The 56,217-nt window shown below is 69.3% G+C and carries 51 protein-coding genes and 2 tRNA genes (1 of these 53 only partly in view); 22 read left to right on the top strand and 31 right to left on the bottom strand.

The genetic code is table 11. From position 1 onward, the window contains the following. The 10 genes from OG609_RS27460 to OG609_RS27415 all read right to left on the bottom strand — a co-directional run. On the bottom strand, positions 1–1,302 hold the 5' portion of the coding sequence (locus OG609_RS27460) for a CYTH and CHAD domain-containing protein (protein ID WP_327275266.1). Its footprint begins 231 nt before the window's first position; the window shows 1,302 of its 1,533 coding nt (coding positions 1–1,302); its start codon is at positions 1,300–1,302; its stop codon lies off the left edge, out of view. Between the two features lie 51 nt (positions 1,303–1,353). Further along, complete coding sequence (gene rodA, locus OG609_RS27455; protein WP_327275265.1) at positions 1,354–2,544, bottom strand: rod shape-determining protein RodA; 1,191 nt, start codon at positions 2,542–2,544, stop codon at positions 1,354–1,356. Continuing rightward, a complete protein-coding gene (gene mrdA / locus OG609_RS27450; protein WP_327275264.1) occupies positions 2,544–4,718 on the bottom strand; it encodes a penicillin-binding protein 2 in 2,175 nt (724 codons plus the stop codon). Before mrdA ends, rodA begins: the two co-directional genes overlap by 1 nt. Positions 4,719–4,779: 61 nt before the next feature. Then, positions 4,780–5,442 carry a rod shape-determining protein MreD gene (gene mreD, locus OG609_RS27445; RefSeq protein ID WP_327275263.1) on the bottom strand — a complete coding sequence of 221 codons (663 nt, stop codon included), beginning with the start codon at positions 5,440–5,442 and terminating at the stop codon, positions 4,780–4,782. An 11-nt stretch (positions 5,443–5,453) separates the two neighbouring features. Then, entirely contained in the window at positions 5,454–6,488 is a 1,035-nt protein-coding gene (gene mreC, locus OG609_RS27440; protein WP_327275262.1) for a rod shape-determining protein MreC, read from the bottom strand. A gap of 125 nt (positions 6,489–6,613) precedes the next feature. Next, positions 6,614–7,633, bottom strand: coding sequence for a rod shape-determining protein (locus tag OG609_RS27435; RefSeq protein WP_114244480.1), 1,020 nt, complete (start codon positions 7,631–7,633; stop codon positions 6,614–6,616). Positions 7,634–7,923: 290 nt separating this feature from the next. Then, the gene (gene ndk, locus OG609_RS27430) at positions 7,924–8,337 is read right to left on the bottom strand and encodes a nucleoside-diphosphate kinase (RefSeq protein ID WP_093898216.1); all 414 of its coding nucleotides are present in this window, start codon (positions 8,335–8,337) and stop codon (positions 7,924–7,926) included. A gap of 96 nt (positions 8,338–8,433) precedes the next feature. Further along, positions 8,434–8,793: a DUF4233 domain-containing protein gene (locus OG609_RS27425; RefSeq protein ID WP_327275261.1), complete on the bottom strand. Its 360-nt coding sequence runs from the start codon at positions 8,791–8,793 to the stop codon at positions 8,434–8,436. A 3-nt stretch (positions 8,794–8,796) separates the two neighbouring features. After that, entirely contained in the window at positions 8,797–10,320 is a 1,524-nt protein-coding gene (folC, locus tag OG609_RS27420) for a bifunctional tetrahydrofolate synthase/dihydrofolate synthase (RefSeq protein WP_327275260.1), read from the bottom strand. A 130-nt stretch (positions 10,321–10,450) separates the two neighbouring features. Further along, positions 10,451–13,072 (bottom strand): valine--tRNA ligase, encoded by a 2,622-nt coding sequence (locus OG609_RS27415; RefSeq protein ID WP_327275259.1) that lies wholly within the window; start codon positions 13,070–13,072, stop codon positions 10,451–10,453. Positions 13,073–13,225: 153 nt separating this feature from the next. Between OG609_RS27415 and OG609_RS27410 the strand changes: the two genes are divergently transcribed. Further along, on the top strand, positions 13,226–14,236 hold the full coding sequence (locus OG609_RS27410; protein ID WP_327278204.1) for a hypothetical protein: 1,011 nt from the start codon (positions 13,226–13,228) through the stop codon (positions 14,234–14,236). A gap of 81 nt (positions 14,237–14,317) precedes the next feature. On the opposite strand, the gene clpX is transcribed toward OG609_RS27410, so the two are convergent. The 5 genes from clpX to OG609_RS27385 form a co-directional block, all read right to left on the bottom strand. Continuing rightward, positions 14,318–15,616 carry an ATP-dependent Clp protease ATP-binding subunit ClpX gene (clpX, locus tag OG609_RS27405; RefSeq protein WP_114244485.1) on the bottom strand — a complete coding sequence of 433 codons (1,299 nt, stop codon included), beginning with the start codon at positions 15,614–15,616 and terminating at the stop codon, positions 14,318–14,320. A 157-nt stretch (positions 15,617–15,773) separates the two neighbouring features. Then, positions 15,774–16,454: an ATP-dependent Clp protease proteolytic subunit gene (locus OG609_RS27400; RefSeq protein ID WP_327275258.1), complete on the bottom strand. Its 681-nt coding sequence runs from the start codon at positions 16,452–16,454 to the stop codon at positions 15,774–15,776. Positions 16,455–16,534: 80 nt separating this feature from the next. After that, the gene (locus OG609_RS27395) at positions 16,535–17,140 is read right to left on the bottom strand and encodes an ATP-dependent Clp protease proteolytic subunit (RefSeq protein ID WP_176729207.1); all 606 of its coding nucleotides are present in this window, start codon (positions 17,138–17,140) and stop codon (positions 16,535–16,537) included. 264 nt (positions 17,141–17,404) lie between these two features. Then, a complete protein-coding gene (tig, locus tag OG609_RS27390) occupies positions 17,405–18,802 on the bottom strand; it encodes a trigger factor (RefSeq protein WP_327275257.1) in 1,398 nt (465 codons plus the stop codon). Positions 18,803–18,969: 167 nt separating this feature from the next. Continuing rightward, positions 18,970–19,046, bottom strand: a tRNA-Pro gene (locus tag OG609_RS27385). A gap of 167 nt (positions 19,047–19,213) precedes the next feature. Between OG609_RS27385 and OG609_RS27380 the strand changes: the two genes are divergently transcribed. Beyond that, positions 19,214–19,287 (top strand) — tRNA-Gly (locus OG609_RS27380). Between the two features lie 117 nt (positions 19,288–19,404). On the opposite strand, the gene OG609_RS27375 is transcribed toward OG609_RS27380, so the two are convergent. Continuing rightward, complete coding sequence (locus OG609_RS27375) at positions 19,405–19,599, bottom strand: hypothetical protein (RefSeq protein ID WP_005317603.1); 195 nt, start codon at positions 19,597–19,599, stop codon at positions 19,405–19,407. Positions 19,600–20,077: 478 nt separating this feature from the next. On the opposite strand from OG609_RS27375, the gene OG609_RS27370 reads away from it, so the two are divergent. Next, entirely contained in the window at positions 20,078–21,232 is a 1,155-nt protein-coding gene (locus OG609_RS27370) for an acyltransferase family protein (protein WP_327275256.1), read from the top strand. A gap of 10 nt (positions 21,233–21,242) precedes the next feature. Here the strand turns inward: OG609_RS27370 and OG609_RS27365 are convergent, their stop codons facing one another. From OG609_RS27365 to OG609_RS27355, 3 genes are read right to left on the bottom strand one after another with little or no spacing between them, the layout of a single operon-like run. Then, positions 21,243–21,749, bottom strand: a complete 507-nt coding sequence (locus tag OG609_RS27365) for an HD domain-containing protein (protein ID WP_327275255.1) — start codon at positions 21,747–21,749, stop codon at positions 21,243–21,245. Between the two features lie 9 nt (positions 21,750–21,758). Continuing rightward, positions 21,759–24,239, bottom strand: a complete 2,481-nt coding sequence (locus OG609_RS27360; RefSeq protein WP_327275254.1) for an FtsX-like permease family protein — start codon at positions 24,237–24,239, stop codon at positions 21,759–21,761. Then, positions 24,239–25,084, bottom strand: a complete 846-nt coding sequence (locus OG609_RS27355) for an ABC transporter ATP-binding protein (protein WP_327275253.1) — start codon at positions 25,082–25,084, stop codon at positions 24,239–24,241. The genes OG609_RS27360 and OG609_RS27355 overlap by 1 nt, the downstream gene beginning before the upstream one ends. 272 nt (positions 25,085–25,356) lie before the next feature. On the opposite strand from OG609_RS27355, the gene OG609_RS27350 reads away from it, so the two are divergent. Further along, a complete protein-coding gene (locus OG609_RS27350) occupies positions 25,357–26,553 on the top strand; it encodes a cation:proton antiporter (RefSeq protein WP_327275252.1) in 1,197 nt (398 codons plus the stop codon). Positions 26,554–26,675: 122 nt separating this feature from the next. Here the strand turns inward: OG609_RS27350 and OG609_RS27345 are convergent, their stop codons facing one another. Further along, positions 26,676–27,821 carry a PP2C family protein-serine/threonine phosphatase gene (locus tag OG609_RS27345; protein ID WP_327275251.1) on the bottom strand — a complete coding sequence of 382 codons (1,146 nt, stop codon included), beginning with the start codon at positions 27,819–27,821 and terminating at the stop codon, positions 26,676–26,678. A gap of 104 nt (positions 27,822–27,925) precedes the next feature. On the opposite strand from OG609_RS27345, the gene OG609_RS27340 reads away from it, so the two are divergent. After that, entirely contained in the window at positions 27,926–29,158 is a 1,233-nt protein-coding gene (locus tag OG609_RS27340; RefSeq protein WP_327275250.1) for a GNAT family N-acetyltransferase, read from the top strand. A gap of 82 nt (positions 29,159–29,240) precedes the next feature. Here the strand turns inward: OG609_RS27340 and OG609_RS27335 are convergent, their stop codons facing one another. Both OG609_RS27335 and OG609_RS27330 read right to left on the bottom strand, forming a co-directional pair. Beyond that, entirely contained in the window at positions 29,241–30,050 is an 810-nt protein-coding gene (locus OG609_RS27335; protein ID WP_114244494.1) for an Fpg/Nei family DNA glycosylase, read from the bottom strand. A gap of 99 nt (positions 30,051–30,149) precedes the next feature. Further along, complete coding sequence (locus tag OG609_RS27330; RefSeq protein WP_327275249.1) at positions 30,150–30,638, bottom strand: ribose-5-phosphate isomerase; 489 nt, start codon at positions 30,636–30,638, stop codon at positions 30,150–30,152. Positions 30,639–30,906: 268 nt separating this feature from the next. On the opposite strand from OG609_RS27330, the gene OG609_RS27325 reads away from it, so the two are divergent. Both OG609_RS27325 and OG609_RS27320 read left to right on the top strand, forming a co-directional pair. Next, complete coding sequence (locus OG609_RS27325; protein ID WP_327275248.1) at positions 30,907–32,379, top strand: amino acid permease; 1,473 nt, start codon at positions 30,907–30,909, stop codon at positions 32,377–32,379. A gap of 72 nt (positions 32,380–32,451) precedes the next feature. Further along, positions 32,452–33,825 (top strand): FAD-binding oxidoreductase, encoded by a 1,374-nt coding sequence (locus tag OG609_RS27320; protein ID WP_327275247.1) that lies wholly within the window; start codon positions 32,452–32,454, stop codon positions 33,823–33,825. Here OG609_RS27320 and OG609_RS27315 read toward each other — a convergent pair. Next, positions 33,806–34,402 (bottom strand): biotin transporter BioY, encoded by a 597-nt coding sequence (locus OG609_RS27315; protein WP_327275246.1) that lies wholly within the window; start codon positions 34,400–34,402, stop codon positions 33,806–33,808. The two genes, OG609_RS27320 and OG609_RS27315, sit on opposite strands and share 20 nt — an antisense overlap. Before the next feature lie 415 nt (positions 34,403–34,817). On the opposite strand from OG609_RS27315, the gene OG609_RS27310 reads away from it, so the two are divergent. Then, positions 34,818–36,236, top strand: coding sequence for an amino acid permease (locus OG609_RS27310; RefSeq protein ID WP_327275245.1), 1,419 nt, complete (start codon positions 34,818–34,820; stop codon positions 36,234–36,236). Here the strand turns inward: OG609_RS27310 and OG609_RS27305 are convergent. Continuing rightward, positions 36,226–36,861 carry a histidine phosphatase family protein gene (locus OG609_RS27305; RefSeq protein WP_327275244.1) on the bottom strand — a complete coding sequence of 212 codons (636 nt, stop codon included), beginning with the start codon at positions 36,859–36,861 and terminating at the stop codon, positions 36,226–36,228. The genes OG609_RS27310 and OG609_RS27305 overlap by 11 nt on opposite strands. After that, positions 36,858–38,285 (bottom strand): FGGY-family carbohydrate kinase, encoded by a 1,428-nt coding sequence (locus OG609_RS27300; RefSeq protein WP_327278203.1) that lies wholly within the window; start codon positions 38,283–38,285, stop codon positions 36,858–36,860. The genes OG609_RS27305 and OG609_RS27300 overlap by 4 nt, the downstream gene beginning before the upstream one ends. Positions 38,286–38,445: 160 nt before the next feature. On the opposite strand from OG609_RS27300, the gene OG609_RS27295 reads away from it, so the two are divergent. From OG609_RS27295 to OG609_RS27260, 8 genes are read left to right on the top strand one after another with little or no spacing between them, the layout of a single operon-like run. Further along, positions 38,446–39,873, top strand: coding sequence for an ABC transporter substrate-binding protein (locus tag OG609_RS27295; protein ID WP_327275243.1), 1,428 nt, complete (start codon positions 38,446–38,448; stop codon positions 39,871–39,873). Between the two features lie 3 nt (positions 39,874–39,876). Next, positions 39,877–40,848: a carbohydrate ABC transporter permease gene (locus OG609_RS27290; RefSeq protein ID WP_327275242.1), complete on the top strand. Its 972-nt coding sequence runs from the start codon at positions 39,877–39,879 to the stop codon at positions 40,846–40,848. Beyond that, entirely contained in the window at positions 40,845–41,675 is an 831-nt protein-coding gene (locus tag OG609_RS27285) for a carbohydrate ABC transporter permease (protein ID WP_327275241.1), read from the top strand. Before OG609_RS27290 ends, OG609_RS27285 begins: the two co-directional genes overlap by 4 nt. A 29-nt stretch (positions 41,676–41,704) precedes the next feature. Continuing rightward, positions 41,705–42,814: an ABC transporter ATP-binding protein gene (locus OG609_RS27280; protein ID WP_327275240.1), complete on the top strand. Its 1,110-nt coding sequence runs from the start codon at positions 41,705–41,707 to the stop codon at positions 42,812–42,814. Further along, positions 42,811–43,629, top strand: coding sequence for a DeoR/GlpR family DNA-binding transcription regulator (locus OG609_RS27275; protein WP_327275239.1), 819 nt, complete (start codon positions 42,811–42,813; stop codon positions 43,627–43,629). The genes OG609_RS27280 and OG609_RS27275 overlap by 4 nt, the downstream gene beginning before the upstream one ends. Continuing rightward, complete coding sequence (locus tag OG609_RS27270; protein WP_327275238.1) at positions 43,626–44,702, top strand: ABC transporter ATP-binding protein; 1,077 nt, start codon at positions 43,626–43,628, stop codon at positions 44,700–44,702. Before OG609_RS27275 ends, OG609_RS27270 begins: the two co-directional genes overlap by 4 nt. Further along, positions 44,699–45,736 (top strand): NAD(P)-dependent oxidoreductase, encoded by a 1,038-nt coding sequence (locus OG609_RS27265; protein ID WP_442818011.1) that lies wholly within the window; start codon positions 44,699–44,701, stop codon positions 45,734–45,736. The genes OG609_RS27270 and OG609_RS27265 overlap by 4 nt, the downstream gene beginning before the upstream one ends. Before the next feature lie 14 nt (positions 45,737–45,750). Next, entirely contained in the window at positions 45,751–47,154 is a 1,404-nt protein-coding gene (locus OG609_RS27260; RefSeq protein WP_327275237.1) for an FGGY-family carbohydrate kinase, read from the top strand. 50 nt (positions 47,155–47,204) lie between these two features. Here the strand turns inward: OG609_RS27260 and OG609_RS27255 are convergent, their stop codons facing one another. Next, complete coding sequence (locus OG609_RS27255; RefSeq protein ID WP_327275236.1) at positions 47,205–47,909, bottom strand: anti-sigma factor family protein; 705 nt, start codon at positions 47,907–47,909, stop codon at positions 47,205–47,207. After that, a complete protein-coding gene (locus OG609_RS27250) occupies positions 47,902–48,483 on the bottom strand; it encodes an RNA polymerase sigma factor (protein WP_327275235.1) in 582 nt (193 codons plus the stop codon). Before OG609_RS27250 ends, OG609_RS27255 begins: the two co-directional genes overlap by 8 nt. A 198-nt stretch (positions 48,484–48,681) precedes the next feature. Here OG609_RS27250 and OG609_RS27245 point away from each other — a divergent pair, with 198 nt between their 5' ends. From OG609_RS27245 to OG609_RS27230, 4 genes are all read left to right on the top strand, one after another. After that, positions 48,682–48,843, top strand: coding sequence for a hypothetical protein (locus OG609_RS27245; RefSeq protein WP_327275234.1), 162 nt, complete (start codon positions 48,682–48,684; stop codon positions 48,841–48,843). A gap of 70 nt (positions 48,844–48,913) precedes the next feature. Further along, complete coding sequence (locus OG609_RS27240) at positions 48,914–50,776, top strand: ABC transporter ATP-binding protein (RefSeq protein WP_327275233.1); 1,863 nt, start codon at positions 48,914–48,916, stop codon at positions 50,774–50,776. Positions 50,777–50,888: 112 nt separating this feature from the next. Beyond that, positions 50,889–51,095: a hypothetical protein gene (locus OG609_RS27235; RefSeq protein WP_327275232.1), complete on the top strand. Its 207-nt coding sequence runs from the start codon at positions 50,889–50,891 to the stop codon at positions 51,093–51,095. A gap of 58 nt (positions 51,096–51,153) precedes the next feature. After that, positions 51,154–51,795 (top strand): superoxide dismutase, encoded by a 642-nt coding sequence (locus tag OG609_RS27230; protein WP_327275231.1) that lies wholly within the window; start codon positions 51,154–51,156, stop codon positions 51,793–51,795. Positions 51,796–52,066: 271 nt separating this feature from the next. On the opposite strand, the gene OG609_RS27225 is transcribed toward OG609_RS27230, so the two are convergent. Beyond that, entirely contained in the window at positions 52,067–52,912 is an 846-nt protein-coding gene (locus OG609_RS27225; RefSeq protein ID WP_327275230.1) for a hypothetical protein, read from the bottom strand. Between the two features lie 12 nt (positions 52,913–52,924). Next, on the bottom strand, positions 52,925–53,593 hold the full coding sequence (locus OG609_RS27220; protein ID WP_327275229.1) for an O-methyltransferase: 669 nt from the start codon (positions 53,591–53,593) through the stop codon (positions 52,925–52,927). A gap of 78 nt (positions 53,594–53,671) precedes the next feature. On the opposite strand from OG609_RS27220, the gene OG609_RS27215 reads away from it, so the two are divergent. Further along, the gene (locus OG609_RS27215; protein ID WP_327275228.1) at positions 53,672–54,322 is read left to right on the top strand and encodes a CatB-related O-acetyltransferase; all 651 of its coding nucleotides are present in this window, start codon (positions 53,672–53,674) and stop codon (positions 54,320–54,322) included. Further along, complete coding sequence (locus OG609_RS27210) at positions 54,319–55,158, top strand: MOSC domain-containing protein (protein WP_327275227.1); 840 nt, start codon at positions 54,319–54,321, stop codon at positions 55,156–55,158. Before OG609_RS27215 ends, OG609_RS27210 begins: the two co-directional genes overlap by 4 nt. Here OG609_RS27210 and OG609_RS27205 read toward each other — a convergent pair. Beyond that, the gene (locus OG609_RS27205; RefSeq protein ID WP_327275226.1) at positions 55,148–55,354 is read right to left on the bottom strand and encodes a DUF397 domain-containing protein; all 207 of its coding nucleotides are present in this window, start codon (positions 55,352–55,354) and stop codon (positions 55,148–55,150) included. The genes OG609_RS27210 and OG609_RS27205 overlap by 11 nt on opposite strands. Then, positions 55,354–56,205, bottom strand: coding sequence for a helix-turn-helix domain-containing protein (locus tag OG609_RS27200; RefSeq protein ID WP_327275225.1), 852 nt, complete (start codon positions 56,203–56,205; stop codon positions 55,354–55,356). Before OG609_RS27200 ends, OG609_RS27205 begins: the two co-directional genes overlap by 1 nt. Positions 56,206–56,217: the final 12 nt, after the last annotated feature.

Genomic DNA, 56,217 nt, shown 5'->3' with positions numbered 1-56,217 from the left:
GGCGATCCGCTTGGCCGGCTTCCCGAGCGCGGGCCGGGCCGCCTCCGCCGCGTAACGGGCGCGCTTGGCGGCCTTGCGGGCGTCGTGCATGGCGAGGTCCCGGTCGTGGCCGGGCTGGAGCTCCGCGGCGTGGCCGACGCGGGTCGCGAGGCGCCCGTACTCCTTCAGTACGGCGCGGGGCAGCGCCTGCTCGGGGGCGTGGGACGCGGCGGGCAACAGCGGCGGGGCGGCGAGCAGGGTGTCGAGGCTCTCCAGGAGTGCCAGGTACCGCTTCCCGTCGAGTACGGCGACGGTCCGGCGACGGGTGCCGCCCCGGCGGGCCACCGCCCAGATCCGCAGCCGGCTGCGGACGGGGCCGAGTATCAGGGTGCGGGGCAGGCCGGCGAGGCCGGAGCGCAGACGGGCGTCGAGAACCTCCTGGTCGCGGTCGATGCCGAGCTCGGCGGCCAGCCACTTCAGCTCGTCGCCGACCGGGTCGGTGACGCTCCGGTCGAGGATCTTCCGGTACGTCCGCAGCGCGCTGCGGAGTCTGCGGGTGGCGACCCGCATCTGGTGCACGGAGTCGGGGAGGTCGCGCCGTACGGCGGGGTCGAGGGCGACGATCGCCTCGGTCTGGTGGCGGATGTACGCGAGGACGTGGTCGCCCGCGGTGGGTTGCCCGGCCTTCCTGCGCGCGCCCTTGTCCCGCTTCCGCTTCCGCTCCGGCGCGGTCTCGGCGAGCGCCCTGGCCAGCTTGGACGGCGATGCGGACGGGTGGACACCGGCCTTGCGCAGCCGACGTTCGACGGCGTCGAGGAGGGCGGGGTCGCCGTCGTCGGCGAGTTCGACCTCGATCTCGGTCCAGGCGGCGGTGCCGCTGCCGCCCGTCAGCCGTTCGGCCCGCGCCGTGTCGATGCTGACCTCGGCGAGCAGCGCGCCCTCGGTATCGAGCAGGTGGTGGACGTCACGGGCGGTGCGCAGCCGTACGACGGGGACCAGTTCGCTCATCCGGACCCGGGAGCGGAGCAGGCCGGCGAGGGAGCGCGGCAGGATGTCGGAGAGCGGTTCCTGGAACTCGTCCCGGATACCGGAGGCGACCGGGAATTTGAGGTGCCAGCCGGCGTCGCTCCCGCCGGTGCGGCGGCGCAGGGTGAGGGAGCCGGCCATGAGCCGGAGGTCCTCGGTGTCGTAGTACACGGCGTCCAGTTCGCTGACGCCCCGGTGAGCGACGGCCGAGACCCCGGCCACCCGGCTCAGGTCGGGGAGCCGGGTTTCCGCGGTGGCTTCGTACTTCCGCTCGATCTCACGCTTCGAGTCCGCCATGACCCGAATCTAGACGTATTGCACGCGGATGGGCAGTGCTCCCGTCCCGGCTCAGGCGCTTATCGGCCGCTGCACCCTGATCGACTGGAGCAGTCCGACGGCCACCCAGACGGCGAACATCGAGGACCCTCCGTACGAGACGAACGGCAGCGGAAGCCCTGCGACCGGCATGATGCCGAGCGTCATCCCGATGTTCTCGAACGCCTGGAAGGCGAACCAGGCGATGATTCCGGCGGCGACGATCGTGCCGTACAGCTCGGTCGTCTCGCGGGCGATCCGGCAGGCGCGCCACAGAACGACGCCGAGCAGGACGAGGATCAGCCCGGCGCCGAGGAAGCCGAGCTCCTCGCCCGCGACGGTGAAGACGAAGTCGGTCTGCTGCTCGGGGACGAACTGGCCGGTGGTCTGGGTGCCCTGGAAGAGGCCGGTTCCGGTGAGGCCGCCGGAGCCGATCGCGATGCGCGCCTGGTTGGTGTTGTAGCCGACGCCCGCCGGGTCGAGCGCCGGGTTGGCGAAGGCGGCGAAGCGGGCGATCTGGTAGTCGTCGAGCAGGCCGAGCTGCCAGATGGCGACGGCGCCGGCCGTGCCCGCGCCGAGGAGGCCGAAGACCCAGCAATTCGAAGCGCCGGAGGCGAGGAGCACACCGAGCACGATGACGGCCATGACCATCACGGAACCGAGGTCCGGCATCCCCATGACGACGGCCATCGGAACGGCCGCGAGGCCGAGGGCCTTGGCGACGGTCCGGTGGTCGGGGTGGAGCTGGTCGCCCGCGTCGACGCGCTCGGCGAGCAGCATCGCCATGATCAGGATGATGGTGATCTTGGTGAACTCGGACGGCTGGAGCGAGAAGCCACCGCCGATGATGATCCAGGCGTGCGCGCCGTTGACGGTGGCGCCGAGCGGGGTGAGGACCGCCAGTACGAGGAGTACCGAGAGGCCGTAGAGGATCGGGACGGCTCCGCGCAGGGTGCGGTGGCCGAGCCAGATCGTGCCCACCATCAGGGCGAAACCGATTCCGGTATTGAGGGCGTGCCGGAAGAGGAAGTAGTACGGGTCGCCGTGCGTGAGCGAGTCACGGCCCCGGGTCGCCGAGTAGACCAGCAGCGAGCCGATGAAGGAGAGCGCGATCGCGGACCCGAGCAGCGGCCAGTCGAGTTTGCGTACGAGGGAGTCGCGGGCGATGAGTTTGCCCCAGGCGGAGCGCTCTGGGGCGTACCGCGAGACGGAGAAGCCGGCCATCAGTCGCGCCTCCCGAGCATTGCCGCGAGGGTCTGCTCCTCCGGGGTCTTCTGCGAGTTCGGGTCGTACGGCTTGATCTCCGGGGAGTCGATCGAGCCGTCGTGCTGGATCTTCGGCAGGGACTTCTGCGGGGTGGGCAGCAGCGCCTTCTTGAGGTCCTGCTTGCCGGAGTCGTCGAGTCCGTAGAGCGCGTCGTAGATGTTGCGCACGGCGGGCCCGGAGGCGCCGGAGCCCGTACCACCCTGGGAGATCGTCATGACGATCGAGTAGTCCTTGGTGTACGTGGCGAACCACGAGGTCGTCTGCTTGCCGTAGACCTCGGCCGTACCCGTCTTGGCGTGCATCGGGATCTTGTCCTGCGGCCAGCCGCCGAATCGCCAGGCGGCGGTACCGCGGGTGGCGACGCCCGCCAGCGCCCCCTCCATCTGCTTCAGGGTCTTGGCGCTGGCCGGCAGCTTGCCGTGCGCACGGGGCCCGATCATGCTGACGTGCTTGCCGTCGGGGCTGACGATCGCCTTGCCGACGGTCGGGTCGTAGAGCGTGCCGCCGTTGCTGATCGCGGCGTAGATGGTCGCCATCTGGATCGGGGTGACGAGGGTGTCGCCCTGGCCGATGGAGTAGTTGATCGAGTCATAGGCGTGCAGCTTCATGCCCTCGAGGCAGTTCTCGTGGGCGAGCACGGTGTTGAAGTCCTTCTTCTTGGGCCACTTCTTGGCCTGTTCGCACCAGGCGCCCTTGTTGGCCTTCCAGAAGTCCTTCTTCCACTGGCGGTCGGGGACGCGGCCGGTGACCTCGTTGGGGAGGTCGATGCCGGTCTCCTTACCGAGGCCGAACTGGTGGGCGGTCTTGAAGAACCAGTCCTTGGCGTTCTTCTTCGGCTTCATCCCGCCGTCCTTCTGCCATTGCTGGTAGCCGAGGGCGTAGAAGACGGTGTCGCAGGAGACCTCAAGTGCCTGGCCCAGGGAGATCGGGCCGTGGCTCTGCGATTCGAAGTTCTGGTAGGTGTGACCCTCGGCGGTGTACGAGCTGCCGCAGGTGTAGTGGCCGTCGAACGGGTAGCCCGCCTGGACGGAGGCCGCGGTCGAGACGACCTTGAAGATCGAGCCCGGCGCGGCCTGACCCTGGATGCCGCGGTTGAGCAGCGGGTAGTTGGACTTCTTGCTGGTCATCCGGGCGTAGTCCTTGCCCGAGATGCCGCCGACCCAGGCGTTGGGGTCGTAGTCGGGCAGGGAGGCCATCGCGACGACCCGGCCGGTCTTGGCCTCCATGACGACGACAGCGCCGGAGTCGGCCTTGTAGTTCTCGCCGGTGTTCTTGTCGAACTGGGTGCGGGCGACCTTCATCGCGTCGTTCAGCTCGTACTCCGCGACGGCCTGGACCCGGGCGTCGATGGAAGTGACGACGCTCGATCCGGGCTCGGCCTCGTCGTCCTTCGCCTGGCCGATGACCCGGCCGAGGTTGTCCACCTCGTAGCGGGTGACGCCGGCCTTGCCGCGCAGCTCCTTGTCGTAGGTGCGCTCCAGGCCGGAGCGGCCGACCTGGTCGGAGCGGAGGTACGGCGAGTCGGTGTCCTGGGCCTTGGTGATCTCTTCGTCGGTGACGGGCGAGAGGTAGCCGAGGACCTGGGCGGTGTTGGCCTTGCCGGGTGCGGCGTAGCGACGTACGGCGGTGGGTTCGGCGGTAATGCCGGGGAAGTCCTCGGCGCGCTCGCGGATCTCAAGGGCCTGCTGGGTGGTGGCCTCGTCGGTCACCGGGATCGGCTGATAAGGCGAACCGTTCCAGCAGGGCTGCGGCGTCTTCGCGTCGCAGAGCCGGATCTTGTCGAAGACCTCCTTCGGCTTCATGCCGAGCACATCGGCGAGCCGGGTCAGAACGCCCTTGCCGTCGTCCGCCATCTTCAGCAGCTCGGTGCGGCTGGCAGAGACGACCAGGCGGGTCTCGTTGTCGGCGAGGGGCACGCCGCGCGCATCGAGGATGGAGCCGCGTACGGCGGGCTGGACGACCTGCTGGACATGGTTGTTCCTCGCCTCGTCGCTGTACTCCTGGCCGTTGCGGATCTGGAGGTACCAGAGGCGCCCGCCGAGGGTGAACAACAGGGAGAAGACGAGTACCTGGATGACGACGAGACGGATCTGGACCCGCTGGGTCCGGCCGGTCTCGGGGATATTGCTCACGGGGCGCCCCCGGTGGTGGTCGGGCCGGAAATACGGGGGGTGTCCCCCCTGTGGTGCGGCCTCACAGTCGCTTGACTCCCTTGATCCGTCCGGCGCGTGCCGCTCGGTTGCGGGCGACCTTGACGCGCAGTCCGCCGCGCTGGCTGCCGATCCGCAGTCCGGTGCCGGAGGCCAGCCAGCCCGCGGCGACGTCGCCGCCGGAGGAGGAGTCGGCGAGCGGATCGTTCACCGTGCGTTTGGCGATCGCCATGATCAGGGGAACGACGAACGGCGCGAGGAGCAGGTCGTAGACGGCGGCGGTGAACAGCAGGCTGCCGAGGCCCACATGACGGGCCGCCGTGTCCCCGACGAGAGCGCCGACGAGCGCGTACAGCAGCGTCGAGCAGATCGCCGCGGCGACTACCCCGACCATCGGCACGAAGGCCGACTTGAGCTGCCCGTTCTCCGGCTTGGCCAGTCCGGCGAAGTAGCCGATGACGCAGAGGACCAGTGCGTAGCGTCCGGCTGCATGGTCGGCGGGCGGTGCCAGGTCGGCGAGGAGTCCCGCGCCGAAGCCGATGAGGGCGCCGCTGACATGCCCGTACACGAAGGCGAGCGCGAGGACGACGAGGAGCAGTATGTCGGGCACGGCGCCGGGAAGCTGGAGGCGGGCGAGCACGGAGACCTGGACGACGAGGGCGACCACGACCAGGACGATGGAGAGCAGAGTCCGGTTCAAGCGCATGGGGATCAGCTCTACCTCTGCTCGTTTACCGCGTTGCCGGCGCTCGGTGCGGTATTCGGACTGCCGCTCGGGTCCGGGCTCTCGTTGACGTTCCCGACGACGTTGCCGTTGGTGTCGACGATGTCGCCGTTGGGCGAGATCGTGACGGTGACGGTCGGGGTGGGCTTGGGTTTGGCGGGCTTGGCGGGCGCCTTCGGGAGGACCATGTCACGGGGGTCCTTGCGCGGGGCCTGGACGACGATGCCGACGATGTCGAGCTTGGTGAACCCGACGTACGGGCGGACATAGACGGTACGGGTCAGGCCGCCGCCGGACGGGTCGACGCGGACGACCTCGCCGACCGGGACGCCGGGCACGAACGGCTTGTTCTCGCTGGAGCCGAAGGTGACAAGACGGTCGCCCTTCTTCACCTTGGCCTTGCCGTTGAGGAACTGGACGGACAGCGGCTGGGAACCCTGGCCGGTGGCGAAGCCCAGTTCGTCGGTCTTCTCCATACGGGTGCCGACGGTGAAGTCGGGGTCGTTGGCCAGGAGCACCGTGGCGGTGTCCGGCCCGACGGTGGTGATCCGGCCGACGAGACCGTCGCCGTTGATGACGGTCATGTCGCGCTTGATGCCGTCGTTGGAGCCGGCGTCGATCGTGACCGTCCAGGAGAAGCCCTGGGCCGATCCTATGGCGATGACCTCGGCGGCCTTGATGCCGTACTGTCCGGCGGCCGACTTCTTCAGCATCCGGTCCAGCTCGCGGACCCGGTTACGGTTCTGGTCGTCGCTGCCGAGCTTCGTCTTGAGCGCGGCGTTCTGCTGCTCCAGCTCGGCGATCCGGTTGTGCCGTGCGCCGGAGTCGCGTACCGCTCCTATGGCGTTGCCCACCGGGTCGACGGCTGCCGCGACGCCGTTCTCAACCGGCCCGAAGACCGTGGCGGCGGCCCGCCGGGCGCCGTCCACCGGTGACTCCTCGCCGCCGCGGATGTCCACCGTGATCAGTGCGAATGCGATGGCGATCAGCAGCACCAGGAGCAGCCGGCTCTCTCGTGTGTCCCTCACGTGCGGCGGCCGTGCCTTCCTCGTCGGAATGTTCGTGCCTGTATATCAACGATCGGCCGTACGGAGCGTCAGTGGTCCGCGCAGCAGACTGATGTGTTGTTTATCTGCGGGCCGGGCTGTGCCGACTACCTGCGGGGCTGGGCGTCCAGCACCTGCTGGAGCGCCTCGAACTCCTCGACGCACTTGCCGGACCCGAGCGCCACCGAGTCCAGCGGGTCCTCGGCGATGTGGATCGGCATGCCGGTCTCGCGCCGCAGCCGCTCGTCCAGTCCGCGCAGCAGCGCGCCGCCGCCGGTGAGGACGATGCCGCGGTCCATGACGTCGCCGGAGAGCTCCGGCGGGCACTTGTCGAGCGTGGTCTTCACCGCGTCCACGATCGCGTTGACCGGCTCCTCGATGGCCTTGCGGACCTCGGCGGCCGAGACGACCACGGTCTTGGGCAGCCCGGAGACCAGGTCGCGGCCGCGGATCTCGGTGTGCTCGTCCTTGTCCATGTCGTACGCCGAACCGATCGTGATCTTGATCTGTTCGGCGCTGCGCTCACCGAGGAGGAGCGAGTACTCCTTCTTGATGTGCTGGATGATCGCGTTGTCCAGCTCGTCGCCGGCGACCCGGATCGACTGGGCAGTGACGATTCCGCCGAGCGAGATGACCGCGACCTCGGTGGTGCCGCCGCCGATGTCGACCACCATGTTGCCGGTGGCCTCGTGGACCGGCAGCCCCGATCCGATGGCCGCCGCCATGGGCTCCTCGATGATGTGCACCTGGCGCGCGCCGGCCTGCGTCGATGCCTCGATGACGGCGCGTCGCTCGACCCCGGTGATGCCGGAGGGCACGCAGACGACCACCCGCGGGCGGGCCAGGTAGCGGCGCTTGTGGATTTTCAGGATGAAGTAGCGGAGCATCCGCTCGGTGATCTCGAAGTCGGCGATCACGCCGTCCTTCAGGGGCCGTACGGCAACGATGTTGCCCGGTGTACGCCCGATCATCTTCTTGGCCTCGGAGCCGACCGCCAGGATGCCGCCGGTGTTGGTGTTGATGGCCACGACGGACGGCTCGTTCAGAACGATGCCGCGCCCCCTGACGTACACCAGCGTGTTGGCAGTCCCGAGGTCGATAGCCATGTCACGGCCGATGAACGACATTGAGTTCCCCTTGTTCCCCATGAGGATGCGTCAGGCCTTCCAGGAAAGCGATGATGGCTTGTTCTGGTCGGCGAGGTGAGCGCTGCAGGCGTGGAAGATTCCATCGTAGTGCCGTGTACACGGACACCGCGCGAGGGTCCTTCGCCTTTGTGGGCGGAACGGGTGGCCGTTCCACTCATGGTGACGTTACGTCGGAGTGATGCGTTCCCGCGATCCGGGACCCTATGCCGAAGGGCGACCGAATTAATTCGGTCGCCCCAGGTCATGAGCGCTGAACGGCTGATCCGGGGTCAGGAAAGTCCCGGGAAGAAAAGCTTCAGTTCTCGCTCTGCGGACTCCTCGGAGTCCGAGGCGTGGATGAGGTTCTCCCGCGTGATCGTGCCGAAGTCACCACGGATGGAGCCGGGCGCGGCGGCGATCGGGTCGGTGGGGCCGGCCAGTGTACGGATGCCCTCGATGACCCGCTCGCCCTCGGCGACCAGCGCCACGATCGGGCCGGACTGCATGAACTCGACGAGCGGCTCGTAGAACGGGCGGCCGACGTGCTCGGCGTAGTGCTGCTCCAGCGTGGCGCGGTCGAGGGTGCGCAGCTCCAGCGCGGTGATCCGCCAGCCGGCCTTGCGCTCGATCCGCCCGACGATCTCGCCGACGAGTCCGCGCCGGACGGCGTCGGGCTTGAGGAGAACGAGGGTGCGCTGGGTCATGGTGTGCGGCTCCTTGCAGGCATGCGGGTGCGGTGAAGCGAGGCTACAGGGGTACGGCGACGGGCCTGCGGCCGGGTTTGGCCACGGGGTACCGGATCAGCCACCGGCCGGGGCCTCGGCCGCCTCCTGCGCGGCCGCCCAACGGGCTTTCACCTCGTCGATCCTGCGGCCGTAGTGCACAGAGGCCCACCACAGGCCGCCGAAGACCAGGCCGAGGATGAACATCATCGGGACGACGAAACCGCTCAGCACCAGGGCGATCTGCAGCGCCCAGCCGAGCTGTATCCCGCCGGGGCGGGTGATCATCCCGCAGAGCAGCACGGACAGCAGCATGCCGATGCCGCAGACCGTCCAGACCGTGGTGTTCGTCAGGTCGTCGGACTTCATCGCGACGAGTCCGGCGAAGCCGATCACGAAGAACTCGCCGATCAGCGTCGATGCACAGAGCGTACGCACGGGTCAGTGCCTTCCCAGAAGCAGTCGGGCCTCGCCGACCGTGATCACGGAACCGGTCACCAGAACGCCGGCGCCCGCATACTCGTCCTCCTCCTCGGCGAGGGTGATCGCCGCCTCCAGCGCGTCGTCCAGGCGTGGTTCGACCTGGACGCGGTCGTTGCCGAAGACCTCGACCGCGACGGCGGCCAGTTCGTCGGCATCCATCGCGCGGCCGCTGGAGTTCTGGGTGATGACGACCTCGGCAAAGATCGGCTCGAAGGCTTCGAGCAGCCCCTTGACGTCCTTGTCACCGCTGGCGCCGACCACACCGATCAGCCGGGAGAAGCCGAATGCCTCGGAGATCCCGTCGGCGGTGGCACGGGCGCCCGCCGGGTTGTGGGCCGCGTCCAGGACGACGGTCGGGCTGCTGCGGACGACTTCGAGGCGGCCCGGCGAGATCACCGAGGCGAAGGCCCGGCGGACCGTGTCGATGTCGAGTGCGCCGGGCTGCTCGGCGCCGATCCCGAAGAACGCCTCCACTGCGGCGAGCGCCACCGCCGCGTTGTGCGCCTGGTGGGCGCCGTACAGCGGGAGGAAGATCTCTGTGTACTCGCCACCGAGACCGCGCAGCGTCAGCAGCTGTCCGCCGACGGCGATCTCGCGGGAGACGACACCGAACTCCATGCCCTCGCGGGCGACCGTGGCATCGACCTCGACGGCCTTCTTCAGCATGACCTGCGCGGCGTCCACCGGCTGCTGCGCCAGGATGACCGTGGCGCCCTGCTTGATGATCCCGGCCTTCTCACCGGCGATCTCGGCGTGCGTGGCGCCGAGCCGGTCGGTGTGGTCGAGCGAAATGGGGGTGACGACGGCGACCGAGGCGTCGATGACGTTCGTCGCGTCCCAGCTGCCGCCCATGCCGACCTCCACGACGGCGACATCGACCGGCGCGTCGGCGAAGGCCGCGTACGCCATGCCTGTCAGCACCTCGAAGAAGGAGAGCCGGTAGGGCTGCTGGGCGTCGACCATCTCCACGTACGGCTTGATGTCCTGGTACGCCTCGATGAACCGCTCGGGGTCCATCGGGGAGCCGTCCAGGCTGATCCGCTCGGTGATCGACTGGACGTGCGGCGAGGTGTAGCGGCCGGTGCGCAGGTCGAAGGCGCCGAGCAGCGCCTCGATCATGCGGGCCGTGCTCGTCTTGCCATTGGTCCCGGTGATGTGGATCGAGGGGTACGCGCGCTGGGGCTCGCCGAGCACATCCATCAGCGCGGCGATGCGCGCCACGGAAGGCTCCAGCTTGGTCTCGCCCCAGCGTCCGGCGAGCTCCTGCTCCACCGCGCGAAGCGCCTTGTCCACCTCGGGGTCGGCGGGGCGGACGGGGACGTCCTGGCCCTGCGGCGGTCCCGAGCGGGCGCGCAGGGTACGGCTCCCGGCCTCGATCACCGCCAGGTCGGGGTCGCGCTGGGTCGCTTCGTCGACGATCTCCGCGAAGGTCTCGTCGGGATCGGAGGCGTCGTGCCGGTCGGAAGGGCGGGGCTCACTCACGGGGCCAGTCTACGGATGGACACGGACATCGTGCGCAGCGCCCGGTCGCCGGAGTCCTGATCGTGCGCGGGGACGGTCGAAGCCCCCGTACTCCCGGCGGGAGTACGGGGGCTTCGCCCTCAGCGGGTGATCAGCCCTGCGGCAGGTTCGCCAGCTGGTTGGTGATCCGTTCGATGTCCGCCTCGGCCTTGGCGAGCCGGCCACGGATCTTGTCGACCACGTTGTCCGGGGCCTTGCCGAGGAACGCCTCGTTGGAGAGCTTGCCGTTGGCCTGGGCCTTCTCCTTCTCGGCAGCGCCCAGGTCCTTCGTCAGGCGCTTGCGCTCGGCCTCGACGTCGATCGTGCCGGACAGGTCGAGGGCGACGGTGGCTCCCGCGACCGGCAGCGACGCGGTGGCGTGGAAGCCGTCGCCGGCGGGCTGCAGGCGCAGCAGCTGGCGGATGGCCGCCTCGTGCGGGGCGAGAGCCGTGCCGGTCAGGGTGAGCTCGGCCGGAACCTTCTGGCCGGGCTGCAGTCCCTGGTCGGAGCGGAACCGGCGGACCTCGGTGACGAGCTGCTGGACGAGCTCGATCTCCTTCTCGGCCGCATCGTCGCGGAAGCCGGAGTCGGTCGGCCAGTCGGCGATGACGACGGACTCCCGGCCCGTGAGCGCGGTCCAGAGTGTCTCCGTGACGAACGGGACGACCGGGTGCAGCAGCCGCAGCATCACGTCGAGGACCTCACCGAGGACCCGGCCCGAGACCTCGGCCGGCTTGCCGCCCGCGAAGAACGTGGTCTTGGACAGCTCGACGTACCAGTCGAAGACCTCGTCCCAGGCGAAGTGCCGGAGTGCCTCGCTGAGCTTGGAGAACTGGAAGTCGTCGTAGTACGCGTCGACTTCGGCGACGGTCTTGTTGAGCCGGGACAGGATCCAGCGCTCGGTCACGGACATCTCGTCTGCCGACGGCAGTTCGCCCTCGATCGTGGCGCCGTTCATCAGGGCGAAGCGGGTGGCGTTCCAGATCTTGTTGGCGAACTTGGCGGAACCCTGGACCCACTCCTCGCCGATCGGGACGTCGGTGCCCGGGTTGGCACCGCGCGCCAGGGTGAAGCGCAGCGCGTCGGAGCCGTACTTGTCCATCCAGTCCAGCGGGTTGACGACGTTTCCGAACGACTTCGACATCTTCTTGCCGAACTCGTCACGGACCATGCCGTGCAGGACGATGGTCTTGAAGGGCGGGACACCGTCGTTGACGTACAGACCGAACATCATCATCCGGGCGACCCAGAAGAAGAGGATGTCGTAGCCGGTGACCAGGACGGAGTTCGGATAGAACTTCGCGAGGCTGTCGGTCCGCTCCGGCCAGCCGAGCGTGGAGAACGGCCACAGGCCGGAGGAGAACCAGGTGTCCAGGACATCGCTGTCCTGCGTCCAGCCCTCGCCCGTGGGGACCTCGTCGTCCGGTCCGACGCAGACGACCTCGCCGTTCGGGCCGTACCAGACGGGGATGCGGTGGCCCCACCAGAGCTGGCGCGAGATCGTCCAGTCGTGGAGGTTGTCGACCCAGTCGAAGTACCGCTTCTCCATCTCCTGCGGGTGGATCTCGACGCTGCCGTCGCGGACGGCGTCACCGGCCGCCTTGGCGAGCGGGGCGACCTTGACCCACCACTGGAGGGACAGGCGCGGCTCGATGGTGGTCTTGCAGCGCGAGCAGTGGCCGACGGAGTGGAGGTACGGACGCTTCTCGGTGACGATCCGGCCCTCGGCGCGCAGCGCGCCGACGATGGCGGACCGGGCCTCCAGGCGGTCGAGTCCCTCGAACGGGCCGGGGACGGTGATGACCGCGCGCTCGTCCATGACAGTGAGGAACGGCAGGTCGTGGCGCTTGCCGATCTCGAAGTCGTTCGGGTCGTGGGCGGGCGTGACTTTCACGGCGCCGGTGCCGAACTCCGGGTCGACGTGGTGGTCGGCGACGACGGGGATCGTACGGTCGGTCAGCGGCAGCCTGATCTGCCTGCCGACCAGATGCTTGTAGCGCTCGTCGTCGGGGTGGACGGCGACCGCGGTGTCACCGAGCATCGTCTCGGCGCGGGTCGTGGCGACGACGATGGTGTCGTCGCCCTCCCCGTACGTCATGGAGACGAGCTCGCCGTCGTCGTCCTGGTACTCGACCTCGATGTCCGAGATCGCGGTCAGACAGCGCGGGCACCAGTTGATGATGCGCTCGGCGCGGTAGATCAGCCCGTCGTCGTACATCTTCTTGAAGACGGTCTGGACGGCGGTGGAGAGACCCTCGTCCATGGTGAAGCGCTCACGGGACCAGGCGACGCCCTCGCCGAGGCGGCGCATCTGTCCGGAGATCTGGCCGCCGGACTCGTTCTTCCACTGCCAGACGCGCTCGACGAAGGCCTCACGGCCCAGGTCGTGGCGGGACTTGCCCTCCTTGCCGAGCTCGCGCTCGACGACGTTCTGGGTGGCGATGCCGGCGTGGTCCATGCCGGGCTGGTACAGCGCCTCGAAGCCCTGCATGCGCTTGCGCCGGACAAGGGCGTCGATCAGCGTGTGCTCGAAGGCGTGCCCCAGGTGCAGGCTGCCCGTGACGTTCGGCGGCGGGATGACGATGGAGTACGGCGGCTTCTCGCTGTGCTCGTCGGCTTCGAAGTAACCACGTTCTACCCAGCGCTCATACAGCTTCCCCTCTACCTCGGCCGGTGCGTACTGGGTCGGCAGTTCGGGGTTGCTGGCTGGCGTCTGCTGAGTGTTCTCGGTCACGGGGGACAGTTTAGGGCCGTCACAGTCGTGCGCTGAAACCGGTTTGTTCGGTAACGGTGTCACTCCCGGTGCCCCGCGGCGGTGGACCTTCCGTCAGGATGTTCGGAACGCATAAGCATTCCGATGAGCATTTCCGAACAGGGGACACCGCAGATGAGCTACAACCAGCCGGGCCCGTACGGCGGCCAGCCTCCACAGGGCCAGCCCGGACCGTACGGCGGCCAGCCTCCGCAGGGCCAGCCCGGACCGTACGGTGGCCAGCAGCCGGGCCCGTACGGCCAGCAGCCGCCGCAGGGCCAGCCCGGTTACGGGTACCCCCAGCAGGCCCCTCAGGGTGTCCCGCCGCAGCAGCAGCCCCAGCCGGGCTACGGCTACCCGCAGGCCCAGCAGCCGGGCCCGTACGGCCAGCAGCCGCCCACGCCGCCGTACGGCGGCCCGCAATACGGCGGCCAGCCCCCCTTCCCCCCGGCCCAGCCGAAGAAGAAGACCGGCCTGATCATCGGCGGCGTGGTCGTGGCGATGGCGGTCATCGCGGGCGGGGTGTACCTCCTGACGTCGGGCGGGGGCGGCAGCTCGGTCGCCGACGACGGCAAGACGTACAAGCTGACGACGCCGGAGACGGTGCTGGGCGGCACGTACAAGAAGACCCCTAGCCAGGGGGACCAGGACAAGATGACGGCGAAGGACGTCAAGGAGGCGGAGGGCTGGGGGGTTCACAACGCCAAGAGCGTCGGGGCCGGTTACACCTCGGGCGACGCGGCCGCCCAGAAGATGCTGTCGTTCAGCGGTGTCTACGGTGACATCGACGACCCCGAGAAGGTCGTCGACGCCATGTTCGCCAAGCTGAAGTCCGAGGCTACGAAGGACCCGGACCCCGAGGACAGGACCAAGAGCGAGTTCATCGGCAGCCCGAAGGCCTTCACCCCGGCCGGGTTCGAGAACGGTGTCCTGAAGTGCCAGGAAGCGAAAGTCACGGACATCAGCAGCACCGGGGGCGGTAAGGAAACCACCATGCCCTTCTGCATCTGGGGCGACCACAGCACCGTGACGTACGTCATGGACGTGGACATGGCGGGCATGATGACCGGCAAGAGCGTCTCTCTGGACGACGCCGCCAACGATGCGGCCAAGCTCCGCAATGACGTCCGCGTCGAGGTCAAGTAGCGCACACGGAAAGCAGGAGGGGCGCGCCGCCAGTCCAACTGGCCGGGCGCCCCTTCCGTTTTCGTTCACATACCGCTGCCGCTACGCGGACTTCTCGTGCCGCCCGTCGTCGCCCTTGCCGATGGTCCGCGGCTCGCGCGGGACCAGGGTCGGGTTCACGTTGTTGCGGACGACGTCCGCCGTGATGACGACGCGGGCGACGTCCTTGCGGGACGGCACCTCGTACATCACGGACTGGAGGACCTCTTCCATGATGGCCCGCAGGCCACGCGCGCCGGTGCCGCGGAGGATCGCCTGGTCGGCGATGGCCTCCAGGGCCGGGCGGTCGAAGTCCAGCTCGACACCGTCGAGTTCGAACAGCCGTTGATACTGCTTCACCAGCGCGTTGCGCGGCTCGACGAGGATCTGCAGCAGCGCCTCACGGTCCAGGTTGTGGACCGAGGTGAGGACAGGCAGCCGGCCGATGAACTCCGGGATCATCCCGAACTTCACCAGGTCCTCCGGCATGACCTCCTGGAACTGGTCGCTGGCCTCGATCTCCCGCTTGGAGCGGATCGTCGCGCCGAAGCCGATGCCCTTGGCACCCGCCCGCGACTCGATGATCCTCTCCAGACCGGAGAAGGCACCGCCCACGATGAACAGCACGTTCGTCGTGTCGATCTGGATGAACTCCTGGTGCGGGTGCTTCCGGCCGCCCTGCGGCGGTACGGAGGCGGTGGTGCCCTCCAGGATCTTCAGCAGGGCCTGCTGGACGCCCTCGCCGGAGACATCGCGGGTGATCGACGGGTTCTCGCTCTTGCGGGCGACCTTGTCGATCTCGTCGATGTAGATGATCCCGGTCTCGGCCTTCTTGACGTCGTAGTCCGCGGCCTGGATCAGCTTCAGCAGGATGTTCTCGACGTCCTCACCGACATAGCCGGCCTCCGTCAGCGCCGTCGCGTCGGCGATGGCGAACGGGACGTTGAGCATACGGGCCAGGGTCTGCGCGAGAAGCGTCTTGCCGGAGCCCGTGGGGCCCAGCAGCAGGATGTTGGACTTGGCCAGCTCGATGGCGTCGTCCCGACCCTGCGCGCCGCCGTTCTCGCCGGCCTGGACCCGCTTGTAGTGGTTGTACACAGCGACCGAGAGGGCCTTCTTCGCGGGCTCCTGCCCGACGACGTACCCCTCGAGGAACTCGTAGATCTCGCGCGGCTTGGGGAGTTCCTCCCACCGCACCTCGGAGGTCTCCGCGAGCTCCTCCTCAATGATCTCGTTGCAGAGATCGATGCACTCGTCGCAGATGTACACACCGGGTCCCGCGATGAGCTTCTTCACCTGCTTCTGGCTCTTTCCGCAGAACGAGCACTTGAGCAGGTCGCCGCCATCACCGATGCGTGCCACGAGGTGCTTCCCCTTCGCCTGGGAGCAGCTTGGTTCAGCGGCTCCTGGTGCCTCTATCCGACGGTACCTTGCCTTGCCCCCCGTTCGGGCCCCCCTTGGCACGGTTCACACCGCCGATGCGGTGTGAACTCGCCATGCCAAGAGGTGAAGGCCGATGTCAGACGGCCGTGACCGCCTGCTTGCGGGTCGACACGATCTGGTCGACGAGACCGTAGGCGAGGGCATCCTCTGCGGTCAGGATCTTGTCGCGCTCGATGTCGTCGCGAATCTTGTCGATCGGCGTGGTGGAGTGCTTGGCCAGCATCTCCTCCAGCTGGGTGCGCATCCGCAGGATCTCGTTGGCCGCGATCTCCAGGTCGGAGAGCTGCTCACGGCCGGTCTGCGAGGACGGCTGGTGGATCAGTACACGGGCGTTGGGCAGCGCCATCCGCTTGCCGGGCGTACCCGCGGCGAGCAGCACGGCCGCGGCGGAGGCCGCCTGGCCCATGCAGACCGTCTGGATGTCCGGCTTCACGAACTGCATCGTGTCGTAGATCGCGGTGAGCGCGGTGAACGAGCCGCCGGGGCTGTTGATGTAGATCGAGATGTCCCGGTCCGGGTCCATCGACTCCAGGCACAGCAGCTGCGCCATGACGTCGTTGGCGGAGGCGTCGTCGATCTGCACGCCGAGGAAGATCACGCGCTCCTCGAAGAGCTTCGCGTACGGGTCGTACTCACGCACGCCCTGCGAGGTGCGCTCCACGAAGCGCGGCACGATGTAGCGGTTGTCCACCTGCGGGCCGGTGTAGAGGCCGCTCGCGGAGGCGCCGGGGAAGTTGTTCATGTGGGTGTTCACCATCCTGGTGGCGTTCTGTGGCTGGGTGTCTCGGCGTACGAGAGGTGCGCGGGGCGGTGGAGCCGGATCCGGTGGGTACCGGATCAGGCGCCGGTGCCGCCGCCGCCCGGAACGCCCGATGCGATCGTGATGATCTCGTCGATGAGGCCGTACTCCTTGGCCTCCTCCGCGGTGTACCAGCGGTCGCGGTCGCCGTCGCGGATGATCGTCTCGACCGTCTGGCCGGAGTGGCGGGCGGTGATCTCCGCCATCCGCTGCTTGGTGCGCAGCAGGTACTGGGCCTGGATCTTGATGTCCGAGGCCGTACCGCCGATGCCGGCCGAACCCTGGTGCATGAGGATGTCGGTGTTCGGGAGCGCGAAGCGCTTGCCCGCGGTGCCGCCGGTGAGCAGGAACTGGCCCATCGAGGCCGCCATGCCCATACCGATGGTGACCACGTCGTTCGGGATGTACTGCATGGTGTCGTAGACCGCCATACCGGCCGTCACCGAACCGCCGGGGCTGTTGATGTAGAGGTAGATGTCCTTGTCCGGCTCGGCGGCAAGGAGAAGCAGCTGCGCCGTGATCTTGTTGGCGATCTCATCGTCTACCTGCTGACCGAGGAAGATGATGCGCTCGCCGAGCAGTCGGCTGTAGACCTGGTCACCGAGGCCTCCACCGAGGGACGGCTCTCCGGCGGCGTAGGGCATCAGATTCGTCACGTATCCACCTGCTCGTCTCTGACGGCTCCGGCCGTCTCAGCGTCTTCGTACCGGGTGGGCGGGGACTCCCCTGCCCTTCCTATTCATGGACCCTAACGCGCAGGTAGGACAACGCCATCCCGCTTCCGCAACTGTTCGCTGGGAGCGCAAGCTCCGCAGCCCGCACAGGGGTTGTGGGGCACCGTACGCCATACGACGACGGGCTCCGAACGCACAGCGTCCGGAGCCCGTCGTACGGGTTCAGCGCGAGGCTCAGGCCTCGTTCTTCTCCTCGGTGACCTCGGCAACGGCCTCGGCGGCACCATCGGCGGCCTCGACCGTCTCGATGGCCTCCTCCTCGTCGTCCTCCAGCTCGACGACCTCACCGTTGGTGTCGACGACCTTGGCGGCCTCGACGACCACGGCCAGCGCCTTGCCGCGGGCGACCTCGCCGACGAGCATCGGCACCTGGCCGCCCTCGACGACGGCCTGGGCGAACTGGTCGGGGCTCATGCCGGAGGAAGCAGCGCGCCGCATGAGGTGCTCGGTGAGCTCCTCCTGGTTGACGTTCAGCTTCTCCTTGTTGACGATCTCGTCCAGGATGAACTGGGTCTTGATGCCCTTGATCGCCTGCTCGGAGGTCTCGGCCTCGAACTCCTCGACCGTCTTGCCCTGGATCTCCAGGTACTTGTCGAGGGTCAGACCCATCTGGCCGAGCTGGTGGTGCTCCAGGTTGTGCTTGCGGGTCTGGACCTCGTCCGCGAGCAGCTTCTCCGGGATCGGGACCTCGGCCAGCTTCAGCAGCTCGTCGAGGACGCGCTCCTGGGCCTGGGTGGCCTGGTCGAACTGCTTGGTGTTCTCGAGGCGCTTGCGGCTGTCCGCCTTCAGCTCGTCGAGGGTGTCGAACTCGCTCGCCATCTGGGCGAACTCGTCGTCCAGCTCGGGGAGCTCACGGGCGGCGACGGCGGTGACCTTGACGGTGACCTCGGCCTCCTTGCCCTCGGCCGAGCCGCCCTTCAGCTCGGAGGTGAAGGTGGCCTCGCCACCCGCCTCCAGGCCGGTGACGGCGGCGTCGATGCCGTCGAGGAGCTCGCCGGAACCGATGGTGTACGAGACACCCTCGGCCACGCCGTCCTCCAGGACCTCGCCATCGACCTTGGCCTGCAGGTCGATCGTCACGACGTCACCCTCGGCGGCGGCACGCTCGACCGGGTTGGTGGAGGCGAAGCGCTCGCGGAGCTGCTCCACGGCCTTCTCGACGTCCTCGTCGCTGACCTCGAGGGCGTCAACGGTGACCTCGATGCCGGAGTAGTCCGGGATCTCGATCTCGGGGCGTACGTCAACCTCGGCGGTGAAGGCCAGCAGCTCGCCGTCCTTCAGCTCGGTGATGTCGACCTCGGGCTGACCGAGGACGTTGAGCTCACCCTCGTTGACAGCCTCGGTGTAGAACTTCGGGAGGGCGTCGTTGACGGCCTCCTCCAGCACCGCACCACGGCCGAACCGCTGGTCGATGACCCGGGCGGGGATCTTGCCCTTGCGGAAGCCCTTCACCGTGACCTGCTGGTTGATCTTCTTGTACGCCGCGTCGAGGCTGTCCTTGAGCTCCTCGAAGGGCACCTCAACAGTGAGCCGAACCCGGGTCGGGTTCAGGGTCTCCACGGCGCTCTTCACGGTTCGGTCTCCTTGTGGCTGACTTCTTGGGGTTCTGCTCCACCGCGGGTGGCGGCTTCGCGGACCGAGCCCGGTACATCAGACACACGGGCACGCATTTTGCATAGTAACGGCAAGGCGACGGACTCCCACAATGCGATCTTGCCGGTGGTCTGCGATCTTGCCGATGGTCGGGGTGGCCGGATTCGAACCGACGACCTTCCGCTCCCAAAGCGGACGCGCTACCAAGCTGCGCCACACCCCGTCGGTGCGACACGTAGGGTACATGCAGACAGGCGGTGCATCAGCCGCTTTGCACGGGTGGCACCGAACGCGACACCGGGTGACCGCAATCGGGTGTGCGGGCAGCGCCCGCGACCCGCTACGATACTTCTCGTTGCCGCCGGTCCCCGGACCTGCGGTGCGGTGCATGCGGGCGTAGCTCAATGGTAGAGCCCTAGTCTTCCAAACTAGCTACGCGGGTTCGATTCCCGTCGCCCGCTCCATGCTTGGGCCCGGTCCGACGAATTCCTCGTCGGACCGGGCCCTTTGCGTTCCGGCTGCGTTCTGCCCGCGTCCTGCCGGGCCTCTCGCGCCGGAGCGCGGGCGCCGGTGCGGCCGGATCAGAAGCTGATCTGGTTGATGGTCTCCGCTATCGAGTTCATGAACCTGTTTATCGACGGAGCCATGCCGGTCGATGCCAGGAAGAAGCCGAAGAGCACCGCGACGATCGCGGGTCCGGCCTTGATGGAGCCGCCTCGGATCAGGACCACCAGGACGATCGCCAACAGAAGCACCACAGACAGTGAAATGGCCACGACTGATCACACCCTTGGTCGGTCCGCCTTGCCGGCCCGGAGGTGTGCGGCCGAGCACTCCTCCGTTCCGTCCATCGTGCCACCAACTCCCCTGTGGTCGCTGCCAGGTGACGGATCGAACGGACGGGATCGCGCCATCCTTGCGCCCCGCGCACGCCCGGGGCGCACAGCCGCACAAGGTGTGGCACAGAGCCCCAACAAGGCTCCCCGTACCTGTGAGCGAACTGTGAATCGAATAATCACAACGGCTCGCAACTGTGACGGTTTCCATATCCACACACTTTATTCACGCGCAATTCCAAGGATCGAGTGCGACGAAATTCACCTCCCGCAACCGCCTGGCGATATGCACCATTTAAGGGGGATGAAGCCGGGCATAGTGGGCGGTTTTTGGTGGTTTCGCTTTTGATTGGACGCGGACATGCAATATCCGTGGGCGGTTTTACGAATTGCAATCGTGGCGTCTAAGGTGCTTTAGATGTTCCACGCTCCGAACGTATTTCAGAGGGCCCCGCTCCCACCAGCGACCCGGGAGTCGGAGCCCAGACGCCGAGGGACGAAGACTGCCACCGCGGCACCCCCCGCACCGGTGGCGAACAAGCCTCCGGCCGCCGCGCCGGCGAAGAAGCGTGACGCCTACTTCGACAACGTCAAATATCTGGCCATCGTGCTCGTCGCGGTGGCGCACTCGTGGGAACCGGTGATGGACGGCAGCCGGACCGCCCGTGCGCTGTACATGGTGGCGTACACCTTTCACATGCCGGCGTTCATCATCATCTCCGGCTATTTCTCCCGCTCGTTCGACATGTCCGCCGCCAAGGTAAAACGCCTGGTCACCGGCGTTGCCGTGCCCTATGTGGTGTTCGAGACGGCTTATTCGCTGTTCAAGCGGTACGCGGACGACTCGCCCGATCAGCCGATCAGCCTGACCGACCCCTGGTATCTCACCTGGTTCCTGGTCGCGCTGTTCATCTGGCGGATCACCACACCGCTGTGGCAGGCGCTGCGCCATCCACTGCCCGTGGCGCTCGTCATCGCCGTGCTCGCCTCTTTCTCCCCGGCGATCGGCGACGATCTCGATCTCCAGCGTGTTCTGCAGTTCCTGCCGTTCTTCGTGCTGGGACTCCGGCTGAAGCCCGAGCATTTCCAACTGGTTCGCCGGCGTGAGGTGCGGATGCTCGCGCTCCCGCTGTTCGCCGGGGCCCTGCTGTTCGCGTACTGGGCGGCGCCCCGGATGCAGCTGGGCTGGTTCTACCGCAGCAACAGCGCGCCCGAGATGGGCGCCCCGTGGTGGTCCGGAGCCGTGATGACACTGGCGATGTTCGGCTGTGCGCTGCTGCTCACCATCGGGTTCCTGTCCTGGGTGCCGCGCCGCCCCATGTGGTTCACCGTGCTCGGCGCCGGAACGATCTGCGGCTATCTGCTGCACGGATTCCTGATCAAGGGCGCCGAATACGCCGGGGTGTTCGACACCTACGCATGGCTCTCGACGCCCGGCGGCCGGGTCCTCGTCTCACTGGTCGCGGCCGGTGCGGTGACGCTGATGTGTACGCCGCCGGTGCGGCGGGTGCTGCGCCCGGTGACCGAGCCGGACATGAACTGGGCGTTCCGGCGCGCCGCGTCCAGACTCTGATCCCAGTGGATCAGTCCTTCGCCGCGTTGGCTTGAACCGATTGCTCGACGGACGATTCACCTGGGATGAGCCCGAGCAGCCCCCGTACCTGCGCATACTTCTCGGCCAGTCGGGTACGGGTCGCCGGTTCCAGCACGGCGAGGCGGGCCGGGTCGGCGTTGTGTGCCAGGTCGGACTCCTTGATCAGCAGGGCGCCCGGGGTGTCGAGGATGCGCCGGGTGTACGGACCGAGGTCCTCGCCGTCACGTTTGGTGACGGCGAGGACCATGTCCTTGACCTCCTGAGGCAGCGCGGCGTCGGCCAGCCATTCCTCCGACAGCGCGTCGTCCTCGACGGCGTCGTGCAGCCAGGCCGCGGCGATCTGTTCGTCGCTGCCGCCCCTGATCCGTACGCCCTCGGCGACCGCGGCGAGATGCTCGGTGTACGGGCGTCCCGCTTTGTCCCGCTGGTCGGCGTGGGCCTCGCGGGCGATCGCCTCGACTTCGGCCAGGGTCAGCTGTGCGCGTGGGGTGGGCATGGCCCGACTCTACGGACGCGCGGCCGTCCCACGCAGGGCGGCCCGGGCCGGGACCGTCACGGCGGCCAGGCCGAGTCCGATGGTCGCGGCGAGGAAGGACCCGTACAACGTCGGCGGGATGTAAGGCGATTCGCCCGTGAGTCCCTTCGTCATCGGGACCAGTGTGGCCAGTGCGATGCCGGTGCCGAGCGCGGCGCCGGCGACCGTGACGAGCAGCGCCTCCCAGCGGATCATCCCCATGACCTGGCGGCGGGTGGAGCCGACGAGCCGCAGCATGGTCAGTTCGCGGCGCCGGTCGAGGACAGTCATCACCAGGGTGTTGACCGCGGCGACGGCGGCGAATCCGCCGAGGACCGCGGCCATGGTGGTGTTGGCCCAGGCGTTGAGTTCACGGCTCTGGTCCTGTGCGGCGGCGTAGCCGGTCCGGTCGGTGACGGTGCCGAGCGCGGCGAGCTTCTGTGCGGCGGCGGGTGTGGCCCGTACCAGCAGGTCGGAGACGTACGGCGAGGTGACATGGGTGCTGAGGTCGGCGGCGGGCAGTGTGACGAGACCGGTGCCCAGGCCGCGGCCGTAAACGGCGACGATCTTCGGAGCCGCCTTGGTTCCGTCCGGGAGACGCAGGGCCAGGCGGTCGCCCGTGCCGAGCTTCGTGGATCCGGCGAGGGTGGTGTCGATGGCGACGGTGCCGGGGCGCAGGCCGGTCAGCGATCCGGTCCGGACGTCGAGGTCCTGGACCTTGGCGAGGTCGTGGCCGGAGCCGGTGATCCCCTGGGCGGAGGTGGTCTGGAGCCGCCGGTCCCCGCCCGATCCGGTGGGCACCAGGACGGAACTGCGGAGCAGCCCGACGGCGGTCGTGACGCCGGGTGTGGCGGCGGCGCGTTCGGTCGCGTCGGAGGCTAGTCCGAACGGGGCGGAGACGATGTGGTCGGCGGTGATGGCGTCGCGCTGCTGGTGTGCGATCACCCGGCTCTCGCTGGTGTGCATGAAGACGAGCGTGGAGGAAAAGGCCATGGCGAGCACGATCGGGGTGATCGCGGAGGCCAGGCGACGCGAGTTCGTCCGGGAGTTGGCGGCGGCCAGCGAGCCCGACGCGCCGGCGGCGCGCAGCGGGAAGCCGATGACGGCGGCGCAGATCCGGGCGATCAGCGGGCCGAGCAGGCCGACCGCGAGCATGAAGAACATGACGACGCCGAGTGCGGCGTTCGCCGCGTCCTCGCCGCTCGTGGACGCGGCGACCCCCGCGAAAGCTACGCCGCCGACGAGGGCGGCGATGCCGAGCGGGGTGCGGATCCAGCCGAACGGAGGGCGTTCCACCGCGGACTGGGCGAGAGCCAGCCCCGGCTTGGTCTTCGACGGCCGACGGGCAGCGAAGTATCCGGCGCTCAGCGCGGTGAGCATCGTGGCGGCCGCGGCGATGGTCAGTGGCAGCCAGGACACCCGCAAAGCGACGGCTTCAGGGATGGCTCCCTTGTCCTGGAGCTGCCCGAACCACCAGCGGGCCAGGGCGATCCCGGGCAGACAGCCGAGCGCTCCGGCGAGCGGGGCGACGAGCAGGGACTCGGTGGCGATGGTGCGGCGCAGCTGGCGCGGAGTGGCGCCGATGGCGCGCAGCAGGGCGAACTCGCGGCTGCGCTGGCCGACGGAGAGGGCGACCGTACCGGCGGCGGTGAAAACGGCGACCATGGTGGCGACGCCGCCGAAGGAGCCGCCGAGGCCGGCGAGGAGTTCCTGGGCGCCCGCGAGTTCCGCGTCCTCGACGGCGCCCCGGCCGTCACCGGTGTGGACCTGGGCCCCGGCGGTGTGGCCGACGGCCTCGCGTACCTGGTCGGCGAGGGTGCCGGTGGGGGTGGAGCGGGCGGCGAGCACGGCGATGGCGTCGACCCGGCCGGGGTGGCCGGAGAGCTGTACAGCCTGCCGGTCGGCGAACCAGACGGTGGCTTCGGTGGCGGTGGTGCCCGCGACGCGGAACTCCCGTACGCCCGCGGGGGTGTCGAGGGTGATCTTCTCGCCGACCCGGGCCTCGGTGCCGGTGGGGACGACGACTTCGCCGGTCCCGGGCGCCTCGCCGGTGAGCAGTCGCGCGCCGGTGAGGGCGGTGGAGCCCCAGCCGTGAGCGGTGAGGAGGGTGTCGTCCTGCCGTACGGAGTAGCTGACGTCCCCGATCGCGGCTGCCGCGCCGGGGGCCGAGGCGGCCTTGCCCACCAGGGATTCGGGGAGCCGCGCGGTGTCCGGTACGGGGGTGGCGGCGTCGTACGCGCCCTCGCCGCTGCCGACCGTCATGTGGACCCGCTGGTCGGCGGCGACCACCACGGGTGCCTTCGCGTAGCGGTCCGCGGGTACCGAGGCGCGCAGGCCGGTCTCCAGCAGGATGCCGCAGGCGGAGACAATCGCCGCGGCCAGCAGCAGCGCGACGAAGGTCCCGACGAACGACGAGGGTTTGAAGCGGACGGCCGCGCGGGCGAGGCCGTTCGGGAGGTGCGGGGTGAACATCAGGCTGCTGCTCCTGCGTATGCGGGGGCCGTCCGTGCGGTGAGCGCGGTCATCCGCGCGGCGATCTGTGCGGCGCCGGCCCGCGGCAGGCTGTCCGCGATCGCGCCGTCGGCGAGGAAGAGGACCCGGTCGGCGTAGGCGGCGGCCGCCGGGTCATGGGTGACCATGACGACGGTGGCGCCGAGGCTGTCCACCGCGTGCCGGAGCAGGGCGAGGATCTCGGCGGCGGTGGTGGTGTCGAGGGCGCCGGTCGGTTCGTCGGCGAAGACCACATCGGGGCGGGTGACCAGGGCGCGGGCGACGGCGACGCGCTGCTGCTGGCCGCCGGAGAGCTGGCCGGGGCGGCGCGCGCCCTTGTCGCCGAGGCCGACCCGGGTGAGCATCTCGGCGGCTGCGTGGCGGCTGCGGGCGGAGCCGGTGCGCTGTCCGGCCAGGCGCATGGGCAGGACGACGTTCTGCTCGACCGTGAGGGACGGGAGCAGGTTGAAGGCCTGGAAGACGAAGCCGAGGCGGGTGCGGCGCAGCTCGGTGAGCCGGTTCTCGCTCATGCCGGTGATCTCGGTGCCGCCGAGGCGTACGGAGCCTTCGGTGGGGCGGTCGAGTCCGGCCGCACACTGCAGGAAGGTCGACTTCCCCGAGCCGGAGGGGCCCATGACGGCGGTGAAACTGGCGCGCGGGAGGGCGAGGTCGATGCCCCTCAGGGCGTGGACGGCGGAGCCGCCGCGGCCGTACTGCCTGCGGACGCCTCGCAGTTCCACGGCAAGGTCCGAGGGGCCGGACCCCTGGTGGACGTCCGCCGTGTACTGCCTGTCCTGCGCGCCCTGCTTGGTGCGTCGCAGCCCCATGGTGTCCGCCTTCCGTCGTTCGTCGGCCGGTCGTCCGGCCGATACCCCGAACGTACGGAACACGAGCGGGTCCGGACCATGGCGGCTGCTGGCGGATCGGGGGTGGGGCAAACCCCAGGGTGCTACCGGGGGTGGGCAGACCTCAGGGTGCTGTCGGGGGTGGCCATACTTGCAACGTCAATCATTCGGTAAACTAATTACTGACGATTCCTTGACGCTCTCTTGACCTATCGAAGGACAGGCTCATCGGACACGCAGACACGCTCATCGCCATGGGCGGCGCCTTCCTCGCCGCCGCCGTTCTCGCCCGCGTCGGCAGCCGCATCGGACTGCCGACCATCCCCTTGTTCATCCTGGCCGGAATCCTGCTCGGCCCGCACACGCCCGGCATCGTGCTCGTCGCCGACCCGCACGACCTGGAGATGCTCTCGGCACTCGGTCTGGTGCTGCTGCTCTTCTACCTCGGCCTCGAATTCCATCTCGACGACCTCAAGGCCGGCGGCCGCAAGATGGCGCTCGCCGGTGGCACCTATCTCGCCCTGAACGTCGGCGCCGGGCTCGGCTTCGGCTTCGCACTGGGCTGGGGCACATCCGAAGCTCTGGTCCTCGCCGGCGTGCTCGGCATCTCGTCGTCGGCCATCGTCACCAAGGTCCTGGTCGACCTGGGCCGTATCGGTAATCCGGAGACCAAACCGATCCTCGGCATCATCGTCGTCGAGGACGTGTTCCTCGCCCTCTATCTGGCCGCCCTCCAGCCGATCCTGTCGGGCGCCGACAGCCTCTCCGCCGCGGCGGTGGACGGCGGCAAGGCCTTCGGCTTCCTGCTGCTGCTCGCCCTGGCCGCCCGGTTCGGCACCAAGGTCATCGGCAAGCTGATCAACACCCGTGACGACGAACTCCTCGTCATCTCCTTCCTCGGCGCCGCGGTCTTCGTGGCGGGCGTCTCGGAGTGGTTCGGGGTCGCGGACGCGATCGGCGCCTTCATGGTCGGCCTGATGCTCGGCAGTACGTCCTCCGGTACGCGCATCCTCAAGCTGGTCCACCCGCTGCGTGACGCCTTCGGTGCGATCTTCTTCTTCGCCTTCGGCCTCTCCATCAACCCGGGCGATCTGCCGACCGTCCTGTGGCCGGTGCTGGCCGCCGTCGCGGTGACCCTGGCCATGAATGTCCTCGCCGGACTCGCCGCCGCCAAGGTGTACGCGTTCGGCCCGCAGGCCACGGCGAACATCTCCACCACGCTGGTGGCCCGTGGCGAGTTCGCCCTGATCCTCGCCACGATGGCGGCGGCCGCGGGGCTGGACGAACGGCTCTCCCCGTTCATCGCCGGATACGTACTCGTCCTCGCGGTCCTCGCGCCGCTGGCCGCCGGAAGGTCGCACTGGCTGGCCCGCATCCTGCCGGGCGGGCGGGGCCGGGGTGAGGACAGTGACAGCGGCAGCGGCGCCGGGCAGATCTCGGTCCCGGCCTGAGACTACGGTCGGCGTGTCCGGGCACGGGGGCCCGCCTCGCACCCGGACATGTCGACGCCCACGTTCCGGTGACGGGCCAATTCCCGTTGACGTACGCCCGTTTCATCCCGGTTGCGCACGTTTCAGGATTTGCGCGACAACAGCAGCAGTGCCCGGTCGTCGTTGACGTCCTTGGCGCATGCCTCGATCAGATGCCAGGCCGCGCCCTCGAAACCGGTGACGACATAGCGATCGGCCTCACCGGTCAGCCGGTCGATGCCCTCCGCGATATCGCGGTCGGACGCCTCCACCAGGCCGTCCGTGAACAGCATCAGCACGTCGCCGGGGGCCAACGAGCCCTTCACCGCGTCGAACTGCGCCCCGTCGTACACCCCGAGCAACGGGCCCTCCGCGGCCATCTCCTCCCATTGGCCGCTGCCCGAGTGGAGCTGCAGGGCCGGCGGGTGACCTGCCGAGAGGAGTTCGTAGTCGCCCGATTCGAGGTCCAGGACCAGATGGATCGAGGTGGCGAAACCCTCGTCCCAGTCCTGGCGCAGCAGATAGCCATTGGCCGCCGGGAGGAAGCCGTGCGGGGGCAGCGAACCGAGGAGGCCGCCGAAGGCTCCGGACAGCAGCAGGGCGCGGGAGCCCGCGTCCATGCCCTTGCCGGAGACATCGGTGAGTACGGCCTCCAGGGTCCGTCCGCCGTTGGTACGGGCGGCGACGACGAAGTCACCGGAGAAGGACTGACCGCCCGCCGGGCGCAGCGCCATCTCGCGGTGCCAGCCCTGCGGCAGCCGGGGCAGGGCGCTCTGCACCCTGATGCGTTCGCGCAGGTCGAAGAGCATGGTGCCGCCGCGTCGCCACGGCACACCGACCCTGGCCCGGAACTGGGCGAGGATCAGCCCGAAGAAGCCGCAGGCCGCGACCACCAGGACGATGCCGGGTGTCACCCGGGCCGGACCGTCCTCGTACGGTCCCAGTCCGAGCGACTCCACGATCAGGGCGGTGGCGGCGGTCGCGTACAGACCCAGCAGGCTCGCGGGCCGCAGCAGCAGACCGCCCGCGACGATCGGCAGGACGAGCGCGGCCGGTGAACACCACACCGGATTGAGCAGGGTGGCGCAGGTGATGGCCGGAACGGTGAGCAGCAGACCGGCCAGTGCGATCCAGTCCGATCCGTCGCCGCGGAAGTAGTCGACACCGGATTTGCGCAGCGCGATGCGTGCCCGGTGCGCCGATTTCCGAAATCGGGCCGGGTACGAGTCTGCTCCTGCGCGACGGGCCATTGCGGGGACCTTATCTACCCGGCCGCCTCCGGTGCAGGGGGACCCCGTGACAATGCGTTCGAAATCGGGTCGACCAGCCGCCATGCCCCTGATAGGCATGGCCCATGACTACTGAGCTTCGCGTGTTGCAACCGTCCGAATGGAACGAATGGTTCGAGTGTCTGGAGCTCGCATTCGGCGGTGTCGCAGAGCCCCCCGAGCAGCGCGAGCTGGACGAGCAGCTGACCGAGCACGAGCGGTCGATCGGAATCTGGGACGGCACCGATGTCGTCGCCACGGCCGGAGCGTTCAGCTTCCGGGTCGCCGTGCCGGGCGGGGCGCTGGTGCCCGCCGCCGGGGTCACGATGGTGAGTGTCGCTTCCACCCACCGCAGGCGCGGGCTGCTGACCTCGATGATGCGTCGGCAGCTCGACGACGTCCGGGCGCTGGGTGAGCCGATCGCCGTCCTCACGGCGTCCGAACCGGTGATCTACGGCCGGTTCGGATACGGCGCCGCCTCGCGGCAGATGTCCCTGACGATCGACACGGACCGGGTGCGGCTTACGGTACCGAAGGGCACGGACGAGGTGCGCCTGCGTCACGCGAAGCCGGACGAGGCGATGGCCGCGTGCGAGGGCGTGTACGAGCAGTTGGTCGCCGGCCGCCCCGGTACACCGGCCCATGGGCCCGGCTGGGAGCGGAAGCCGATGGTCGACCCGGTGAGTTCCCGGCAGGGCGGTTCGGCGCAGCAGTGCGTGCTGGCGGAGCGGGACGGGGAGATCGTCGGCTGTGTGACATATCACATCAAGCCGGACTGGGAGCCGTCCGGCCCCAAGGGCACGGTCACGGTGAACGATCTCGCCGCGCTGGACCCTGCGGCGTACGCGGCGTTGTGGCGGTTCGTCTTCGAGATCGACCTGACGTCGACGGTCGAAGCGCGGAACCGGCCGGTCGACGATGCGGTGCTGCACCTGGTGTCGGACGTTCGGCGGTGCAACATCCGGGTCCGGGACTGCCTGCACGTGCGTCTGGTGGAGCTGGGGGCGGCGCTGGAGGCCCGGACGTACCGGGGCCCGCTGGACGTGGTGTTCGAGGTGGAGGACGCGTTCTGCCCCTGGAACGAGGGGCGTTGGCGGCTGACGGCCGACGCGAAGGGCGCCGCGTCGTGCCGGCGCACCGACGACCCGGCCGATCTCGCGCTCTCGGTACGGGAGCTGGGCTCCGCGTATCTGGGCGGCGAGTCGCTGAGCTCGCTGGCTCTGGCCGGGCGGGTACGGGAGCTGCGGGCGGGCGCGCTGGCGGAGGCGTCGTCGGCGTTCTTGTCGGACACGGCCCCGTGGCTGCCCCGGGGGTTCTAGGGGCTCTCCAGGCCTTCTGGCACCCCGGGCCCCCGCCCGGCCGTTTTGTCCTCAGACGCCGGACGGGCCGGGATCTGCCGCGCTAAGCGCGCTGGCAGCCCGGGCACCAGAAGAGGTTGCGGGCGGCGAGGTCGGCGGTGCGGATCTCGCCGCCGCAGATGTGGCAGGCCTGCCGGGCCCTGCGGTACACGTACACCTCGCCGCCGTGGTCGTCGACGCGCGGCAGACGCCCCATCGCCTCCGGCATGTGCTCGGGGCGGACCGTGTCGATCCGGTTGTTCCGTACGCCCTCGCGCATCAGCACCACCAGGTCGGCCCAGACCGCGTCCCACTCCGCCCGCGTGAGGTCCCGGCCCAGGCGGTACGGGTCGATCCCGTGCCGGAACAGCACCTCCGCGCGGTACACGTTGCCGACCCCCGCGATGACCTTCTGGTCCATCAACAGGGCCGCGACGGTGATACGGCTGCGGGAGATCCGCCGCCAGGCCCGCTCGCCGTCCTCGTCGGTCCGCAGCGGGTCCGGGCCTAGGCGGTCGTGTATCGCGCGCTTCTCGGGGTCGGTGATCAGCGCGCACGTGGTGGGGCCGCGCAGATCCGCGTGGTGGCCGTCGGTCACCAGGCGCAGCCGGACGGTGTCGGTGGGCGGCGGGGCCGGGGTCGTACCGAAGCCGAGCTTGCCGAAGAGGCCCAGGTGGATGTGGACCCAGCCGGCGTCCTCGAAACCGAGGAAGAGGTGCTTGCCGTGGGCGTCGACGCCGGTGAACGTGCGGCCGTCCAGCAGCGCGGCGCTGTCGGAGAACTTGCCCTGCGGGCTGCTCACCCGCACCGGACGCCCGGCGAACCTGTCCCGGTGGTCCGCCGCGAGGCGGTGGATCGTGTGTCCCTCGGGCACGGCGGCGACTCTCCTCGGTGACGTGGGGACGTGGCGACGGGTGACGCGGGGAAATGACTGTGCCGCCGGGAACACCGGCGGCACAGGGGTGGAGGCCGGTCAGCCCTGCTTCGGGTGGTGGGCCGGGATCGGGGGGAGCTCGCCGGTCGTCTCGTACGCCGTCAGCATCTCGATGCGGCGGGTGTGACGCGCCTCGCCCGAGTACGGAGTGGCGAGGAAGATCTCGACGAACTTGGTGGACTCCTCCACCGAGTGCATCCGGCCACCGATGGCGACCACATTGGCGTTGTTGTGCTCACGGCCGAGCGCGGCGGTCTGCTCGCTCCAGGCGAGTGCGGCACGCACGCCCTTGACCTTGTTGGCGGCGATCTGCTCGCCGTTGCCGGAGCCGCCGATCACGATGCCGAGGCTGTCCGGGTCCGCGGCCGTCTTCTCGGCGGCACGCAGGCAGAACGGCGGGTAGTCGTCCTGGGCGTCGTAGATGTGTGGGCCACAGTCGACGGCCTCGTGGCCCTGGGCCGTGAGCCACTCGACGAGGTGGTTCTTGAGTTCATAGCCGGCATGGTCCGAGCCGAGGTACACGCGCATGTTCCGAGTGTGGCACGAGCATCGCCGGGTAAGCGCCATCGGGGTCGGGACCCTCCGGCCGGGTCCGCCCGGACCGACCGGACCCGGCGGCGGAAGCCGCGTGCGGGATCCATGTGCGGGCCCCGTGTGGGCAACGCCACTCGGGCAGATTCGGAAGAAGGGGTTCCGCTTTCACGGTTCGGCGGGCTTCAATGCATCACTTGCTGCCGCACCCCACTTCGGCGGCTGGGCACGCATCGCGTGATCCGAAAACGTAAGGATTCGATCCATGACGTCGCAGACGACTCTGGCCGGGCCGGGCCACCAGCCCGGCAAGCCGGACCGGTCGAACGGACCGGACGCACCGGGCTCCTCCGACGGTCTCCAGGCAGGCCTCAAGAACCGCCATCTCTCGATGATCGCCATCGGCGGTGTCATCGGCGCGGGCCTCTTCGTCGGCTCCGGCGCAGGCATAGCCGCCGCGGGACCGGCCATCCTCCTGTCGTACGCGCTGGTCGGCCTGATGGTCGTCTTCGTGATGCGGATGCTCGGCGAGATGGCGGCCGCCCGCCCCAGCTCGGGCTCCTTCTCCGCCTACGCCGACCAGGCGCTGGGCCGCTGGGCCGGCTTCTCGATCGGCTGGCTGTACTGGTTCTTCTGGGTCGTGGTGCTCGCCGTCGAAGCCACGGCGGGTGCCAAGATCCTGGAGGGCTGGGTGCCGGGCGTCCCGCAGTGGGCGTGGGCGCTGATCGTGATGGTCGTACTGACCGCGACGAACCTGGTCTCGGTCGGGTCGTACGGCGAGTTCGAGTTCTGGTTCGCCGGGATCAAGGTCGTGGCGATCGGTGCGTTCGTGATCGTCGGACTGCTCGCCGTCTTCGGGCTGCTGCCCGGCTCGGACAACCCCGGCTCGGGGCTCGCGCATCTCACCGACTCCGGCGGGTTCTTCCCCAAGGGACCCGGCGCCATCCTCACCGGTGTGCTGATGGTCGTCTTCTCCTTCATGGGCAGCGAGATCGTCACCCTCGCCGCCGGCGAGTCCGAGAACCCGCAGCGCGCCGTCCAGAAGGCCACCAACAGCGTGATCTGGCGGATCGCCGTCTTCTACCTGGGCTCGATCTTCATCGTGCTGACTCTGCTGCCGTGGAACGACGCCTCGATCCTGAAGGAGGGCAGCTACGTGGCCGCCCTCAACTCCATCGGCATTCCGCACGCCGGTCAGGTGATGGACGTCATCGTGCTGACGGCCGTGCTGTCCTGCCTCAACTCCGGCCTCTACACCGCCTCACGGATGGCCTTCTCGCTCGGCGGCCGCGGGGACGCGCCGAAGGCGTTCGCCCGGACGAACAAGCGGGGCGTGCCGCAGGCGGCGATCCTGTCCTCCGTCGTCTTCGGCTTCGTCGCCGTGTTCTTCAACTACCAGTGGCCCGACACCGTCTTCCAGTTCCTGCTGAACTCCTCCGGTGCGGTCGCCCTCTTCGTCTGGCTGGTCATCTGCTTCACCCAGCTGCGGATGCGGGGCATCATCCTGCGCGAGCAGCCGGAGAAACTGGTCGTACGGATGTGGCTCTTCCCGTACCTCACCTGGGCGACCATCGCGATGATCTCGTTCGTCCTCGTCTACATGCTGACCGACGACAGCGGACGCGAGCAGGTGCTGCTCTCGCTGCTCGTCGCGGCCATTGTGGTGGCGATCTCGCTGGTCCGTGAGGTCCGGAACCGCAAGAACCGCACCGCTGTGGAAACTCCCAGCAATACCTGACGGCCGATGTCAGGTTTACCGGGAAGGCTCTCCGTCGCAACGCCACCGAGCGAGCGAACGGAGAGCCTTCTCATGTCTTCCGCCCCTGCCCAGGTCCCTGCCCAGGCCCCTGCCGATGTCCCGGCCGATTTCGAGACCGGCTTTCAGACCGGTTTCGCCATCCGTCCCGACCTCGTCGTCGAGGCCGCCCACGCCGATGACGTACGGACCGCCGTGGCCGACGCCGCCGGGCGCGGCCTCCCGGTCCACGTCCACGCCACCGGCCACGGGCTGCCCGGGGCCGTCGAGGGCGGGGTACTGATCAGCACCCGCCGGATGGACTCCGTCGAGGTCGACCCGGTGCACCGCACCGCCCGGATCGGCGCGGGCGTCACCTGGGGCCGGGTCATCGAGGCCGCCGCGCCCCACGGACTCGCCCCGCTGAACGGCTCCTCCCCGGGTGTCGGCGCCGTCTCCTACACCCTCGGCGGCGGTCTGGGCGTACTGGCCAGGGAGTTCGGGTACGCCGCCGACCATGTGCGCGCACTCGACGTGGTGACCGCCGACGGCGTACTGCGCCATGCCTCCCCGGACAGCGAGCCCGATCTCTTCTGGGCGCTGCGCGGCGGCGGGCACCGGCTCGGTGTCGTGACCGGAATGGAGATCGGGCTGGTCGCGGCCGCGCGGCTGTACGGCGGCTCCATCGCCTTCGACGGAGACGGAGGCGATGGAGCCGGGGAACGGGACGGCGTGACGGCCTCCGAGGTGATCCACCGCTATCTGGAGTGGACCCGTACCGTCCCCGACGCACTGACGTCATCGCTGTCCGCCCTGCGGTTCCCCGACGTCCCGCGGATGCCGGAGCCGATGCGCGGCCGGTATGTGATCTCGGTGCGGGTCGCGTACACCGGCAGCGCGGCGGAGGGCGAGCGGCTGGTCGCGCCGCTTCGGGCGATCGGGCCCGCGCTCGCGGACTCGCTGCGGGAGATGCCGTACACCGACAGCCACACCATTCACAGCGATCCGTCGTTCCCGCACGCCTACTACGGCGACAGCGTGGTGCTCGGCGATCTGGACGCGGAGCGTGCCGTGCGCACGCTGGAGCTGACCGGGCCGAAGGCGCCGATGATGACCGTGGTCCAGCTCAACCACCTGGGCGGCGCGCTGGCCGTACGGCCAGCCGTCGACAACGCGGTGCCCTACCGCGAGGCCGGGTTCCTGCTGCGGCTGCTGTCGCCGCTCGACGGCACGGATGTGGCATCGGTACGGGCCCTTTACGCGCAGGTGGCCGCTGTGCTCGCCCCGCTCGCCCTGGGCCGTTCACTGAACTTCTCCTTCGGCGGCGGGGACCGCACCGACGGCTTCCACGACGCGCGGACACAGAAGAGGCTCGCCGGTCTGGTGTCGCGTCACGACCCGGCGAGCCTCTTCGGAGGGAGCTACGGCATCAGCCGCGACGGCCGATGAGCTTCCAGGAAGCGGGCAGCGCGCCCATCGCCAGCGCCGCCTTCAGCGCGTCGCCGAGCAGGAACGGCACCAGGCCGGCCGCGATCGCGGCGCTCGCCGACATGCCGGTGGACAGGGCCAGGTAAGGGACGCCGACCGCGTAGATGATCGCGGAGCCGACCACCATCGTGCCCGCGGTGCGCAGCACGGAGCGGTCGCCGCCGCGGCGGGCGAGGCCGCCGACCACGGTGGCGGCGAGCAGCATGCCGAGGACGTAGCCGAACGAGGCGCCGCCCGCACCGGAGCTGCCGCCCGCGAACCACGGCACGCCCGCCATGCCGACGAGCGCGTACACGGCGAGGGAGAGGAAGCCGCGGCGGGCGCCCAGCGCGGTGCCGACGAGGAGCGCGGCGAACGTCTGGCCGGTGACCGGGACCGGGGAGCCGGGGACCGGGACGGCGATCTGGGCGGCGATACCGGTGAGCGCGGCGCCACCGAGGACCAGGGCCGTGTCGACGGCGTAACGGTGCCTGGCGGCGGGCAGCAGGTCGGCGAGGACCGCTCCGGTACGGGCAGGGGCGGCGGCAGCAGTGCTCATCGGGACTCCGCGGGGTGAGGGCAGGTGGGGACAGACTGAGGCTGACGTTAGCCCAAGGGTTAACGCTCGATCACCATCAGTGGCCCACAAAGCGGTGGTTGAGGCATTGGTGGGGTTCGCACAAAAGGGCTTGCACAATCACGTGATGGCGTGATGCTCGTCACTGAGCTGGGTGCGGATCGGCTCATATTTTGCCGGGAGAGACCGGCGGGAGAGACTGTAGGTTCCTGCCAAAACCGTCCTGGAACCGCCCAGGTCCGGCCGGCGACCGCACCGGCCGTCGTCCCGTGCCCGGGTGCGCACCTTGTGTGAGCATCGCGCCCGTATAGCGGACAGCGGTTCCCTGTGAACGGGGCGCGTGCTCAGACTGTGCGCGCACGTCCCCCCACGTCTCACTACCGAACAGAGCTTGTCCATGTCTCGGAATTCCGCGTCTCCCCCCACCGGTTCCCCGGTCGCCGTCTCCGACGCCAAGACCGATTCGGCGCTCACCCACGGGCTCAAGCAGCGCCATCTTTCGATGATCGCCCTCGGCGGTGTCATCGGCGCCGGACTCTTCGTCGGCTCGGGCGCGGGTATCGCCGCCGCCGGCCCGTCGATCATCATCGCGTACGCCGTCTCCGGGCTGCTGGTCATGCTCGTGATGCGGATGCTCGGCGAGATGTCGGCCGCGAACCCGGCCTCCGGTTCCTTCTCCGTCCATGCGGAGCGGGCGATAGGGCCGTGGGCGGGGTTCACCGTGGGCTGGGCGTTCTGGGTGCTGCTCTGTGTCGCCGTCGGCCTGGAAGGCATCGGCGCGGCGAAGATCGTCACCGGCTGGCTGCCCGGTACGCCGGAGTGGGCCTGGGTCGCGCTGTTCATGGTGGTCTTCCTGGGCACGAACCTGGCCTCGGTGGAGAAGTTCGGCGAGTTCGAGTTCTGGTTCGCAGCCCTCAAGGTCGTGGCGATCACGCTCTTCCTGGTCCTGGGTGTGCTGGCGATCCTCGGTGTACTGCCCGGTACGGACGCCCCCGGCACCACCAACCTCAAGGGAGATGGCGGCTTCATGCCGAACGGCGCCGAGGGCCTGGTGATCGGACTGCTCGCCTCCGTCTTCGCGTACGGCGGTCTGGAGACCGTCACCATCGCAGCGGCCGAGTCCGAGAACCCGGTGCAGGGTGTCGCCAAGGCCGTGCGGACGGCGATGTGGCGGATCGCGCTCTTCTACGTCGGCTCGATGGCGGTCGTCGTCACGCTGGTCCCGTGGAACGACCCGAAGGTCGTGGAGGTCGGCCCGTTCTACGCGGCCCTGGACCACCTCGGCATCACCGGCGCCGCGGAGATCATGAACGTGGTCATCCTGGTCGCTCTGCTCTCGGCGATGAACGCCAACATCTACGGCGCCTCGCGCATGGCCTGTTCGCTGGTCGCCCGTGGCCAGGGCCCGAAGCGGCTCGGCAGGATCTCCTCGGGCGTCCCGCGCACGGCCGTCCTGGTCTCGTCCGTGTTCGGCTTCCTGTGCGTGCTGCTCAGCTACTGGCGCCCCGACGACGTCTTCCCGTGGCTGCTCAACATGATCGGCGCGGTGATCCTCGTCGTCTGGATCTTCATCGCCCTCTCCCAGGTGATCCTTCGCGACCGGCTGGAGCGCGAGGCCCCGGAGAAGCTCGTCGTACGGATGTGGCTCTTCCCGGTCCTGACGGTGGTGGCGCTCCTGGCCATGCTCGGCATCTTCGTCCTGATGCTGCGCGAGCCGGACACCCGTGACCAGTTGGTGGCGTCCGGCGCCCTGACCGCCGTACTGGCGGCCATCGGTGTCGTACGGCAGCGGCGGTCCGTGGCCGTCAAGGGCTGACGTCCGGTGTGCACGGCACATTGAGGGAGAGCAGCGCACCGCCCTCCTCCCCGATCCGCAGCTCGCTCACCGCTACGTTCTGCAGCCGCGGGAAGACCCGGCGGTAGGCGCCCAGCGGAATCGACAGCAGTTCGCACAGCACGAGCCGCAGCAGTGTGTTGTGCGCGACGACCAGCACCCGCTGCCCCGGGTGCCCGTCCGCGATCCGGCGCAGCGCCATCGCCCCCCGGGCCGCCGCCGACCGGGGGTCCTCGGCACCGGGGAAGGGGTGGGTCACCGGGTCTGCGCGGTACTCCCGGGCCCGCTCCGGGTGCTCGGCCGCGAACTCCGCCAGGGTGCGCCCCTCCACCTCACCGAAATCGCATTCGCGCAGGTCGTGTTCGCGCCGGGGGACGAGACCGAGCGCCCAGCATGCGGGCTCTGCCGTCTCGATCGCGCGCGTGAGCGTCGACGTCCAGATCGCGTCGACGGGGTGCCGGGCCGCCCACTCGCCCAGCTGCCCGGCCTGGCGGCGTCCTTCGTCCGTGAGGGCGATGTCACTGACCCCGGCGTAGCGGTTCTCCGCGTGCCAGACGGTCTGACCGTGGCGGGCGAGCAGCAGGGTGGCGCTGGGACGGGCGGTCATGGTTTCTCCGTTCGGGTACGGGCGTGGGCGGCGACCGGGCCGGGGAGCCAGCCGCGTCGCTCCAGTTCGTCCACCAGCGTGAGGTACGACTCGGTGTACCACGCGGTACGCACCGGGTGCGGGTGCAGCACGTGCCGCAGCCGCACCATCGCACCCGCTGTCCTGATCAGGCTGGTCCCGGTCCCCGCCCCGTACGCGGCGAGGATCGCCATGCCGAGTGCGGGTTCGCTGTACTGCGGGATGTACACGGACCGGCCCAGGATGTCGGCGCGCAGCCGGCTCCAGTAGCCGCTGCGGGCCGCGCCGCCGGTGAAGGTGAGCCGGTCGTACTGCTGGGCGCCGAGCAGGTCGAGGTAGTCGAAGCAGAGCCGTTCGACCAGGCCCACCCCGGTCAGCAGGGCCAGCCAGTGGTCGGCGTCGGAGGCGGGCTCGCCAAGCAGGAACCCGGTGGCCTCCGGCGCCACGAAGGGGAAGCGCTCCCCCCTCGCCACCAGCGGATACGCCACCACGCGCGCCGGCTCGTGCTCGCGGGCCAGCGCGTCCATGCGAATCGGGTCCACGTCCGGGAAGCCGGCGGCCAGCACCCCGCCGCCGACCCCCGAGGCGCCGCCCGGCAGCCAGCGGCCGTCCGGAGCACGGTGGTTGTAGACCACCCCGGCCCGGTCCACGACCGGAGACGAGGTGACCCCCTTCAGCACCAGCGTCGTACCGAGCACCGAATTCCAGGAGCCCACGGTGAGCGAACCGGAGGCGATCTGCGCCGCGCACCCGTCCGTCATCCCGGCCACCAGGAGCGTGCCCGCCGGAATCCCGGTCTCCTCGGCCGCCGCCCGCCCCACCTCGCCGATCCGCCGGCCCGGCCGCACCACGTCCGGGAACAGTCCGTCCGGCAGGCCCAGCTTCCCGAACCTCCGGTGCGGCCAGGCGTCCCGCTCCAGGTCGTAGCCGGTCTTCAGGGCGTGGCTGGAGTCGGTGGGCAGAGGGGTCCCGGCGAGCCGTGCCAGGATCAGATCGGCCTGATGCATGACCCGTACGGTGTCGCCCGCTCCTCCCCCGTACTCCCGCAGCAGCCACATCACCTTGGGCAGCGCCCAGCTGGGCGGGGTCCGGGCCCTGGCCGCCTCGGCCACGGCGCGCCCGTCGTCGTACATCACCCCCGGGGTCAGCGGCCGTCCATCCCGGTCGCCGAGCAGAACGGTGCCGGAGGTGGCGCAGACGGCGAGTGCGCGCGGTGCGGGGCAGTCGCGCAGTGCCTGGCGGCTGGCCACGCACACGGCCGTCCACCAGTCGAGGGGCCGCTGCTCATGCCGTACACCGTCACGTCTGCCCGCGAGCGGGGCGGAGCCGCTGCCGAGTATCTCGCCGCGGTCTCCTGCCACCACCGCACGGACGCTCTGCGTCCCGAGATCGATGCCCATCCACATATCGGCCCCCTCTGTGAACTTCTCACTCTGCACCGAGAATTTCCGTTGCGCGAGGGATTGACGGCCAACTTCCGTTGTTCCAAGCTCTGTTAACCAGTCGATTCAACGTGTGAATGGGCACCGCCCCAACTCATCTCCGGCCGGACCGTGGAGGTCACGGATGGACATGCACGCGCACGACCGGCGACGGTTCCTCGCCATCGGCGCGGCGGCGGCCGCGTCCGCCGCTCCGCTGCTCACCGCCTGCGGCGCGGGCTTCGGGGGTGGCAACAGCAAGGGCGACGGCTCCGCGGCCGACGATGTCACCGGCCCCTTCGACTGGAAGCGGGCCAAGGGCAGGACGGTCAAGGCGCTGCTCAACAAACATCCGTACACCGATGCCCTGATCGCCGATCTGAAGGCGTTCACCGAGAAGACCGGCATCAAGGTGGAGTACGACGTCTTTCCCGAGGACAACTACTTCGACAAGCTCACCGTCGACCTCTCCAGCGGACGTGCCTCCTACGACGTGTTCATGCTCGGCGCATACATGGTGTGGCAGTACGGCCCGCCGGGCTGGCTGGAGGATCTCGGCCCATGGATGCTCAACTCCTCGGCGACCGGGGCCGAATGGGACCAGGCGGACTTCTTCCCCAACCTTCTTGCATCCGACCAGTGGTCGCTGAAGGCGGGCGCCCCGCTCGGGCAGGGCGGGCAGTACGCGCTGCCGTGGGGCTGGGAGACCAATGTCGTCGCGTACAACACCGAGGTGTTCGAGAAGCTCGGCCTGAAGCCCGCCGAGACCTTCGACGAGCTGCGCGAGGTGGCCGGGGCCATCACCCGCCGGGCGCCGGGTGCGGGCTTCGACGGGATGTACGGGGTCGCGGTGCGCGGCTCGCGCAGCTGGGCGACGATCCATCCGGGCTTCATGACGATGTACGCGCGTAACGGGCTGAAGGACTTCACCGTCGAGGGCGGCAGGGTGAAGCCCGCGATGAACTCCCCGGAGGCGATCGCGTTCACCCGGGACTGGGCGGAGATGGTCAAGAAGGGCGGGCCGCCGTCCTGGACCTCGTACACCTGGTACCAGTGCTCCAGCGACCTCGGCGCGAAGAAGGCGGGGATGCTCTTCGACGCGGACACCGCCGCCTATTTCCAGGCGGTGAAGGGGGCCTCCCCCGCCTCCGGGAAGATCGCCTTCCACCCCGGTCCCAAGGGCCCCGACGGCTCGCTCGCCACGAACATGTGGATCTGGTCGCTCGGCATGAACGCCAAGAGCCGCAACAAGTCCGCGGCCTGGCTCTTCCTCCAGTGGGCGACCGGCAAGGAGCATCTGCGCAAGGGTGCGATCGAGTACAACCACATCGACCCGGTACGGAAGTCGGTCGGTCAGGACCCCGCGTACAAGGCAAAGATGCGGGCCATCCCCGGCTTCATCGAGACGTTCGAGACGGTCGTCGACCAGACGAAGATCCAGTTCACCCCGCAGGAGCAGTTCTTCGACGCGACGACCAGCTGGGCCGCCGCGCTCCAGGAGATCTACGGCGGGAAGAACGCCTCGTCCGTACTGAACTCTCTGGCCGGCGATCTGGCGTCGAAGGTCGGCTGACCGATGTCAGGACGCGCGTCGCCCGTGCCGGAGGCCAACCACGGGGCGGCCTCCGGCGCGGGGGCCGGGAAGCGGGCGGTGCGGGCGGTACCGGCATGGCGCCGCCCGCTGCGGCCGTACCTGCTGATCGTGCCCGCGCTGCTGCTGACCGGCGGCATCCTCTATCCGTTCGGACTCGGCCTCTACTACACGGTGTTCGACTTCGCGGCGAGCAAACCGCAGCCGGACCTGGTGGGCATCGAGAACTACCGGCGGATCTTCACCCAGTCCTCGTTCTGGGACTCGGCGCGGGTGACGGTGGCGTACGCGATCGGCGCGGCGGCCGTCGAGACGGTGCTCGGGGTGGCCGTGGCCCTGCTGCTGCACCGGGCGAGCTTCGTGGGACGGGTGCTGGAGAAGATCCTGATCCTGCCCCTGATGATCGCGCCGGTGATCGCCGCGATCATGTGGAAGCTGATGCTCCAGCCGTCGGTCGGCGTCATCAACCACCTCCTGAAGCCATTCGGCCTCGGCGGTGTGCAGTGGACGGACACCCCGACGGGCGCCCTGCTGTCGTCGATCACCGTGGACGTGTGGGTCTACACACCGTTCGTCGCGATCCTCGCGCTGGCCGGTCTGCGCTCGCTGCCCGCCTCGCCCTTCGAGGCGGCGGCCGTCGACGGGGCGGGCTGGTGGTTCACCTTCCGGCGCCTCACCCTGCCGATGCTGTGGCCGTACGTCCTGGTGGCCGTGATCTTCCGGTTCATGGACTCGCTGAAGGTCTTCGACATCATCTACGCACTGACCGAGGGCGGCCCCGGCGACTCGACGATGGTGCTCCAGATCCGGGCCTATCTGGAGGCGATCCGCTTCCAGCGCTACTCGTTCGGGATCAGCTACATGGTGGTGCTGTGGGCCGTGGTCTACCTGGTCACGATGGTGCTGGTGCGCTATCTCGGCCGGATCCAGAACCGGGCGGCGGAGGTGCCGGGATGAAGCGCAGGGTGCTCGCCGTCGCCGCCGACCTGGCGCTGATCCTCTACTTCGTCTTCGCGCTGTTCCCGGTCGCCTGGATGGTGATCCTGTCGCTGAAGCCGACGAACGAGCTGTTCAGTACGTACTTCTCGTTCACCCCGACCTTCGACTCCTACCGCACGGTCCTCGGCGCCGGGGACGACCAGGGCGTGCCGTTCGTGCGGTTCTTCGTCAACAGCCTGGTCGTGTCGGTGGGCGCGGTCGCACTGTCGCTGGTGATCGGGCTGCCCGCCGCGTACGCCGCCGCGCGGTGGCGGTTCCGCGGCTCGGAGAATCTGATGTTCACCCTGCTCTCGTTCCGCTTCGCACCCGAACTCACCGTCATCATCCCGCTGTTCGTGCTCTACCAGAAGCTCGGACTCTTCGATACGTATGTCGGCATGGTGTGGGTGCTGCAGCTGGTGACGCTCCCGCTGATCGTCTGGATCATGCGGTCGTACTTCTCCGATCTGTCTCCCGAGCTGGAGCAGGCGGCGCTGCTGGACGGCTACACCCGCAAGCAGGCGTTCTTCAAGGTCGCGCTGCCGCTGGTGAAGCCGGGGATCGCGGCCGTCTCGCTGCTGGCGTTCATCTTCGCGTGGAACAACTTCGTCTTCCCGCTGATCCTCACATCGTCGAACGCGCAGACGGTGACGGTCGGCGCGCTGTCCTTCCTCGGCGGCGACCGGCCCAAGTACAACCTGACGGCCGCGGCGGCCCTGGTCTCGGTGGTCCCGCCGCTATTGCTGGCGCTCACCATCCAGCGCTACCTGGTGCGCGGCCTGTCGTTCGGGGCGGTGAAGTCCTGACCGGCCCCGCAGCCATCGCGCTGCGTTCCGTGCACAAGAGGTACGGGAAGAACACCGCGCTCGACGGCCTGGACCTGGAGGTGGCCGAGGGCGAGTTCTTCTGTCTGCTCGGCCCGTCCGGCGCCGGGAAGACGACCACGCTCAAGACGATCGCGGGCCTGGAGGAGCCGGACTCCGGTGCGGTCGAGCTGGGCGGGGTGGACATGGCGGGCGTGGAGCCGTACGACCGGGGCGTGGCCATGTGCTTCGAGTCGTACGCCCTGTATCCGCACCGCACCGCGTACGACAATCTCGCGTCCCCGCTCCGCTCGCCGCGCCACCGCCTCCCCGCGCACGAGGCGCGCGAGCGGATCGGCGATATTGCCGAACTCCTCGGCATCGGGGCCCTGCTGGACCGTCCGGTGGGCCGGCTCTCCAACGGTCAGCGGCAGCGGGTGGCGCTCGGCCGGGTGCTGGTGCGGCCGGCCCGGGCGTTCCTGCTCGACGAGCCGCTGTCGCATCTCGACGCGAAGCTGCGGCAGGCGATGCGCGCGGAACTGAGGGCGATCGGCTCGGTCCGGCGCACGACCACGCTGTACGTCACCCACGACTCGGTGGAGGCGCTGGCGCTCGGGGACCGGATCGGGGTGATCAGGGACGGCCGCATGGTGCAGACCGGCACCCGCGAGGAGCTGTGGCACCGCCCGTACGACACCTTCGTCGCCCGGTCCTTCGGCAGACCCCGGATCAATCTGCTGCCGGGAACGGTGACGGCAACGGGGCACTTCCGGTCGCCGGACGGGGCGTACGAGCTGCCGCTGGCGATGCCCACGCCGCCGGGCACCGCGGTCCAACTGGGCGTACGGCCGAGGGACATCGTTCTCCTGGGGCCCGGCGAGGGCTCAGGCGTGGAGCCGGCCGGCACCGGCAAGGGCCCGGCCCTGGAGCTGACCGGCACCGTTCACGTCACCGAGCTGCTGGGCCGGGCCACCGAGGTCACGGTCAGGATCGGCGGACAGCAGCTGTCCCTCGTCGTCCCGCGCGCCGACGCGGCGGGCCTGAGACCCGACCGTCCGGTCCGGCTCTCCGTACCGCCTGAGAGTCTGCTGCTGTTCGAGGCCGACCGGCCGGCACGTCCAGGACGAAGGATCAGCACGTGAGCAACGTTTCGCAGCGGGGCCCCGCCCCGCGCCAGGCATCCATAGCCGAGTACGTCCTCGCGCAGGGCGAGGTGAGCGCCGCCGAACTGGCGGAGCGTTTCGACGTCAGCCTGATGACCATCCACCGCGATCTGGACGAGCTGGAACGACAGGGCATCGTCCGCAAGTTCCGCGGCGGTGTCACCGCCCAGCCCTCCGGCGTCTTCGAGTCGAACGTCTCCTACCGGCTGAAGACGATGCGCGCCGAGAAGGCCGCCGTCGCCGAACGGGCCCTGCAGCTCATCGAGCCGGGCATGGCGGTGATGCTCGACGATTCGACGTCCACGCTGGAGATCGCGCGCAGGCTGCGCTCCATCACTCCGCTGACCGTCGTCACCAACTTCCTCGAAGCGATCAACCTGCTGTCGCAGGAGCGCGGCATCCATCTGATGGGACTCGGCGGCGACTTCGACCCGCTGCACTCCTCGTTCCTCGGCGTCTCGTGCGTGGAGGCGGTGCAGTCGCTCCAGGTCGACATCTGTTTCACCTCCACCTCTGCCGTGTCCGGCGGTTACGCCTACCACCAGGAGCAGCACATCGTCTCCGTCAAGCGGGCGATGCTCGACTCGGCGAGCCGCAATGTGCTGCTGCTCGACCACTCCAAGCTGGGCCGGGTGGCCCTGCACCGGCTCGCCCCGCTCTCCCGCTTCGATCTGCTGCTGGTCGACGACGGGGCGTCGGACCGGGCACTGCGCGAACTCGACGAGCACAAGGTGCCCTACGAGGTCTGCGGCACCGGCCGGGAACCCGGAACAGGAGGCGGCGATGACGGGTGACTGAACTGACCCTGCGCGCACTGCGCAAGACCTACACCGGACGCGGCCGGGCCGCCGTCGAAGCCGTCCGCTCCATCGACATCGAGCTGCGCTCCGGCGAGCTGCTGGGGCTGCTCGGCCCGTCCGGCTGCGGCAAGTCCACAACGTTGCGGATGATCGCCGGACTGGAGTCGGTCACCGACGGCGACATCCTCATCAGCGGCTCGTCCGTGGTGCCGCTCCCGGCCCAACAGCGCAATATCGGGGTGGCGTTCGAGAACTACGCCCTGTATCCGCCGCTGACCGTCGCGGAGAATCTCGGCTTCGGACTCTCCGCCCGGCGCCGGTACGGGCGGGCCGAGATCCGCCGCCGGGTCGGCGACATGGCCGAACGCATCGGGATCACGGACCTCCTGGGCTCCCGGCCTGCCGGACTCTCCAGCGGCCAGAAGCAGCGGGTCGCTCTGGCCCGCGCCCTGATCCGCACCCCCGACGTGCTGCTCCTCGACGAACCGCTCTCCCACCTGGACGCAGCCCAACGGGACACCACCCGGCGTGAGTTGAAACGCATCCAGCGGGACAGCGGCCACACCACCATCCTCGTCACGCACGACCAGGAGGAGGCGCTGTCGCTCGCCGACCGGATCGCGGTGATGCGGGACGGCGAGATCCAGCAGCTCGGCACGCCCGAGGAGATCTACGACGCCCCGGTGAATCTGTTCGTCGCCGACTTCGTCGGGGAACCGGCGATCAATCTGCTGCCGGGGACGGCCGACGGGGCGGGCGGGGTGCGCCTCTCGGACTCCGTGCGCATCCCCGTACCGCAGCCGCCCGCGGCGGGGCGAGCGGTGGTGCTCGGCATCCGCCCGGAGGACCTGCGCCTGGATGACACGGGTGTACGGGCCCGGGTCGCCGCCCATGAACCCCTGCTGGAATCCGGCATCGCCACGCTCTCGCTCGACGGGGTGGCGAAGCCGCTGGTCGTCGCGACCGGTCCGGAGGTACGGCTCGACCGGGACGACACCGTACGCATCACCGCCGATCCCCGGCACATCCATGTCTTCGACGCCCGGACAGGAGACGCTCTGCGATGACCCGCCCCATGACGGTCCGCCCCGCGACGAGGATTCTGGTCGCCGGTGACCATTTCGTCCGTAACTCCCTGATCGCCGAGGCCCTGCACCACGCTCTCGGCCCGGAGCACCATCTCACCGAACTCACCCTCCCCTGGCCCCTGGAGCCCTTCGGCAAGGTCGCCGAGGTCGACGAGGCGAGCGACGCCGAGGACGCACTGATCCGCGCCCTGGACGGGGTCGAGGTGTGCGTGACGCAGATGGGCCCGTTCACGGAGCGGGTCCTGGCCGCCGCACCCGATCTGCGGCTGGTCGTGGTCTGCCGGGGCGGGCCGGTCAATGTGAACGCGGCCGCGGCACGGGCCCGGGGTGTGCGGGTGTGTTTCGCGCCCGGACGCAATGCGGCGGCGACCGCCGAGTTCACCGTGGGACTGATGCTCTGTGCCCTGCGCCGCATCCCCGAGGCCCACCGCTCCCTCGCCGCCGACGGCCGCTGGGACGCCTCCCACTACACGTACGAGAACTGCGGCCTGGAACTGGAGGACACCCCCGTCGGCCTGATCGGTTACGGCGCGGTCGGCAGCCGGGTGGCCCGGGTACTCTCCGCGTTCGGCGCCGAGGTCGAGGTGTACGACCCGTATGTGCGCGGCGACGTCCACGGCATGCGCGCCACCTCGCTGGAGGCGCTCCTGGACCGCTCCCGCGTCCTCACCCTGCATGCCCGGCTCACCCCGGAGACCCGGCATCTCATCGGCGCCCGCGAACTGGCCCTGCTGCCGCGTGGCGCGGTCCTCGTGAACGCGGCCCGGGGTGGGCTGCTGGACACGGAGGCGCTGTGCGACGCCCTGGACTCGGGGCAGTTGCGGGCCGCGGCGCTCGACACGTACGAGCAGGAGCCGCCCCCGCCCACGTCACGGCTCTTGCGCACTCCGCATCTGCTGATGACCCCGCATGTGGCGGGCGCCAGCCGGTCGGTCGCGCAGAAGGCGGCCCGGATCGCCGCGGCCGAGGTGGCGCGCTATGTGCGGGGCGAACCGCTCGCCCACGCGCTGTGAGGGGAGCCTGTCCCATGACGAGGTACATCGGCATCGATGTCGGCACATCCATGGTGAAGGCCGCGGCCTTCGACCCGCAGGGCCGCACGCTGGCCGTCGAATCCCGCCCGGTGGGGCTCACGATCCGCGGCGGTTTCGTGGAGCAGGACATGGACGAGGTGTACGGGGCGGTCTGCGAGGTCCTGGCCGCGCTGGGCTCCGACGGGGTCGCGTTCGCCGGCCTCACCGGTCAGGGCGACGGCGTCTGGCTGGTCGACGCGGCGGGCCGGCCGGTGCGTACAGCGATCTCCTGGATGGACGGCCGAGCCCATGAACTGGTCGACGCCTGGCTGGCATCCGGTGTCTTCGGAGCCGTCTACCGGCGCACCGGCAGCGCGATGTTCCCGGGCTGTCCGGGCCCGGTGCTGGCCTGGCTCGACCGTCACGACCCGGCCTCGCTCGACGCGGCGACGACCGCCCTGTACTGCAAGGACATGGTGTTCCAGCGTCTGACGGGGGTCCGGGCCACGGATGTCTCCGATGCGTCGATGCCGTTCCTGGACCCGATGACCCGTATGTACTCCTTGGATGTCGTGGCCGCGCTGGGCCTCGGCCACCGGGCCTCGCTCCTCGCCCCGGTCAGCGATCCGGTCGCCACCGCCGAACTCCCCTCCGGGGTGCGGATATCCAACGGCCCGTACGATCTGCCGGCCTCCGCACTGGGCGCGGGCGTCACTCGTCCCGGCGACGGTCTGCTGATCGTCGGCACCTGCCTGGCCGCGCTGGTGGCCACGGAGCGGCTCGATCTGGATGGAGAGTCGGCGGGTCTGCACATCTCCACCGACCGCCCGGGCCACTGGCTGCGCGCCATGCCCGCGATGGTCGGCACCGCGGCCCTCGACTGGATCCTGACCACCACCGGCGTACGCCACACTGAGGTCGACTCGCTCCTCGCCGCCACTGCGCCCGGCGCGAACGGTGTTCGCGTGCTCCCCTATTTCGCCCCGTCCGGCGAACGCGCGCCATTCGTCGAGCCGCGCCTGCGAGCCGAGCTGACCGGTGTGTCCCTGGAGACCACCCCGGCTGATCTGATCCGCGCGGTCTGCGAGGGCATCGGTTTCGCCGCCCGCCACTGCCTGGAGGCCGCGGGCCTCACCGGCACCCTCGCCCTGTGCGGCGGCGGCACCCGCTCCCCTGCCTGGATGCGCCTGTTCGCCGATGTGCTGGGCCGGCCGGTCCGGATCGTGGAGGGCGAGGTCGGTGCGCGGGGCGCGGTGCTCGCGGCGGCGCAGCGCTTCGGTGCGCGGCTGGACACGGCTGCCTGGACGGCCCCGACGAAGGTCGTCGAACCGGACCCGGAGCGGGCGGTGTTCTATGCGAAGGCGTACGAGGACCATCTGGCCCGGCTCGCCGCGGCCCGTACGCACGCCCGCGCATGAGCACCCGTTCCCGGTCCCAGGACGCGGACCGCCGGCCGATCCCCGCCCCCTCAGCTGTGGAGCTGGTTGAAGGTGGCACTTGCGAGCAGGGAGCCGTCCGCGTTGAGCAGGCGGACGCCGGTGACGGGGGATGTGCCGGCGAGGTAGGGCCCACCCCAGGAGCCGTAGCCGTCGTCACTGAGCGTGAAGGAACCGACCTTGACGATGGAGCCGTCGGCCCGCTGCAACTGGCAGCGGACGGTGCCGGAGTGCCCGTCGGCGTCCACCGCCATGTACAACCAGGGCGAGGGCCCGGTGTAGAGGTAGACCTGTCCGAACGACTGGCCCGCGTGGGCGAGTTGGGCGGTGAGCAGCCGCGGTTGCACCGGGGAGACGATGGGCGCGACCGGGACCGGACGACCGACGGATGCGCCGAGCACCCAACCGCCGCCACCGAGGGCGAGGCCCGCCGCCGCTGCCGCCGCAGCGAGGGCGAACCGCCGCCACTGCACGCGCCGGCGCGGCCGTCGCCCGGAGGAGAGCCCGAGCCGGTCGATCACCCTGTCCTCGAAGCCGACCGGCGGTTCGCTGCCGGGGACAAGATCCAGCAGCGCGTCCGACGTGGCCGTCAGCTCGTGGACGTATTCGCGGCAGGCGGGGCAGTGCTCCAGGTGGTCCATCGCCCCGGCCCGGTCCTCGGCGGGCAGCACGCCGAGCGCCAGTTCCGCGCCGATCTCCCGGAGCTGCTCACAGCTGAACCCGCTGTTGTCAGTCATGGTCCACCTGCCTGGTCGCGAGCGACGCCCGGACCTTGCCCATGGCCGTCCTTATCCGGGTCTTGGCGGTACCGAGCGGTATCTCCTCGGCGTCGGCGACCTGCTGAGCCGTCATCCCGTAGATCCCTGCCATCACCAGAGCACGCGCCTGCTCCCGCGGCAGCGTGCCGACCGCGCGGCGCAGTTCCGCCACGGTCTCGGTGGAGAGTGCATGCCGCTCCGGTGTGTCCGTGATGGTCTCCATCATGTTCTCCAGGTCTGCGGGGTCGACCGGAGTGGCCTTGCGCGCGCGTACGGCGTCGATCGCGAGGTTGTGTGCGATGGCCGCCAGCCAGGTGGGCACCGATCCCCGGCGCGGGTCGTAGACCTGAGCGTGAAGGCAGGCACGCTCGAAGGTCTGCTGAGCGATGTCCTCGGCGAGCTGGACATCACCCACCACGGCGATGGCCACGCCGAAGACCCGATGCTGGAACCGCCGGACGAAGGCCACGGCGATCTCGGGGTCGCCTGTCATGAGCCCGGCCAGCAGCGCTTCGTCGGGCACCCGCTCCAGGGGTATGCCAATCCTGCGCATACTCCTTACGTAACACGGGCCCGCAGGGATTGCCTGCGCCGGGCAACCCCGGCGCGGTGGAAGGAATGGCACAGAGCCCGGCATCCGCGCGCGGCGAAGACCGCCGGCGGACCCGGGTACGAAAATTTCCTGAAAAAGGCAATCCCCCGAGCGCTCCGGAGCGTACTCCGTCTGGAAACCTCTTCAGGAGGGAAGCTCATGGCGATCTTCAGTCATCTCATCCCCGCGAGCCGTCACGACATGAGAGACACGTCGCGGCGCTTCGACGACAACGGAAGGGACCATCGTGGCCACCGTGGTCACGACCACGACCACGACCACGGTCACGGTCACGGCGGCCACCGCGATCACCGCTGGTGATCGCGCAGGACGGCCGAGCGGGCCCGGGCTCTTGGTCCGCCCGGCCGGCAATCTTTGAGGAACGCGTCTTATGAGGCGTGTCTCGCTTCATGTGCTGCGGCGGCTGCTGTCGGTGGCCGATGATCCCGACGCAGTCGTCGCCGCCGCGCCGCCCGTGGCGCCGCGTGAGGCGTTTCGGCGGTTCTGGCCCTATACACGCGGTGGCCGGCGCTGGCTCGTTCCGGTAGTCGTCTTCAGCATGGCCGGACCCGTCGTCGACGCGGCCGAGATCTGGCTGTTCAAAGTCGTGGTGGACGACGTCCTCGTTCCGCGCGATCTGCGCCCCTTCCTCTGGATCGCCCTGGCATACGCAGGGCTCATCATCTGTTCCGGCGTTCTGGGATTCGCCGACGATGTGACCTCCACCTGGGTGAGCGAGCATTTCCTGCTGACCCTTCGGTCGGATGTGTTCCGGCACGTCCAGGGCCTCTCACTCGGGTTCTTCGAACGGCGACGGCTGGGGGACGTACTGTCGCGTATCACCGGCGATGTCGACGCGGTCGAGACGTTCCTCCTCTCGGGGGTGGCGGACGGCCTGTACTACGTGATCCGGTTGGGCGTCTTCCTCGGCCTGCTGTTCTACCTGCGGTGGGATCTGACTCTCCTCGCGCTCGTCATCGTGCCGCTCTTCTGGTGGGCGGCCCGGCGCTTCTCCCGGCTGATCAAGGCCGCATCGCGCGAGCGGCGGCGGCGCAGCGGCTCCATCAGCGCGATCGCCGAGGAGTCACTCGGCAACATCGCGCTGGTGCAGGCGTACAACCGGCAGGAGTCGGAGGATCGACGGTTCGAACGCGAGAGTGTGGGCAAGTTCCGCGCGGCGATGACCTCGGCGCGCATCCGCGCCGTCTACGGCCCGATCGTCGACGTCATCGAGCTGGCCGGCGGGCTGGCCGTCATGGGCCTGGGCACATGGAAGTTGGCGCAGGGTCAGCTCACGTTGGGCGGGCTGCTCGTCTTCCTCGCGCTGCTGGGCAATCTCTACAGTCCGATCCGCGACCTGTCCCACCTCGCCAACACGTTCTACGCGGCGTCCGCCTCCGCCGAGCGGATCATCGAGTTGCTCGACCAGCGCCCCCAGGTCGTCGAAGCCGCCGACGCCCGACGGATCGGGCGTGCCCGGGGCGACATCGAGTTCCGCGGCGTCTGCTTCCGCTATCCGGGTACGCCCCGGTGGGCGCTCCTGGACGTGTCGTTCCACGTGACGCCCGGCACGACGCTGGCACTGGTCGGCGCGAGCGGTGCCGGTAAATCCACGGTCGGGAAGCTTCAACTGCGCTTCTACGACCCGGACCGGGGCGCAATCCTTCTCGACGGGACCGATCTGAGGGACCTCCAGCTGTCCGAGCTGCGCGAGAACGTCGCGGTGGTCCTCCAGGAGACGCTGGTCTTCCACGGCACCGTACGGGAGAACATCGCCTACGGCCGCCCGGACGCGTCGGAGGCGGACATCGTCGCGGCGGCCCGCGCCGCCGACGCCCACGACTTCATCCAGCTGCTGCCCGAGGGCTACGACACCCTGGTGGGCCAGCGTGGCCGAACGCTGTCCGGCGGGCAGGCCCAGCGCCTCGCGATCGCCCGCGCGATGATCAGGGACGCACCCGTACTGCTCCTGGACGAACCGACCACCGGCCTGGACGCCCGGTCGGGCCGCCGGATCATGGAACCGCTGCGCCGGCTCATGGCCGGGCGGACCACCATCGTCATCTCCCACAACCTGTTCACCGTCCGCGACGCCACATCCACCGTGGTGCTGGACCGCGGCCGGGTCGTCGAGTACGGAACGCACGAAGACCTGCTCCTGCGCGGCGGAGCCTACGCCCGGCTGCACCGGCTGAACGAAGTGACCGGCCCCGCCCTCGCCGGCCCCCCATCCCCACGGAAGGTTCTCCCATGAGCCGCGCCACAGCCCGGCCGGCCCCGCCGCTCGCCCTCGGAACGAAACCCGTGCCGGGGTACGTGGTCCTGGCACACCTGGCCCGGACCGGCCGGCTCGACCTCTACGACGCGTGGAGCGCCTCCCCCGTGATCTCGCCATGGCCATCGACGGCTGCCTCCGCCCCGACCCGGCAGCCAGGCCCACGATCCCCGAACTCGCCGCCGCTCTCGATGCGACTCCGCCCTGGCAGCGGCGCCGCATCGCTCCGTCCTCGGCCGGCAGGAGAGACGAGTCCTGGTCCGAAGGGCTGATCACCTTCGCCCCCTCCTGCTGCTAGCCTGCTCTTGCACATAGGTTGCAATAACAACAGGACAGCAGCTGGAGGGTTCGACCACATGGCCACGTACACGCTTCCGGAACTCCCGTACGACTACGCGGCGCTCGAACCGGTCATCAATCCACAGATCATCGAGCTCCACCACGACAAGCACCACGCCGCCTATGTGAAGGGTGCGAACGACACCCTGGAGCAGCTGGAGGAGGCACGCGGCAAGGAGGCCTGGGGAGCGATCAACGGGCTCCAGAAGAACCTCGCGTTCCATCTCTCCGGCCACATCCTGCACTCGATCTACTGGCACAACATGACCGGCGACGGCGGCGGCGAGCCCCTCGCGGCCGACGGGGTCGGTGACCTCGCGGACGCGATCACCGAGTCGTTCGGCTCGTTCGCCGGTTTCAAGTCACAGCTGACGAAGGCCGCGGCCACCACTCAGGGTTCCGGCTGGGGCGTCCTCGCGTACGAGCCGGTCAGCGGCAGGCTGATCGTCGAGCAGGTCTACGACCATCAGGGCAATGTCGGCCAGGGCTCCGTCCCGGTCCTGGTCTTCGACGCCTGGGAGCACGCCTTCTACCTCCAGTACAAGAACCAGAAGGTCGACTTCATCGAGGCGATGTGGGCCGTCGTCAACTGGCAGGACGTGGCGAAGCGTTACGCGGCCGCCAAGGAGCGCGCCGACGTACTCCTGCTCGCCCCCTGACCGGGAGGCACGCTCGAACGTCCTGCCTCGTGATCGTCTTCTCAACCTTCACCGGGCAGGCGGATGAAGGGGGGACCCCCGCCTGGACGTGACAGGCGGGGGTCCTTCTGTGCGTCCGACGCCTCAACGGCCTGCGGCGCGCCCCAGCAGCGTGCTCAGCACCTGCTCGGCATGCGTCCAGAGCACCGCCCCGCCCGCATCCGGCACCAGGTGCCGGACCGCGCCCGGGATGCGCGTGACTTTGTTCCGGAGCGCTACTGTCGGCCGGCAGTCAGCCAGAAATCGCGTCCAGCCCCTGCACCTCTTCGGCGCTCACGATGTCCGCACGGTCGGGCTGCTTCACCCGCACCGGCTCGTCGTAATCGTCGAGTTCGAGCAGCACCGGGGCGTCACCGAAACTGAAGTCGATACCCCGGGGCACGGACCCTCCCTTCTCCGGTACGTACACCGACACTTCATCGCCGCCGGAGCCGTGCGTGAGCTGGACGAGCCGCTCGCCGGCCCTGGTGCCCGGATTGCCCACTTCCTTGGCGCTGCTCACCTTTCCCGGAACCCCCGCGAACGCCTGGTCCAGCGCGCACAGGATCACACTCGGGAACTGCAACAGCTCACGGGCCGGGTACTCGACGTACTTTCCACGGGCCCTCTTGACCGCTTTCTCGACGGTGGCGACCTTGTCCGGCACGAAGGATTTCGCGAAGGAGCGAATGATCTCCAGACCTGCGTCGTCGTAGGCCACCCAGCCACGGTCACCGATGATGACAACCTTGGTGGTGATGACCCTGGTGGTGGTACCCGGCTCCGTGTACGTGCCGACGCAGTTCCCCTGCCGATCGGCGTGCAGGTCGACCTTCCTCGTCATGTCTCCCCGGAACTCGCCCTTCAGTCCGAGGGACCGGTAGCCCTTGAGCAACGCAAGCGATTCACTCATTCGCCGATCCGCGCTCATGGAGGCCGCGGCCGACGGCTTGCCGTCCCCGGCCCGGCTGCCGCCGTCGCCGCATCCGGCCATCGCGCCCATCATCGCGGCAACGGACAGAACCGCCGCCGCCCTTCTCCCGATCCCCACCCCGGGCACCCCCCACTCCTTGGCCGCCCACATTGATCGCGCAAGCATCCCATGAGGATGTCAGCCGGTGACCAGCGCCATCATCAGCCCGTCGTAGCCCTTGCTCCCGACGGTCTGCAGCGCGGTCGCGGTCAACGTCGGCTCGGCCGCGACGAGTTCGGTGAACCGGCGCACACCCTGCACCTTCGGGTCGTCACTCCCGCCGTCGACCACCTCGCCGTCGCGTACGACGTTGTCGGCGATGATCAGGCTGCCGGGCCGGGTCAGTTTCAGCGACCAGGCCAGGTAGTCGGGGTTGCTCGGCTTGTCGGCGTCGATGAACACGACGTCGAACGGCCCGTGCCCCTCCGCCGCGAGCTCCGGCAGTGTGTCGAGAGCGCGGCCGACCCGGATCTCGACGATCTCCGACAGACCGGCGCGCTCGATGTTCGCGCGCGCGATCTCGGCACACTCCGGATCGAATTCGAGCGTCACGAGTTTGCCACCCTCGGGCAGCGCGCGGGCCAGCCAGATGGTGCTGTAGCCGCCCAGGGTACCGATCTCCAGCACGGTGCGCGCCCCCTGGAGCCGGGCCAGCAGGTTCAGCAGCTTGCCCTGGTTGGCGGCGACCTGGATCGCCGGGAGCCCTGCCGCTTCACTGGCCTCCACGGCCGCGTCCAGGACTTCGTCCGGGCCCACCAGCAGGCCGTTGAAGTAGTCGTCGACCTCGGTCCACTGCGCCAGCGTCACGGCAGGTTCCTCTTTCGATATCGCGCGAGTTCCTAAAAGGAACTTACATGACGCGAGGTGAATGAGATGATGGGCGCCATGAGTTCCGTTCCCGCCGACCCCACCGTTCTGCACCCGATGCCCGGCCAGCTCCGGGTCGTCCAGCTGAAGCCCCTGGTGAAGTCCGAACTGATCGAAGTCGGCGACTACTCGTACTACGACGACCCCGACGACGCGACCGCGTTCGAGACCCGCAATGTGCTGTATCACTACGGCCCGGAGAGGCTCGTCATCGGGAAGTTCTGCGCGCTGGGGACCGGAGTGCGGTTCATCATGAACGGCGCCAACCACCGGATGGACGGCCCGTCCACGTTCCCGTTCCCCACCATGGGCGGCTCCTGGGCCGAGCACTTCGATCTGCTGGCCGGGCTGCCGGGCCGGGGTGACACGGTCGTCGGCAACGACGTCTGGTTCGGCTACAACTCCATGGTGATGCCGGGCGTACGGATCGGGCACGGCGCGATCATCGGCGCCGGCGCGGTCGTCGTCGGTGACGTGCCCGACTACGGCATCGTCGGCGGCAATCCGGCCAGGCTGATCCGTACCCGGTACGACGACGAGACCATTGCCCGGCTCCTCGCCGTCGCCTGGTGGGACTGGCCCACCGAGCACCTCACCCGGCACATCCGCACCATCATGTCCGGCAGCGTCGAGGACCTCGAAGCGGCTGCCCCGGAGGGGACATCGTGACGATCACTGTTCGAGAGCTCGCCTACTACCCGGTCAAGGGCTGCGCCGGGATCACGGTCGATTCCGCGCGGGTCGGTACAACCGGCCTTGAGCACGACCGGACATTCATGGTCGTGGACGCGGCGGACGGCTCATTCCGCAGCCAGCGCACCCACCCCGCGATGGCCGCGATCAACGTCGAAGTCCTGGACGCAGGCGAGACGTTGACCCTGACGGCCGCCGACGTCGAACCACTCCACCTCGGTGTCGACCCGCACGGCCCACGCCTCGACGTCAGCATGTTCGACCGCCCGCTCGGCGCGGCCGTCGACCAGGGGGACGAGGTCGCGGAATGGTTCTCCGACGCGCTCGGCGCGAAGTCCCGTCTGGTACGGGTGGCGCCCGGCTTCGACCGGGACGGCTGGGGTGACACCCCCGGCAAGGTCAACTTCGCCGACGCCCACGCGGTGCTGGTCGCCTCGACGGCCTCCCTGGACGGCCTCAACACCCGCATCGCCGCCCGGGGCGACGCCGAGCCGGTGCCGATGAACCGCTTCCGCGCCAACATCGTGTTGACCGGCAACGACGAGCCGCACTTCGAGGACCGGGTACGCCGGATGTCTCTCGGCACGACGGAACTCGCCTACTCGGTACGGGCCATGCGGTGCAACGTCCCACTCGTCGACCAGGAGACCGGCCGTCGCGCGGGCCCGGAACCGGTCCGCACCCTCGCGACGTACCGGCGCGAGCCGGAGTACAAGAACAAGGTGAGCTTCGGCGCGAAGAACGCGGTGGTCCGCGAGGGCGTGGTGACCGTCGGGGACGTGGCCGAGGTCACGGACTGGCTCAGCGCGTGAAGGCCCCGCCCTTCACCCCGTCGACGAACGCGGCCCACCCCTCGGGCGCGTAGAACTGGAGCCCGCCGTCGCGGTTCTTGCTGTCCCGGACAGCCCGGCCGCCGTCGGCGGTGTGGGCGACCTCGACGCAGTCCTGCTGCCCTCCCTGAGAGGCGCTGGACTTCTTGAACTCGGTGACGATCTGCTGGTTCCTCATTACTGCTCTTTCTCGCTCTCAGGGATGCTTGCGATGTGCTCACGCAGGAAGGTGAGCGATTGTGCGGGCGTCAGCGCCGCCGATCTGAGGGCTTCGAAGATCTGCGCATGCGTGGCCATCTCTTCAAGGTCCTCGATGATGACGGTGCTCGTCGTGCTGTCGAAAGCGACCGCTTCCGGGGCGGGTTCAGGACCGAAGTTGAACATGACGAAGTGCGACGCCATATGCGCGGCCTCCCACTCCGTGGCCGGGAGCATCTGAACGCTGACATTTTGCCGTTGCGCCACGTTCAGGATGTGCAGGAGCTGGTCGCGATGCGCTTTCGCGGAAGGCATCGGGGCCGTGAGCGCGGGCTCCCAAATGACTGCCGCGAACCGGGCACCATGCTCCTCGATCACCTTCCTGCGCGTCTGACGAATGGCCACCATTTCGTCAACCGCCTCGGGCGTATGAACCTTCAGGCCGGCACCGAGCAGAACCCTGAGGTAGTCGTCCGTCTGCAGAAGTCCCGGCAGGAACAACGGTTGCCAGGTACGGATGTACGTCGCGTCGGATTCGAGCGTGATGAAGTCCGCATACTCCGGCTTGGCCGCCCATTCATAGTTGAGCCACCATCCACGCTTGTTGGAAGCCCGCGCCAGTTGCTCCAACTGCTGGTACACGGCCCTGTCTTCCACCCCGTACAGCTCCAGGAGCAGTCGGACATCACCGGGGCGCGCCGAGACCTGTCCGGCCTCGATCCGACTGATCTTGGCCTTCGATCCCACGATGTGGTCGGCAGCATGGTGCTGGTCGAGCTTCGCCGCCTCGCGATACCTCCTGAGCGCCGCACCGAGCCGCCTGCTGCGCACAGTAGGGCGTCC

Source organism: Streptomyces sp. NBC_01224 (assembly GCF_036002945.1).
GTDB lineage: Bacteria > Actinomycetota > Actinomycetes > Streptomycetales > Streptomycetaceae > Streptomyces.
This window is presented reverse-complemented; position numbering and strand designations above follow the sequence as displayed.

What these genes read in the sequence shown, in the direction of transcription:
- rodA (WP_327275265.1), bottom strand. Translation starts at nt 2,544, where the DNA reads ATGGCCGGCTTCTCCGTCTCGCGGTACGCCCCAGAGCGCTCCGCCTGG.
- mreD (WP_327275263.1), bottom strand. Translation starts at nt 5,442, where the DNA reads ATGCGCTTGAACCGGACTCTGCTCTCCATCGTCCTGGTCGTGGTCGCC.
- OG609_RS27435 (WP_114244480.1), bottom strand. Translation starts at nt 7,633, where the DNA reads ATGTCGTTCATCGGCCGTGACATGGCTATCGACCTCGGGACTGCCAAC.
- ndk (WP_093898216.1), bottom strand. Translation starts at nt 8,337, where the DNA reads ATGACCCAGCGCACCCTCGTTCTCCTCAAGCCCGACGCCGTCCGGCGC.
- OG609_RS27410 (WP_327278204.1), top strand. Translation starts at nt 13,226, where the DNA reads ATGAGCTACAACCAGCCGGGCCCGTACGGCGGCCAGCCTCCACAGGGC.
- OG609_RS27400 (WP_327275258.1), bottom strand. Translation starts at nt 16,454, where the DNA reads ATGGTGAACACCCACATGAACAACTTCCCCGGCGCCTCCGCGAGCGGC.
- OG609_RS27395 (WP_176729207.1), bottom strand. Translation starts at nt 17,140, where the DNA reads ATGCCCTACGCCGCCGGAGAGCCGTCCCTCGGTGGAGGCCTCGGTGAC.
- OG609_RS27370 (WP_327275256.1), top strand. Translation starts at nt 20,078, where the DNA reads ATGTTCCACGCTCCGAACGTATTTCAGAGGGCCCCGCTCCCACCAGCG.
- OG609_RS27365 (WP_327275255.1), bottom strand. Translation starts at nt 21,749, where the DNA reads ATGCCCACCCCACGCGCACAGCTGACCCTGGCCGAAGTCGAGGCGATC.
- OG609_RS27360 (WP_327275254.1), bottom strand. Translation starts at nt 24,239, where the DNA reads ATGTTCACCCCGCACCTCCCGAACGGCCTCGCCCGCGCGGCCGTCCGC.
- OG609_RS27355 (WP_327275253.1), bottom strand. Translation starts at nt 25,084, where the DNA reads ATGGGGCTGCGACGCACCAAGCAGGGCGCGCAGGACAGGCAGTACACG.
- OG609_RS27350 (WP_327275252.1), top strand. Translation starts at nt 25,357, where the DNA reads ATGGGCGGCGCCTTCCTCGCCGCCGCCGTTCTCGCCCGCGTCGGCAGC.
- OG609_RS27345 (WP_327275251.1), bottom strand. Translation starts at nt 27,821, where the DNA reads ATGGCCCGTCGCGCAGGAGCAGACTCGTACCCGGCCCGATTTCGGAAA.
- OG609_RS27340 (WP_327275250.1), top strand. Translation starts at nt 27,926, where the DNA reads ATGACTACTGAGCTTCGCGTGTTGCAACCGTCCGAATGGAACGAATGG.
- OG609_RS27330 (WP_327275249.1), bottom strand. Translation starts at nt 30,638, where the DNA reads ATGCGCGTGTACCTCGGCTCGGACCATGCCGGCTATGAACTCAAGAAC.
- OG609_RS27325 (WP_327275248.1), top strand. Translation starts at nt 30,907, where the DNA reads ATGACGTCGCAGACGACTCTGGCCGGGCCGGGCCACCAGCCCGGCAAG.
- OG609_RS27320 (WP_327275247.1), top strand. Translation starts at nt 32,452, where the DNA reads ATGTCTTCCGCCCCTGCCCAGGTCCCTGCCCAGGCCCCTGCCGATGTC.
- OG609_RS27315 (WP_327275246.1), bottom strand. Translation starts at nt 34,402, where the DNA reads ATGAGCACTGCTGCCGCCGCCCCTGCCCGTACCGGAGCGGTCCTCGCC.
- OG609_RS27310 (WP_327275245.1), top strand. Translation starts at nt 34,818, where the DNA reads ATGTCTCGGAATTCCGCGTCTCCCCCCACCGGTTCCCCGGTCGCCGTC.
- OG609_RS27305 (WP_327275244.1), bottom strand. Translation starts at nt 36,861, where the DNA reads ATGACCGCCCGTCCCAGCGCCACCCTGCTGCTCGCCCGCCACGGTCAG.
- OG609_RS27300 (WP_327278203.1), bottom strand. Translation starts at nt 38,285, where the DNA reads ATGTGGATGGGCATCGATCTCGGGACGCAGAGCGTCCGTGCGGTGGTG.
- OG609_RS27295 (WP_327275243.1), top strand. Translation starts at nt 38,446, where the DNA reads ATGGACATGCACGCGCACGACCGGCGACGGTTCCTCGCCATCGGCGCG.
- OG609_RS27290 (WP_327275242.1), top strand. Translation starts at nt 39,877, where the DNA reads ATGTCAGGACGCGCGTCGCCCGTGCCGGAGGCCAACCACGGGGCGGCC.
- OG609_RS27285 (WP_327275241.1), top strand. Translation starts at nt 40,845, where the DNA reads ATGAAGCGCAGGGTGCTCGCCGTCGCCGCCGACCTGGCGCTGATCCTC.
- OG609_RS27265 (WP_442818011.1), top strand. Translation starts at nt 44,699, where the DNA reads ATGACCCGCCCCATGACGGTCCGCCCCGCGACGAGGATTCTGGTCGCC.
- OG609_RS27260 (WP_327275237.1), top strand. Translation starts at nt 45,751, where the DNA reads ATGACGAGGTACATCGGCATCGATGTCGGCACATCCATGGTGAAGGCC.
- OG609_RS27255 (WP_327275236.1), bottom strand. Translation starts at nt 47,909, where the DNA reads ATGACTGACAACAGCGGGTTCAGCTGTGAGCAGCTCCGGGAGATCGGC.
- OG609_RS27250 (WP_327275235.1), bottom strand. Translation starts at nt 48,483, where the DNA reads ATGCGCAGGATTGGCATACCCCTGGAGCGGGTGCCCGACGAAGCGCTG.
- OG609_RS27245 (WP_327275234.1), top strand. Translation starts at nt 48,682, where the DNA reads ATGGCGATCTTCAGTCATCTCATCCCCGCGAGCCGTCACGACATGAGA.
- OG609_RS27240 (WP_327275233.1), top strand. Translation starts at nt 48,914, where the DNA reads ATGAGGCGTGTCTCGCTTCATGTGCTGCGGCGGCTGCTGTCGGTGGCC.
- OG609_RS27230 (WP_327275231.1), top strand. Translation starts at nt 51,154, where the DNA reads ATGGCCACGTACACGCTTCCGGAACTCCCGTACGACTACGCGGCGCTC.
- OG609_RS27225 (WP_327275230.1), bottom strand. Translation starts at nt 52,912, where the DNA reads ATGCTTGCGCGATCAATGTGGGCGGCCAAGGAGTGGGGGGTGCCCGGG.
- OG609_RS27215 (WP_327275228.1), top strand. Translation starts at nt 53,672, where the DNA reads ATGAGTTCCGTTCCCGCCGACCCCACCGTTCTGCACCCGATGCCCGGC.
- OG609_RS27205 (WP_327275226.1), bottom strand. Translation starts at nt 55,354, where the DNA reads ATGAGGAACCAGCAGATCGTCACCGAGTTCAAGAAGTCCAGCGCCTCT.